This window comes from Streptomyces sp. NEAU-174, assembly GCF_052665095.1.
In genome coordinates this window covers 114,351-157,060 of sequence record NZ_JBQTCE010000022.1, presented here as the reverse complement: position 1 = coordinate 157,060, position 42,710 = coordinate 114,351, and the positions used below count along the sequence as shown (strand labels likewise).

At 68.6% G+C, this 42,710-nt stretch carries 36 protein-coding genes, 3 pseudogenes and 2 CRISPR repeat arrays (1 of these 41 only partly in view); of the genes and pseudogenes, 15 read left to right on the top strand and 24 right to left on the bottom strand.

The annotated features are described in order from the left end of the window. Positions 1 to 195 (bottom strand): annotated as a pseudogene (locus tag ACT2CW_RS43590) (hypothetical protein); the annotation flags it as partial. Positions 196 to 395: 200 nt separating this feature from the next. On the opposite strand from ACT2CW_RS43590, the gene ACT2CW_RS43585 reads away from it, so the two are divergent. The 6 genes from ACT2CW_RS43585 (at position 396) to ACT2CW_RS43560 (ending at position 6,699) form a co-directional block, all read left to right on the top strand. After that, complete coding sequence (locus tag ACT2CW_RS43585; protein ID WP_445520613.1) at positions 396 to 1,604, top strand: AAA family ATPase; 1,209 nt, start codon at positions 396 to 398, stop codon at positions 1,602 to 1,604. Between the two features lie 69 nt (positions 1,605 to 1,673). Beyond that, positions 1,674 to 3,482, top strand: a complete 1,809-nt coding sequence (locus ACT2CW_RS43580) for a hypothetical protein (RefSeq protein WP_445520612.1) — start codon at positions 1,674 to 1,676, stop codon at positions 3,480 to 3,482. A 786-nt stretch (positions 3,483 to 4,268) separates the two neighbouring features. Further along, a complete protein-coding gene (locus ACT2CW_RS43575) occupies positions 4,269 to 4,907 on the top strand; it encodes a DUF317 domain-containing protein (protein ID WP_311766729.1) in 639 nt (212 codons plus the stop codon). A gap of 188 nt (positions 4,908 to 5,095) precedes the next feature. Continuing rightward, positions 5,096 to 5,566 carry a hypothetical protein gene (locus ACT2CW_RS43570; RefSeq protein ID WP_164426441.1) on the top strand — a complete coding sequence of 157 codons (471 nt, stop codon included), beginning with the start codon at positions 5,096 to 5,098 and terminating at the stop codon, positions 5,564 to 5,566. 25 nt (positions 5,567 to 5,591) lie between these two features. Further along, positions 5,592 to 5,993: a hypothetical protein gene (locus ACT2CW_RS43565; protein ID WP_164426443.1), complete on the top strand. Its 402-nt coding sequence runs from the start codon at positions 5,592 to 5,594 to the stop codon at positions 5,991 to 5,993. A 211-nt stretch (positions 5,994 to 6,204) separates the two neighbouring features. Further along, positions 6,205 to 6,699, top strand: coding sequence for a hypothetical protein (locus tag ACT2CW_RS43560; RefSeq protein ID WP_445520611.1), 495 nt, complete (start codon positions 6,205 to 6,207; stop codon positions 6,697 to 6,699). 22 nt (positions 6,700 to 6,721) lie between these two features. On the opposite strand, the gene ACT2CW_RS43555 is transcribed toward ACT2CW_RS43560, so the two are convergent. Then, the gene (locus ACT2CW_RS43555; protein WP_445520610.1) at positions 6,722 to 7,132 is read right to left on the bottom strand and encodes a hypothetical protein; all 411 of its coding nucleotides are present in this window, start codon (positions 7,130 to 7,132) and stop codon (positions 6,722 to 6,724) included. A 335-nt stretch (positions 7,133 to 7,467) separates the two neighbouring features. Here ACT2CW_RS43555 and ACT2CW_RS43550 point away from each other — a divergent pair, with 335 nt between their 5' ends. Then, positions 7,468 to 8,811, top strand: a complete 1,344-nt coding sequence (locus tag ACT2CW_RS43550) for an endonuclease domain-containing protein (protein WP_445520609.1) — start codon at positions 7,468 to 7,470, stop codon at positions 8,809 to 8,811. 179 nt (positions 8,812 to 8,990) lie between these two features. Here ACT2CW_RS43550 and ACT2CW_RS43545 read toward each other — a convergent pair. The 12 genes and pseudogenes from ACT2CW_RS43545 to ACT2CW_RS43490 all read right to left on the bottom strand — a co-directional run bounded on the left by ACT2CW_RS43545 (position 8,991) and on the right by ACT2CW_RS43490 (position 22,827). After that, positions 8,991 to 9,737, bottom strand: a pseudogene (locus ACT2CW_RS43545) (phosphotransferase family protein). A 203-nt stretch (positions 9,738 to 9,940) separates the two neighbouring features. Next, the gene (locus ACT2CW_RS43540) at positions 9,941 to 10,762 is read right to left on the bottom strand and encodes a hypothetical protein (RefSeq protein ID WP_445520608.1); all 822 of its coding nucleotides are present in this window, start codon (positions 10,760 to 10,762) and stop codon (positions 9,941 to 9,943) included. A gap of 124 nt (positions 10,763 to 10,886) precedes the next feature. After that, positions 10,887 to 11,774 (bottom strand): hypothetical protein, encoded by an 888-nt coding sequence (locus ACT2CW_RS43535; protein ID WP_445520607.1) that lies wholly within the window; start codon positions 11,772 to 11,774, stop codon positions 10,887 to 10,889. Next, complete coding sequence (locus ACT2CW_RS43530; protein WP_445520606.1) at positions 11,771 to 12,700, bottom strand: C40 family peptidase; 930 nt, start codon at positions 12,698 to 12,700, stop codon at positions 11,771 to 11,773. Before ACT2CW_RS43530 ends, ACT2CW_RS43535 begins: the two co-directional genes overlap by 4 nt. Beyond that, on the bottom strand, positions 12,697 to 13,716 hold the full coding sequence (locus ACT2CW_RS43525) for a replication-relaxation family protein (protein WP_445520605.1): 1,020 nt from the start codon (positions 13,714 to 13,716) through the stop codon (positions 12,697 to 12,699). The genes ACT2CW_RS43530 and ACT2CW_RS43525 overlap by 4 nt, the downstream gene beginning before the upstream one ends. Before the next feature lie 75 nt (positions 13,717 to 13,791). Beyond that, entirely contained in the window at positions 13,792 to 16,197 is a 2,406-nt protein-coding gene (locus ACT2CW_RS43520; protein WP_445520604.1) for a type IV secretory system conjugative DNA transfer family protein, read from the bottom strand. Continuing rightward, positions 16,194 to 18,056: a VirB4 family type IV secretion system protein gene (locus ACT2CW_RS43515; protein ID WP_445520603.1), complete on the bottom strand. Its 1,863-nt coding sequence runs from the start codon at positions 18,054 to 18,056 to the stop codon at positions 16,194 to 16,196. The genes ACT2CW_RS43520 and ACT2CW_RS43515 overlap by 4 nt, the downstream gene beginning before the upstream one ends. Continuing rightward, on the bottom strand, positions 18,053 to 19,000 hold the full coding sequence (locus ACT2CW_RS43510; protein ID WP_445520602.1) for a PrgI family mobile element protein: 948 nt from the start codon (positions 18,998 to 19,000) through the stop codon (positions 18,053 to 18,055). The genes ACT2CW_RS43515 and ACT2CW_RS43510 overlap by 4 nt, the downstream gene beginning before the upstream one ends. A 6-nt stretch (positions 19,001 to 19,006) precedes the next feature. Further along, complete coding sequence (locus ACT2CW_RS43505; RefSeq protein WP_445520601.1) at positions 19,007 to 20,566, bottom strand: hypothetical protein; 1,560 nt, start codon at positions 20,564 to 20,566, stop codon at positions 19,007 to 19,009. Positions 20,567 to 20,946: 380 nt separating this feature from the next. After that, positions 20,947 to 21,324: a pilin gene (locus tag ACT2CW_RS43500; protein ID WP_445520600.1), complete on the bottom strand. Its 378-nt coding sequence runs from the start codon at positions 21,322 to 21,324 to the stop codon at positions 20,947 to 20,949. A 327-nt stretch (positions 21,325 to 21,651) separates the two neighbouring features. Then, the gene (locus tag ACT2CW_RS43495) at positions 21,652 to 22,428 is read right to left on the bottom strand and encodes a hypothetical protein (RefSeq protein ID WP_445520599.1); all 777 of its coding nucleotides are present in this window, start codon (positions 22,426 to 22,428) and stop codon (positions 21,652 to 21,654) included. Between the two features lie 258 nt (positions 22,429 to 22,686). Next, positions 22,687 to 22,827, bottom strand: a complete 141-nt coding sequence (locus ACT2CW_RS43490; RefSeq protein ID WP_445520598.1) for a hypothetical protein — start codon at positions 22,825 to 22,827, stop codon at positions 22,687 to 22,689. Positions 22,828 to 23,382: 555 nt separating this feature from the next. Between ACT2CW_RS43490 and ACT2CW_RS43485 the strand changes: the two genes are divergently transcribed. From ACT2CW_RS43485 to ACT2CW_RS43470, 4 genes are all read left to right on the top strand, one after another. Continuing rightward, on the top strand, positions 23,383 to 23,967 hold the full coding sequence (locus ACT2CW_RS43485; RefSeq protein ID WP_445520597.1) for a hypothetical protein: 585 nt from the start codon (positions 23,383 to 23,385) through the stop codon (positions 23,965 to 23,967). A gap of 18 nt (positions 23,968 to 23,985) precedes the next feature. Beyond that, a complete protein-coding gene (locus tag ACT2CW_RS43480) occupies positions 23,986 to 24,927 on the top strand; it encodes a TRM11 family SAM-dependent methyltransferase (protein ID WP_445520596.1) in 942 nt (313 codons plus the stop codon). A gap of 342 nt (positions 24,928 to 25,269) precedes the next feature. Further along, positions 25,270 to 25,851, top strand: coding sequence for a helix-turn-helix domain-containing protein (locus ACT2CW_RS43475; protein ID WP_445520595.1), 582 nt, complete (start codon positions 25,270 to 25,272; stop codon positions 25,849 to 25,851). 107 nt (positions 25,852 to 25,958) lie between these two features. After that, on the top strand, positions 25,959 to 27,197 hold the full coding sequence (locus ACT2CW_RS43470) for a tyrosine-type recombinase/integrase (protein WP_445520594.1): 1,239 nt from the start codon (positions 25,959 to 25,961) through the stop codon (positions 27,195 to 27,197). 942 nt (positions 27,198 to 28,139) lie between these two features. After that, a CRISPR array of direct repeats spans positions 28,140 to 28,833; the repeat unit is 37 nt; unit sequence GTTGCGATCCACGGTCACCCCGGAGGGCGACCGCCAC. 142 nt (positions 28,834 to 28,975) lie between these two features. On the opposite strand, the gene cas2 is transcribed toward ACT2CW_RS43470, so the two are convergent. The 7 genes from cas2 to ACT2CW_RS43435 all read right to left on the bottom strand — a co-directional run bounded on the left by cas2 (position 28,976) and on the right by ACT2CW_RS43435 (position 37,322). Further along, entirely contained in the window at positions 28,976 to 29,266 is a 291-nt protein-coding gene (gene cas2, locus ACT2CW_RS43465) for a CRISPR-associated endonuclease Cas2 (RefSeq protein ID WP_037965418.1), read from the bottom strand. Then, complete coding sequence (cas1c, locus tag ACT2CW_RS43460) at positions 29,266 to 30,300, bottom strand: type I-C CRISPR-associated endonuclease Cas1c (protein WP_445520593.1); 1,035 nt, start codon at positions 30,298 to 30,300, stop codon at positions 29,266 to 29,268. The genes cas2 and cas1c overlap by 1 nt, the downstream gene beginning before the upstream one ends. Beyond that, positions 30,297 to 30,962, bottom strand: a complete 666-nt coding sequence (gene cas4 / locus ACT2CW_RS43455; protein WP_445520592.1) for a CRISPR-associated protein Cas4 — start codon at positions 30,960 to 30,962, stop codon at positions 30,297 to 30,299. Before cas4 ends, cas1c begins: the two co-directional genes overlap by 4 nt. Further along, complete coding sequence (gene cas7c / locus ACT2CW_RS43450; RefSeq protein WP_445520591.1) at positions 30,959 to 31,831, bottom strand: type I-C CRISPR-associated protein Cas7/Csd2; 873 nt, start codon at positions 31,829 to 31,831, stop codon at positions 30,959 to 30,961. Before cas7c ends, cas4 begins: the two co-directional genes overlap by 4 nt. A gap of 105 nt (positions 31,832 to 31,936) precedes the next feature. Further along, complete coding sequence (cas8c, locus tag ACT2CW_RS43445; RefSeq protein WP_445520590.1) at positions 31,937 to 33,745, bottom strand: type I-C CRISPR-associated protein Cas8c/Csd1; 1,809 nt, start codon at positions 33,743 to 33,745, stop codon at positions 31,937 to 31,939. Between the two features lie 4 nt (positions 33,746 to 33,749). Further along, a complete protein-coding gene (gene cas5c, locus ACT2CW_RS43440) occupies positions 33,750 to 34,508 on the bottom strand; it encodes a type I-C CRISPR-associated protein Cas5c (protein WP_445520589.1) in 759 nt (252 codons plus the stop codon). Between the two features lie 522 nt (positions 34,509 to 35,030). Further along, positions 35,031 to 37,322, bottom strand: coding sequence for a CRISPR-associated endonuclease Cas3'' (locus tag ACT2CW_RS43435; RefSeq protein ID WP_445520588.1), 2,292 nt, complete (start codon positions 37,320 to 37,322; stop codon positions 35,031 to 35,033). A 279-nt stretch (positions 37,323 to 37,601) separates the two neighbouring features. Further along, positions 37,602 to 37,999: direct repeats of the CRISPR family, unit length 37 nt; unit sequence GTGGCGGTCACCCCTCGGGGCGACCGAGGATCGCAAC. Between the two features lie 132 nt (positions 38,000 to 38,131). Here ACT2CW_RS43435 and ACT2CW_RS43430 point away from each other — a divergent pair. Next, on the top strand, positions 38,132 to 38,668 hold the full coding sequence (locus ACT2CW_RS43430; RefSeq protein ID WP_445520587.1) for an SLATT domain-containing protein: 537 nt from the start codon (positions 38,132 to 38,134) through the stop codon (positions 38,666 to 38,668). A gap of 760 nt (positions 38,669 to 39,428) precedes the next feature. On the opposite strand, the gene ACT2CW_RS43425 is transcribed toward ACT2CW_RS43430, so the two are convergent. Beyond that, positions 39,429 to 39,803, bottom strand: coding sequence for a hypothetical protein (locus tag ACT2CW_RS43425; protein WP_138911684.1), 375 nt, complete (start codon positions 39,801 to 39,803; stop codon positions 39,429 to 39,431). A 338-nt stretch (positions 39,804 to 40,141) separates the two neighbouring features. Between ACT2CW_RS43425 and ACT2CW_RS43420 the strand changes: the two genes are divergently transcribed. Further along, complete coding sequence (locus tag ACT2CW_RS43420) at positions 40,142 to 40,813, top strand: HNH endonuclease family protein (protein ID WP_445520586.1); 672 nt, start codon at positions 40,142 to 40,144, stop codon at positions 40,811 to 40,813. A gap of 134 nt (positions 40,814 to 40,947) precedes the next feature. On the opposite strand, the gene ACT2CW_RS43415 is transcribed toward ACT2CW_RS43420, so the two are convergent. Then, positions 40,948 to 41,037, bottom strand: a complete 90-nt coding sequence (locus ACT2CW_RS43415; protein ID WP_240812860.1) for a hypothetical protein — start codon at positions 41,035 to 41,037, stop codon at positions 40,948 to 40,950. Between the two features lie 216 nt (positions 41,038 to 41,253). Here ACT2CW_RS43415 and ACT2CW_RS43410 point away from each other — a divergent pair. Both ACT2CW_RS43410 and ACT2CW_RS43405 read left to right on the top strand, forming a co-directional pair. Further along, positions 41,254 to 41,658: pseudogene (locus ACT2CW_RS43410) on the top strand (hypothetical protein); the annotation flags it as partial. Positions 41,659 to 42,109: 451 nt separating this feature from the next. Next, complete coding sequence (locus tag ACT2CW_RS43405; RefSeq protein ID WP_240812595.1) at positions 42,110 to 42,379, top strand: hypothetical protein; 270 nt, start codon at positions 42,110 to 42,112, stop codon at positions 42,377 to 42,379. A gap of 78 nt (positions 42,380 to 42,457) precedes the next feature. Here the strand turns inward: ACT2CW_RS43405 and ACT2CW_RS43400 are convergent, their stop codons facing one another. Then, on the bottom strand, positions 42,458 to 42,710 hold the 3' portion of the coding sequence (locus tag ACT2CW_RS43400) for a hypothetical protein (RefSeq protein ID WP_445520585.1). Its footprint extends 380 nt past the window's final position; 253 of the gene's 633 nt are visible here — the last part of the coding sequence; its start codon lies off the right edge, out of view; it ends in the stop codon at positions 42,458 to 42,460.

Genomic DNA, 42,710 nt, shown 5'->3' with positions numbered 1-42,710 from the left:
CCGCGCCGGGTGGCCGCGCCGGGTGGCCGCGCCGGGTGGCCGCGCCGGGTGGCCGCGCCGGGTGGCCGCGCCGGGTGGCCGCGCCGGGTGGCCGCGCCGGGTGGCCGCGCCGGGTGGCCGCGCCGGGTGGCCTGGGGAAGCGTCGTCCACCCGGCCGTGCACGACGCAAAGCGTCGTGCGCCTGCGAATTGCCATGAATTCCCGTTCGTGAATTCGCGAGAATTCCAGCAATTCCCAGCCCGGATTGATATCGAAGAGGGTCGCGCGTCGAGCTATATTGGTCGTGTTCCCGGGAATTCCGGGAAACGAATCCAGGCCAACGGGGTCCGCCTGAATACGGGTTACAGGTGGAGTATGCCCGAAAGGCTCCGGGGCTGCGAAAAGGAAAGACTGCGATGACCAGTGCCGCTCAGTTGTCTCCGACGCCCAACTCGGCCACACCGAACCCTCCGACGGGCCCGTCGGCCTCCACAACCCCGTTGAATGGGAAGGCCCGCCCGGGCGAGTTGCGGGCCCGTATCGCGAAGGCCCTGGTCGGAGGCCCGCCGGGTGCGCAGTTCAGTGTCACGGAGTTGGTCAACATGCTGGGGCATTCCGGCGGTGCGATCGGTAACGCGTGTGAAACCCTCGTGCGCCGAGGTGAAGCGGTGCGAGTCGGTTTCAACCCCCGTATGTACCGGGCGACAGCGACCACCGCCGCAGCCGCCGCACAGGCCACGGCACCCAGGGCCCCCGGCCCGGCCCGTACGCCCCCGGCCCCGCCATCCGCCGCTCGGCCGACGCCTGCCGTTGGCTCGCCGGGTGGGCGGCCCGGGCCGGTGACCCGCCCGAACGGGCAGCAGTATCACCCCAGGGCGCTGGCCAACCTCCCCGATGTCGAGGCGCTGCGGCGGCTACGCGAGGCGGGTGTGCCGGTGTTGCTGTACGGTCCGCCGGGGACGGGCAAGACCTCGCTGATCGAGGCCGCCTTTCCGGACCTGATCACGGTTGCCGGGGACGGTGACACAACGGTCGGTGACCTGATCGGGGAGTACACCCAGGACGAGCACGGTGGTTATGAGTTCATCTACGGCCCGTTGGTGACGGCTATGCAGGAGGGGCGGGCCCTGCTGCTGGACGATGCGACCCTGATCTCCCCGAAGGTACTGGCCGCGCTGTATCCGGCGATGGACGGGCGGCGCCAGATCCAGGTCAAGGCGCATAAGGGCGAGACGATCAACGCCGCCGAGGGCTTCTACGTCATCGCGGGCCACAACCCGGGGGTTCACGGAGCGGTGCTCACCGAGGCCCTCGCCAGCCGGTTCTCGGTACAGATCCAGGTGGGGTCGGACTACGACCTGGCAACCGCCTTGAAGATCAACAGGACGGCGGTACGGATCGCGAGGAACCTCGCCACCTGCCAGCAGGCCGGTGAGGTCGGCTGGGCGCCGCAACTACGCGAGTTGATTGCGTTTCAGAAGATCGCCGATGTCCTGGGTGTCGAGGCGGCCTTCGCCAATCTGGTCGGTATCGCCCCGCTCGAAGACCGCGACACGGTCGCCGAGATCGTCACCAAAGCCCTGGGTAAGCCGGTTGCCGCCCTGTCCCTGGGCCGCCAACTCTGACCAGCGCCTCCGGCCCACAGGCCACCACCCCACGCACCCCCGACGCCCGCAGAAAGGCACCGATCCGCCATGCCCGCGCAGACCACAGCCCACGTACAGCACCAGCCGCCCGCACTATCGGAGGCCGAATGGGCTCAAGCCAGGTGGGAGGACGACGGCGGCCCGCCGTTCGAACCCCGCCCGGCCGCGCAGGCCGGGCAATGGATCCGGATCGCCGCAGCCCTGACCGAACGGCTCCCCGAACTCGCGGACCGCAAGGACGTGATCGTCACCTGCCAGCACGGCACCCGCTCCGGCGCCCCTGGCGCCTTCTACCCCACCACGGCCGAGCTGGAGATCGACGCCGCCCTCTTCACCCCGCTCCCACCGGCCACCATCAACCCCGACCGACGCGGTGACGAGGAACGCTACCCGGCCGCCTGGGGAGTCCTGGTCCACGAGGCCGCGCACGCCGCGCACAGCATCTGGACCACCCCGCCCAACCTGCGCGGCACCGCCCTGGACAGGGCGGCACAGCTGTTGGAGGAGTCCCGCGCCGAACACGCTCATCTCACCCGCCGCCCCGCCGACCGCCCGTTCCTGCGATCGGCCGTCAACACCCTTATCCTCGCCGACATCACCGGCCAGACCCCCAGCAGCCGCTGGCAGGCCGCCCGGGCCGCCGGTCTGATCCTCGCCCGCAGGGATGCCGGAATCCTCGACCCGGACGAAACCGAACCCCTCGAACAGGCCGTCACCAGCATCCTCGGCCCCGACCTGCTGGACACCCTCACCCAGATCTGGACGGCGGCCCACACCACCGCCGACGACGACGCGCCCGGCATGTTGGCTCACGCGCATGCCTGGTGCCAAGCCCTCGGAACACCAGCCACCGCACCCGAACCCACCGGCGGCGGACCAATGGGCGAACTCGCCGAGGCCATCGGGAAGGTGACGGTACGGGTGCAGGCGAACGAGGCCGCGCAGGCCGCCGCACAGGCGCGGGTCGCCGCCGCCCGGGCCGCCCGGGCCGAGGCGAAAGCCGCGCAGGCCGCCCACGAACGGCAAGCGGCCAAAACAGCAGAACGGGTCTTCGCGCCCGGAGCGCGACCGTTCACACCCGGCAAACCGCGCAAGGGCAACACCCCGTCCCCGGTGACCGGCACCCGGCTGCCGACCGCAGGTGAGAAGGTTGCCGCCGGACAGCTCGCCAGGGCCCTGCGGGCCGCCGCCTACCGCGAACGCATCACCACCCATACCGCCTCGGCCGCCCCGCCCGGTCGCCTGAACATGCGCCAAGCACTCGCCCGGGAGGCCCAGAAGGCGGCCGGAGCCACTCCCACGGCCACACCCTGGACCCGGACCCTGCGCCGCCCCATCCCCACACCGCCACTGCGCGTGGGAATCGCGGTCGACGTGTCCGCATCCATGAACAGCGCAGCAGACCCGATCGCCTCGGCCGCCTGGATCCTGACCAAAGCCACCGCACTGACCGACCCCGACTCACGCACCGCCATCGTGGCCTACGACCGGGCCCTGACCGCCATCACCGCACCCGGCAGCGCCCCCACCAGGGTCACCCGCTTCGAGGCCAGGGGGCTGGGACACAGCCTCGCCGAGGCCATCGACGCCCTGTGCGCCGGGCTCGCCCTCACCCAGCCCGGAACGGGCCGCCTGCTGGTCATCGCCTCCGACGGCTACTACCACCCCGACGAAGCCACCCGCGCCGCCCAACGCATCACCACCCTGAAGAACGCCGGATGCGCGGTGCTATGGCTCGCCTTTGCACCCGACCCGTGCCCGCTACCGGGGGCCACGCCGCTGGAACTGACCCACCCGGCCCAGGCCATCACCGCGATCGCCAAAGCCGCGACCACCGCCCTCACCGCCACCCGATAGCCGTCCCACCGCACCGCCCGCGCACCGGAACCCCCACACGCCCCCGGCCCAACCGGGCCGGGGAGCCGACTCCCACCCGGGGCCCCGGGCCCGTTGCCTGACCGGTCGAACCCGGCACCCGCCGGGCGCCGCGCACCCCACGACACGATGCGTCGCCCGCTTGCGGAATACCCCTCCGATACGGTCGCGAATTCGCGATAATTCCAGCAATTCGCAGCCGCCATCAATGTCGACCGATCCCCAATATCGAGCTACATTGGTCGCATTCCCGGCAACAACTGGAATCGGAAATTCGCAGAGAATTAACTAGAAGAAGCTGCTACGGGAGACATGTGCCCATGAGGTTGGGTGACGAGGGGTGCGGTCGAATTCGGATTCAAAGTCCGACGAAAGAGGCCGCAGGCTAAGTGCCACCTGACGTGCCCAGCAGCCCGGCAGAGGTCCCAACCGAAGGCATGCTGGTCCGCCACGACGACCGGATGACAACACACCGCCCTCGATTTCCCTATCCCATTCACAAAGAGCGACAGGTCATGTCACATCACCAACACGCCATATACCGCGACACATTCCCACGTCGCCGCCACCAGCGATCGGCACAGGCCACTGCCATTCCGGTGGCCCGAACGGCGGGGCCGCGAATACCTCACAGCCCGAAACGACGCCGACAGTACGGATCCCCCACCCGATACCCGCCCGGAGTTCATCATGCAGAACCGGAATCGCCCTAGCACGCCGCGCTATCTGATCTCGCCCCGTTACCTCGCAGGGCCTGACCCCGCCGCCGTGACCACAGCCGACGACGTGCTTCTGGCAGCCGGATGGAGGGCAACCCGCGAGCCGTGCCACACCGACTACCACGACCCCAGCGGCCAGCGCCACGCACGCCATCTCCACAGCCGTGCCGAGCGCCCCGGGAAGCCTTTGATGGCCTGGGAGTTCACGGCCAGTCCCTGCCGTGCCGCACGTGTGACCTGGACGGCGTGGTTCTCCCACGACACCCCACCCGAAATCACCGCCGCATTCGCCGCCGCCGTGGCCGACGACACCCCCGGGCCCGCGCCGAAGGACGGCCCGCGCTACCTCCTGCCGCCCCAATCCCCCCACAAGGCCGTCGAGGCACTGGCCACAGCCGGATGGATCCGCGACATCGGCCACCAAGACGACTCCTGGTACGCCCCCAATGAGCAGGCCGTCGTCATCACCACCGTCCCCGGCACCACCGGGAAGTGTGGAGCGAACTGGCTGTGCGCCGCCCGCCGCGCCGCCGACGCCATGGTGCTGTGGGTCGCCGTAGCCTCCCCGGCCACCCCGACCCACTTGATGGCCGCCCTATGCCGCGCCCTCACCGACCCGGCCCCGGTCCCGCGCCACACCCTCCCGGATCCCGAGGTAGGCGCTTTGACCGTCACCCGGTGCCCCTGAACACCGCCCTGCTCAAGCCCTGTTCCCCGTACGCACGAGGAGCGATCGGTGCCCAGACCACCGCCAAAAAGGCCTGCGCCAGGGAACGCACCCGTATCCGCCCAGCCTGACCGCCATCCGCCCGAGCCGCCTTCCGGCAACTCACCAAGGCGCCACCGCCAGCACCGGACACAAGGAGAACACTGCCCATGACCTCCATCGCCGAACAAGCTCAGGCAGCCTCCGCCTTCATCCAGCAGACCGCTGCCGCCAGCGAATACGGACCCCACCGCGGCCTCGACCACGCCCGCACCGCCGTACGCCTCGCCAGCACCCTCGGCCTCAGCCTCCAGCACATCACCATCACCCCGGACAGCAAGCGCCGCGCCACACCCGGCGAACCCCTCCTGGCCATCGCCACCTGCCCGACCACCCGTACCCAATACACCTTCCTCGCCCGCTACCCCCTCTACGAGGACGAGGCCTTCGAACTCCTAGGCCCCTGTCCCGTGTGCGCCGCGCCCGTACCGCTGGCCGCCGTCCGCCACCTCGCTGACCTCGGCACCCATCTGGCCACCGGACCAGCCCTACTCGGCAACGGCCCGACCCCGACCACCTACCCCGACACCTTCGACACCGACGAAGGACACGCCCCGACCTGCCGCTATGGCGCGGCATAAGCCCCCCAAGCGGAAGGTCACCCCCATGGACAGTCCCCTCAGCAACCCGCGGTCCCACACCAGCCCATCCACCTTCGCTGGTCCCGGCGAAAGCACCCTGCGCACCGCCCTGGGCAACGACGGCTACGCAACGCTACGCCGCCACCGACGCCTCACCGACACCGCGCTGGGGCCCCTCGCCGAACTGCTCTGGACCACCGCACAAGAAGCCGACCGCCTCCACGCCGAACTGCGCTACTACGCCAGGAACACCTGCGACCACGTACGTCACGTCCCAGCCCACGCGAACCAGGCCGATGTCGTCCCGCTCGGATTCCTGCAACACACCAGCCGCGCCATCGACGTGAACGCCACCCGCTACGTACAGCAGATGAACCAGCTCAACCTGGTCATCGAGGCCTACAAACTCGCCCTCCTCGCTGCATAACCGACATCTACCTAGCGCTCGCCGCCTCCGGCAGGGCACCGCTGCACCCCGAGCCGCCACGGCCTATGAGCAGTCCGCCGAGCACCCGCGCCCCGACCCGACTGTCGGGACCGCGGGCCAACCCGCCGCGCGCATTCCCCGCACCACCGCCATGCGCTACTGCGCGCACCCACCGGACAGCACCGAACACCAGATGAAGGGAACCGCCCCCATGACGACACCTGACCTCCACCACCACCGCGCCCTGGTCCACAAGATCCTCACCCAGAGCCAACGCCTCCTCATGCGCGACGCCGTCAGCGCACGATCCGCACTCGCGAGCGTGCTGAACACCGCGACCGAGCACGTCTGCAACAAGCACGCCACCCGCGTCTCACCCCACCACGCTGTATGGCTCGAAGCAGAAGCCGCCTGCCATCTGATCAACGCCGCCGGATGGCAGCTCACCGGACTGACCGACCCGACCCTCCCGCATTACCTGGTCCGCCTCGACCAACGCCCCTACCCGGCACGGCTGCGCCTGCTGGACACCGCAGCCCACCGCGCTAACCCCGACCGCCCCACCACACTGCCCACCGTCTCCCTTCCCCAGCAGCGCACCGGCGCCCCCACGGCAAGCCATAGACGGGTGGACCCCTGCCCGTGCGCGTGCAACAGCGGCGGCTCCTGCGGCGGCTGCGGACACGCAGGGTGCGGTGGCCGGTAACGCGATCACATGAGGAGCTCTGTCAGCGGCTTGTGCGACGGCTGCTGACAGGGCCTTTTCCATGCATGCCATGGGGAGAGTCAACGGGTCGGGTCTTGCCGTGGATGATCTGGACGAGCTGTTCCAGGATTTCTGCGGCGCGCCCAGCGGTCTCGGGGCCTTCCAGCATCGTCAATAGCTCGTCGACTCGTGCGCGGGCCAAAGCGCTCTGCACTGCGGGGGCCTCGCCTTGGTCGCGCAGCAGGGCTGCATGGAGCTCCCTGTAGGCGGTCAGCACGGCCGAAGTCCGCGGCTCCGGAGCGTCGGGCACGTAAAGCCAGCCAGCATGCCGATCGAACCACCACAACAGACCCAACTGCGGATCCAACCTGCGAGGGACTCGACGGCGAGCGGCGAGCTCGTGCTGTTCCAGCAGTCCGACGACCGACGGCATCCGCAACCTCCCGGGGAGCGACGAAACGACACGTCACCACTCCCACCAGATCACGGCCCCTACGCCTGAACAGCGAAAACACCGCCCTCAGATTTGGACCGACAACAGCCGCTAAGGACTCTGTTGCTCAATTCGTCTGGGCTCGGGGACCGCTGATACGCAAGAGTGACCTGCCTGGTTTTTGATGTTATGGCGGTGAGGCTGCGGGCACGGGACTGACGAACCAAATGCTCAGGCATAAGCAGTTGCGGGCGGCGGATGCGGCGTGGGCGGCGGCCCGGCTGACCGAGGCGCTTGGCATCCGTTGCCGCGTTGCGGGCCGTTAGCCTGTCGGTATGTCAGAGCGTGTCATGCCCGGTCGCACGGACGGCCTGATCACCCTGAGTGCCGCGGACGCTCTGTGGGTCGATGTGACGGCCGACAGTGCTGTGCCGACGGTTTCTGGGGCATTGACCTGCCCTCCTGCCCATGCCCGGGTTGGGTACGTCCTGCTCGGCGGCCATGTGGTGGAGACGGTGAGGGCGAGCGGCGGTCAGTGGAGTGTTCCGGAGGCTGAGGTGCGCCGGGCGGCCGCGGAACTGAACGCGGTGGCGATGGATCGGCGGGACCTGGTCCGCATCGGTCCGTTTCGTGGGGCGCCGAGACAGAAGTGCGACGAAGAAACGCAGCTGCGTTGGCGCCGGCGCATCGCGGGGGAACTGCGGGAGCCGAGCGGCCCCGAGCGGGCAGCACGAGGTGAAGTCGGTCGGCCGTACCATCTGGCGGGGATCGACTGGCGACAGATACTCGTGGAGCAGACCCGCGACGGGACGCAGCGGACGTGGTGGCTTCCGCGCGCAGTGGTCAGGCTGCTCGACGCGGCCGAGCACGCCGAAACGCAGTGGGTGCAAGCCGCGCGGACCCGCCAGGCAAGCGCAGCCGCCACCGAGCCGCCCTCCCACCCCCGTCAGGCCCAAGACGCCGACGGTTGGCAGACGACGAACCCCGAGGGCCCCACCGCCTCACCGCACCCGTACAACGGAGAGCTGGAAGGCCAGCTGTACTCGGTGCTCAGCAGGAAGCCCGGCACCTCCCGCAGGGTGGCCGGGTGGGTGTGCGCCGTCTGCCGCACCGCGCCTGCCACCGTGCTCGACCACTGCCACGAACACGGCTACGTCCGCGCCCCTGTCTGCCAGTCCTGCAACACCCAGGAACGCCCCGACCACCTGTACAGCAACGACATCCGCGTGGCGAACCGCTACACACGCCTCTTCGACACCGGCGCCGACGACTGGCTTCGCCACTGGCACCGCTGCCCCGGCTGCCGCGCACGCACCACCTTGCCCCTTCCGCACCTGGCCGCATGGACCGCCCACATAGCCTGCCGATCGCTGCGCCCGACCCACCGCGCTTCCGGCGGGCGCGAGCCCTGCGGTGTGCTGCGCGTGTCCTGGACGGGCAGTCAGAACGCGCCCCGTTCCTGCCTGCTCACTGTCGCAGTCGATTTCTGTCCCTCCGGCGAGCACCGTGTCCTGGCGCGAGTCCCCTACCGCGAAGCCGCCGAGCGGTTTCGTCTCTGGTTGGCCGAGACGGCTCCTGCTGTGGCCGCCGCGGCCGGTCCTGACCGCTTGGACGGACTCCCTGCCCAGTTCCGGCCAGTTATCGCGGACACCAGCGGCGAGGGCCTGGCACTGTTCTGAGCGGGCACCGGGAGACCTGACACCTCAACGACCCCTCGCAGCTACCGGCGCCCGACACGGTCACCTTGCACGCCCCAGCGAGATACGCAGCAGAGTGAGTAAGGGCAGGCGATGCGCCCCAAGGAGCTGGCCTGCTCGATGCGTCAGAACGCACTCGTAGCAGTCGGGCCCGCGCAGTCTCACATCCGGGATCTCAGCACGTCGACCTCACAGCCCGGCGCGGTCGGGTCGAAGCCATGCTCGACCCGTCAGCGAATCGCCAGCAGGCTTCGCAACGACCGCCACGCGTGGATCACGTCGAGGTCGATGTCGGTGCCATAGCCGGCGATGAGGTCGTCGAGGTGTTCCTCGTGTCCGAGCGTGAAGGTGGCGAGGTCGTGCAGGGCATCGCCCTGGCCCGCCTCGGACCAGTCGATGATGCCCGTGATCTCGTTGCCGTTGACGAACAAGTGAGTGATCTGCAGGTCGCCGTGCGTGAACGCCGGAGTCCACGGTTGGAGCGCGGCCTCGGCGACCTGGCGGTTGCGGGTGACCAGGTCGGCGGGCAGGGCGCCGTTCGTCACGAGCCACTCGCACTCGCCGTCGAGTTCTGCGGCCAACTCGTCGAGGCCCTGGCCCGCCCGGCCGGGCCAGGGCGGCAACGGCGCGTCGTGCAACTTCCGGATGGCGGCACCCGCCGCAGCCCACGCCGCCGGGGACGCGGTCGACGGCTCGCCGAGGCGGCCGAGCGCCGTCCCCGGGACCGCCGCGATCGCGAGCACGGGCGGCTTGCGCCACAGGACCTTCGGGGTCGGGACCGGCGCCAGGGCCATCGCCTCGACCTCGACGTCGATGCGCGCCTGATCTGCGTCCACCTTCAGGAACACGTCGCCGACGCGCAAGGTCGCGCGCTCGGAATGGGCGGCGACGACCTTGACCTCATCCATGGTGCCCAGTATCCCGGGATGACCGTCGACGTCGCCGGGTTTATCGCGACGCGTTCCGAACTGGCTCCTGATGACTCCAGGCTGAGCGTCTCATCACCTGAAAGCCACCAGCGAACGATCGAACACGACGCGGATGGACGGTACGTGCCGGGTACCGTCCCAACTGAATGGCGGTACCCGGCCGCTGGTCCGTTCGTGCCGGTCTATGCCTCGCCGCCTCTGGTTGCTGCCGTGGTGATGCGGTAGGTACGTGGGTGTTCGGTGACCTGTTCGGCGATGCCCTGCTTGGTCAGGGTGACCAGGGCGTTGGCGATGGCGCCGGAACTTTTCTCAATGATCCGGCTGATGCGTGTGGCGGTGAATGCTTCGTCGGGGTGAGCGGTGAGGTGGCCGATGACCATCTGGCGCAGGGCACCAGGGGCGAGGCGGATCCGGTGGCCGCTCTGGTTGACGGTTGGCTGGGTCTCTTCCGTCTTTGTGTCCTCCGAAGCTGCCTCGCTTGTCGGAGGTTCGAACGCTGGCGTCGGCGCTGGCGCCGGCGCATCGTCGTCTTCTACTCCCTGCGAGGGGTCGCTCGCAGAGCCCCGTTCCCCGTCTTCATCAGCGTCGCCGTGTTCTGAGGCGTCGTCCTCGGATGCGGGGGACTCCGCAGCGGGCGCGGGGTGGGCATGGTGCTCGGTGGATTGCTCGTGGATGTCGTTGTCGGCGGTCGGCGGTTCGTCCGTCGTGTCCGGTGAGGTGCTGGTGTCGGGGTCGGGTGGGGGCGTGGGTGTGGGGTACCAGTAGTTGACGGGGCGGCCGTTGCCGTCGGGAGCGGCGCTCTCTCGGTGGGCGAGGCCGGTCTGTTCGAAGTGGCGGAGGGCCTTGGTAGTGGTGGACCGGCCGGCACCGGCGGCTTGGGCGAGGGTGGTGCTGGTGGTGCCGGGCTGGTTGTTCAGTGCGGCCCATACGGCGGCGGTGGCGCCGGTTAGCTGAGCGGGGTCGGGTTGGTTGGGGGTGGTTGTGGTGTTGGTGGTGGTTGGCATGGTGGGGTCTCCCGCGTGGGGTGGTGGGTGGTTGTGGAGAGAGCCCCGGCCGGGGTGCTCGCGGCGCGTGGCCTACGCGGTGGTCCGCGGCGACGACTATGAACGCTCTGTGGCGGCCGACTAGTCAAGCCGCTCCCGTCCCCCCGGCGGGTGCTTCTTGGAGCGGCCCGCCGGGTGCGGTTTGGGGTGCGGGGTGAGGTGCGGGTGCTCCCGGGGTGCGCTCGGTGTCGAGCCGGGTGCGGAGCTCTCGGGCGCGGTGTTGGCCCAGGTGCAGGTGGCGGCGGAGCTGGCGGATGCTGATCGGCTGACCGGTGCGCTGGCGGGCCGCCAGATCCAGCGCGAGAGCCCGCGCGTACATATCGGCGTCTGCGCGGCTGTGTCCGTCGGGCTGGTCCACGGGGCCGTCGGGGGTGGGTTCGTGGCTGTCGTGGCGTGTGGTGGCCGTTGTCGGGCCGACGTCTTCGTCGTCGGTACGTTCGGAGGGTGGTGGAGTGGGGGGTGCGGGTGCTCCCGGTGTGTTCCTGAGGTGCTCCTCGCGGTGGTTGTTGTGGGGTGCGGTGGTGGGGTGCGGGTGTGTTTGGGAGGTGCAGCGGCGGTAGGCGGCGACGGTTTCGGTCAGGCCGATGAGGAGCAGGGGTGGTACTGCGTGGAGGAGCACTCCGGCGGGGTCTGCGTGGCGGGGCCAGCCGATGTGGTCGTCGGGCCAGAGGGAGGTCCAGGTGTTCATGACGGTGGCGGCCAGGCCGGTGGACCAGCGCAGGGTGGTGGACCAGCGTGGTGGGGGGATGTTCCAGGCGGCGAGTCGTGCGTCGGCGTAGAGGACGCTGGTGAGGGTGAGGGCGACCATCGGGTCGAGGAGGACGGCGATCGGCCAGGGGATGTGGTGATCGACCGCGAAGAGGGTGACGTTGACGGCGGTGAAGATGAGGGCGAGGGCGGCGACGCCGGCCAGGATGCGGACGAGCGTGCGCATCAAGGTGTCGATCTCGGCGGGGCTGGGATGCGTGCTCACCGGCTACCGCGCGGGCTCGGGCGGGTCGCGCCTTGATAGGTGGGGCCGGTCAGCTGGACGCGGGTTTCTCTGACCACGGCGCCGGGGTGGGGTGCGTCGATCATGTGGTGGTGGCCGCTGTAGATGCCGACGTGCGTGACGGCCCCCGGACTGGTGCCGAAGAACAGCAGGTCGCCTGGTAGGAGGGGTGTTCCGGCGGGGAGGCGGGGGCCGGCGTCGTACTGGGCCTGTGCCACGCGGGGGAGGTTGATGTGGATGGTGGCGTAGGCGGCTTTGGTGAGGCCGGAGCAGTCGAAGCCGCCCTCGGCGGGGCCATCGCCGCCCCAGACGTAGGGGGTGCCGAGCTGGCGGCGGGCGAAGGCCACCACCTCCCGGCCGACAGCGGAGGTGGTGGGGAAGGCGGCGTAACGTCGTGCGATCCGTAGAACGTCTGCGACGTAGGTGCGGGAGGGGTTGTAGGCGTAGATCGCCCGCTCGATGTTCTTGTGGTGCCGGGCGCCGTGTGTGCACAGCAGGCGCGCTGCGGCGTATACCGCATCGACCGGATCCCACGGCGTCGGAGGTCTGCGTCCACCTGCTGGTACCGGATGTGCGTAGAGCTTGAAGGTCGACGGCAGGAATTGCATCGGCCCTACCGCTCCTGCGGAGGATCGCATGGTGGGGTGGCGTCCGTGGTCGGTCTCGGCCTTGCCGATGGCAGCGAGGATCGTCCAGGACAGCCCCGGGCACTCGGGGGCGGCCCGCTGGTACAGCGCCAGCATGCTCGCAGGGATGTCCCGCAGCGCGTTCCTGCCCGGGGCGGTGGTGGTGCCGCTGGAGCCGGGGATCAGGAAGCTGAGGAGTGCGGCGATCGCGAGGGCGGCGAGCAGGGGAAGGGCGATGAGCGCGCAGCCGACCCCGGTGGTGGTCTTGGCGAGCAGGCTCATCGGCCGTCCGGCGTCGTGGGTGGCCGGGGTGGGATGGGCAGAGTGAGGGCGGTGTCGGCGTCGGTGGGGTCGATGCTGGCCGGGGTGAGGTCTGGCCAGTGGGTAGTGAGGCCGGTGAGGGTGGTGCGGCGTGCTGCGGGGTGGAGGGGTGCCCACCAGGGGCCCCAGGGGGTGTGGGTGGTGAAGTCCGCGGAGGAGGTCGCGACATACAGGCCGAGGTCGCGGGCGGGTTGGGTGAGGCGGTGGCGGAGGGCGCGGTCGCGGGAGGCGGTGCAGGTGTGGATGAGGAGGGCGGGGCGGGTTTTGGTGGAGGTGGTGAAGGCGGCGTAGCCGGCGAGTTTGGCTTCGACGCGGGGCAGGGGCTGGGAGCCGGTGTCGTATTCGAGGAAGAACGGCAGCAGGACCGGGTTGTCCGCGTCGGTTGTGGTGGGGTCGGGGTGGTGCCAGTGGGCGTAGGCGTCGGGGCGGATCATGTCGTCCCAGCGTCTGGCGCAGGACCGTTCGGACAGCCACAGCGTCAGGCGGCCGTGGGTGGCGTTTGGGGTGGGGGCGGCGAGGTGGGTGAGGAGTTCGTTGACGCCGATGTCGTGGCCGAGGGATGGGGAGTAGGCGATGCGGCCGGTGGTGGTGGGGCGCCAGCCGAGGGCCGCGGGTTCGCATCCTGCGTGGGCGGCGATGACGCTGACGCCGGTGGGGCCGAGGGTGTAGTGCTCGGGTGCGGAGCCGTGCTGGGTCAGGGGGCGAAAGGAGTCCAGGACGGCGTGGTGGTGAAGGACGCGCAGGCGCCGTTGGGCGGAGCGTTGGCTGCTGAAGGCGATGCGGGCGATCTGTGGGGTGGTCAGGACGCGGTGTTCGTGAACCATGGCGGTGATCCACAGGTCGCGGGCGGTGAGGCTGCGGGTGAGGGCAGCAGGGTCCGCGCGGTGCCGTGGGGGTGTGGGACGGGGCCGGGTGACTGCGGCGCGCGCGGTGTAACGCGAGCCGGGGCCGGAGGCGGGGCGGGGCAGAGCGGGCATGGGCGGATCACCACCAGGGCATCGATCGGAAAAGGCCGGGTGAGCGGAAGAGAGGGCGCGTGGCGGATTCGGTGGTCAGGGGCGAGTGGTGCGGGTGTGCGTCGTGCGGGCCGCTGCGGCGGTGCGGAGATCGGCTGCGCGGCCGGGGACGGGGGGTGGGAGGGGCCGGGTGGTGAGGGTGAAGGCCGGGGATTCGGCGCCGGCGGTGAGCAGGTGGGCGGCGGCTTGGTAGGGGCCGAGGTGCGCGAGGTCGTGGGCGGTGAGGGTGGGGAGGGTGTGGCGTTCCAGGGCCGAAGCGTCTTCGGGAGAGGCGTTGAAGAAGATCTTGTTGCGGGCGTTGGCGGAGATGCCTTCCCGCAGGTCGCGGGGGAGCTGGGCGAGGTGCTGGTGGGCCAGTGCCATGGACAGCCGGTAGCCGCGGGCTTCGGCGAGCATGTCCTCCAGCGGGTAGGGCAGGGTGAGGAAGTTGTGCGCCTCGTCCACGTAGAGGGAGGCGTCGATGCGCTGGTGTTCGGGGGTGCGGGCGCGGGCTGAGGCCGCTTGCCAGGTTCCGGCGACGATGAAGGAGCCCAGCAGCCGTGCGGTTTCCTCGCCGAGAGCGCCTTTGGGGAGACGGGCGAGAAGGATGCCGCCGTCGAGGACCTGGGTGAGGTCGAAGGTGGAGGGTCCGGCGGAGATGGCGCGGCGGGCGAAGTCGCGCAGCAGGAACGCGCGCAGCTTGTTCATCACCGGGCCGACCACGGCCGCGCGGGATGGTTCGGACATGGACTCGTACCAGGCCCAGAAGCCGCGTAGTACGGGGTCTTTGATGGTGGGGATCAGGCGCAGGCGGTAGGCGGGTTCGCCCAGGAGCCGGGGGACGTCGGCGAGGGTGACGAGCTGACCTGTGTGGGCGCGGTGTTTGAGCAGGGTCAGGCATGCGGCGCGCATGACGTCGTCGGTCCTGGGCCCCCAGAAGGCGGTGAAGATGCGGCGGAAGATGCCGGTGAGGTTGTCGACGACCACGTCGATGTCGGCCCCGTCCAGGACGTTCAGGCACGGTGGGGCGTGGGAGTCATCCGGGTCGATGAGGACCAGGCGGTCGGCACAGGTGTCGGGCAGGCGGTGCAGGAGGTCGGTGACGAGGTCGCCCTTGGGATCGATGACGATCGCGCCCCGATGATTGCGGACATCGTCGAGAACGAGGTGGGCGACCAGGGTGGATTTGCCGGAGCCGGTGGCCCCCATCAGATGGATGTGGTGTCGGGCGTCCGCGACCGCGAGACCGACCGGGCGGCGGGCGCCGGTGTCGGAGTGGCCCAGCGGCTTGACCCCGGCACCGGGGGTCGGCTCGGGGACCGTGGGTGGTGGGAGGACTGAGCGGGCTCCCGCACGCCGCACGCCGGGGGCGTCCGCGTCGAGGGGCAGATGGGCCAGGGCCGCCAGTTCCGGGACCGACAGCAGCGCCGCACGCTGCGGGAAGACCCGCCCTTCCAGCCATCGCTCGGGGTGGACGAGTCGGGTGCGGGCGAGCCAGTTGAGTTCCGCGTACAGGCCGAACGCGGAGGCCAGCGCATGCGCACGCCCCCGCACCACATCCCGCGCACGCTCCTCCTCACGTGTGCAGGTGGCCGCGTAGGTGATGGACGTGTGCCATTGAGGGCCGGTGAGTTTGGCGGCGGACTGGCGGACCGCGGCACCGTGCTCGACATCCTGCCGCCGGGCCAGTACTGGCTGCGGTCGGTGCAGCAGGAGCGCGCCGAGCGCGGGCAGCCGCGGTGCGGAGTACCCGGCTTTCAACCGCCGCGCGGAGCGGCGGGCCCGCCGCACTGCGGCGCCGGTTGCCGGGCGGACGAGGATCTGCACGAGCGCGGTCTCGCCCTCCCTCATACCGGTGGCCGCCTGCAACAGGGCCCGGAGTGGGTCGGCCGCGTGCTCGGTGCGCAGCGGCAGCACCTCTGGCCGGGCCGGGCGCAGCCGCCCCGCCGTCACCACATGGCCAGACGGGATGAGCTCCGGTGGTTGTTGGACGCGGGTGTGGGCGCCGGGCCAGGCCGCCTCCACCGCCCGCCGCACCAGCCCCAGCGGCACGGTCCCCGGCACCCACAGCCGGATGCCCAGCCCCGTCGGCGACCACGCGTACTCGAACCCCAGATGCGGCTGGCCATCGGCAAAGCGTCGCCACCACGGCCGCAGCAGACCCGCCAGCTGCGCCCACAACACGTCACCCCCCCTGGCAGGGATCTGAGGCGGAGTGAGGATTTCGACGCAGCGTGCGTTGTCGGCGAAGCGCTGCTGGCGGCTGCGCCGGATCCGGCCGCGGGCGGTGGTGACACACACGGCGACCGCCGTTGCGACCGGTACGAGCACGGGCATGTACGGGGCGGCCCAGCCGAGAACTGTTCGGGTGATGGAGGTCCAGAAGGCAGTGGGGTCGGTGAGGAAGTCCACCACCGGGCCACGGGGTGGTGCTGTCCCGGCGACGGACGTGGTGACGGTCATGGGTTCCACGTCTCTTCGCCGAGAGCGTGGCCGAAGGAGGAGTCGTCGGGGGCGGTGTCCTCGGTCCAGTGCTGGGCGGCGAGTTCTCCGGGGTCGGTGGTGATGATCTCGTGCTCCCCCGGGGCGGCTACGGAGATCAGCGCGACCTTGCGGCGTTCCCCGGCCAGCAGCAACGCCTCGCCCCTCCCGGCGGACAGCAGGAACTCCCGCTCACCGTGGGAGAGCCGGAACGAGGCGCTGATGGTGTCGATCGCTTGTGGGGCCTGCCGGAGCAGAATCTGGGTCGCCGCGTTCGCGACCACCGCTCTCCCCAGCGGCGAGCCGAGGACGTCATCTGCGTCCTGAGTGATGACGGCCAGCCCCGTCCAGTTTTTACGGGCGGCCTTGGCCATCCGGAACAGAAAACGTGCCCCGGCCTCGTCACGCATCAGCAGCCACGCCTCGTCCACGATCACCAGATGCTTGCCTCCCCTGCCTTGATCCGTGACTTGGCGCCAGATCGCATCCAGCGCCAGCAGCATCGCCGGAGCCTTGACCTCCTCCGGCAGCAGCCGCAGCGTGAAGACCACCAGATGGCCCGTGGTGCTCGCCGTGCTGTGGCCGTTGAAGACGCAAGCATGTGAACCGGTGACATACGGCGCCAGCCGCTCCACCAGCCCCGCAGCCACCTCACTCCCGTCCTCGTCCAGAACCTCCGCGAGGTCGGCGAGTACTGGCGGGGTCCGCGTCCAGGTCCGCGCATCCGCTGTGATCCCCGCCCGGGCGTAGGTGGCCAGGAGCGCCCGGTCGAGCACAGCTTCCTCCGCGCCCTTCACCTCGGCGCCGAAGAGCACAGCCAGGAAGCGGTGCAGAAACAGCACCCGCCGCGTCAGGACATCCTCACCGCCAGCCTCGCCGCGACAAGGGAAGTCGAAGGGGTTGAGGCGTACGCCGTCGGCACCGAGCGCCACGACGGTGCCGCCGACGGTCTCGGCCAGGCGTACGTATTCGTCTTCCGGGTCGACGACGCAGGCGGTGACCCCGGTGAACAGCAGCCGCAACAGCTCCAGCTTGGCCAGGTAGGACTTGCCGGCCCCGGAACGGGCGAGGGTGACCGAGTTGTAGTTGTCGCATCCGAAGCGGTCCCACAACACCGGCGCGCCGGAGACGGCGTTCAGCCCATACAGCACCTGCGACCCCGGACCGGCCCCGGCTCCAGCAGCATCGGCGGGAGCGGGCAGCTCGGGGCTGGCGAAGGGGAAGCAGGCGGCGAGCGCCGCAGTGTCGAAGGTGCGGCGGATCTTCAGCGTATCGATCCCCAAAGGCAAGGTGGCCAGCCAGCCGGGCAACGCCCGGTAGGTCGTCGGTGCGACCGTCACCAGCAGTGACTCCGCGACCGCTTTGACAGCGGCGACCTGCTCGGCCAAGGTCTCCTCGTCCGCAGCGTGGACGGTCATGTACAGGCCGACATGGAAGAGCTTTCCCTCGCCACGGGCGATCCGGTAGGCGAGATCGGCCGCGTCCGCAGCGGCGGCCTCGACCTCCGGATTGTCCAAGTGCCCCTTGTCGAATGCGCCGCGTCGTCCGGATTCCAACCGGGCACGCTGCTTCTTCAGCCCGGCCGCCGCGACCGGGTTCGGGACCGGTTCGATGTGGAGCGCGATGTCCAGGTGTCCGGGGAAGGCGAGGAGGGGTGCCAGCCAGCCGGGGCTGACCTCGGCCGGGTAGCCGGTCACGACCAGGGTGGAGGCCAGGTGGCCCACGATCGCGAGGGTACGGGCATGCACCTCAAGCGCCTCCGGCCCCGCAGGCTGCAACAGCTCTCCGGCCTGGACGGCCTCATGGTCCGCGCGGCGCCGGTTTCGGGGACGTCGGATCATGCCTCGGCTCCTTGCGCTTCCGTATCGAGCGGCGGTGTGGGGGGATCGGGGTTGCAGGCGGTGGTGATCAGCGCTGTGGTCTGCTCAGGGTCGAGTGGTGTGACGCTGATACCGGCGGGAGCGAGCCCACGAGTCGCCTCCTGGAGGCGCTGGATGGCCCGTCCGCTACAGGCAGAAGGCCGGGCTCGGCGCGGCGGTGTCTCTTCCCGTGCGACAAGGACGATCTGGCGGGTCAGCAGGTCCCTGGTCCCGGCGAGATGGGCAAGGTAGTCGGCGTGCGCGCGGGCCGCCCGCTCCAGCGCCGGGTGCGGCAGAGCCGGGGCACCGTGGTGGAGCTGGTCCACCAGAGGCGTGAGATCGGTGCGGTGACAGCGGAGCAGGAGCTGGGTCGGGCCGGTCAGCGAGTTGAGCCAGCGCCCGAACCCTGCGACCAGACCCTGCTGCTCGGCACCGCTGTGCAGGTCGAAGTTGACCGGCGAGCAGACCCCCAGCGCCGCCTGCCCCTGCTCGGCCAGATCGACCGTGCCCACCGGGCCGACACCGCGATACGGCATCCGCACCGGCACTGGCATCGGCCCGGCTGCCTTGCCCATCTCGTTGTTCACGATCTCAGGCAGCGCGGGCACGCCTTCCGGAGCATGCACCCGCCGCTTGGGGACACGGGCGTGAGCGAGGGCGGCGAGGAGGAACCGGTCCAGGCCGATGCCCTCCCGAGCGCCCACCGCGACCGCGGTGACAGCTCCGGCCACGGGCACCACCATCACCAGATACGCCAGCGGCGGCATGAACGGCCGCGCGAGCCAGTACCCGCCGTACAGCACCAGTACGCACCCGGCCAGGATGGCGGTCTGCCGCGCGGTCAGCGGGCCCAGCACGCGGTCCGGGCGCGCGATATCCGCCGGGATCCGGGTCGTAGCGACACCGTCGTCGTATCCATCTGTCATGAACACTCACCTCCGGGGCGGTTCAAGAGGAAGCCGCAACTGCACCGGGCGTACGGGCCGGGCACGCACCCGCTCGGCCGGAATCCGCAGCACCATCTGCCGCGAGGCCATCCGCGGAACGGGCCGGCCGAGGGGAGGTCGCGTGGACGAGGGGGAGGCCGAGCCGCTGGCCGCGGTGTGCGGTCGCGGGACGCGCTCGGTCCGGATCGGCAACCAGGTCTGGACCGGCCGCGGCGGACGGGAGGAGACGCGCTGCGCGGTCACGGGCAACGTCAGTTGCCGCTTGCGGCGTGCCTGTGCGGGATGGACCACGGTGTGTGGACCCTTCTGCTGAGAAGTACCAGATGAGGCCACTCGCGAGCCAGTGCTCAGGCGGCCCGCCGGTCCCCTTGGGAGCGTGCGCGCCGCTGTCGAGCCGGCCGCCGGGGCTCCGGCTCGGGCCGCGCCCGTGCCCACAGGCCCCGAAGGGTTGCTGCCGGGAGTCGGAGAGCCAGTGGTTGTACCGGGCCCAGAACCGGGCGCTCCGCTCGCCGCGGCAGCCGAGCCAGTGCCGAGCCACCCGCGGCCCAGTGGCGAGCCTGGTTGCGGTCCCGGTCGTGGTGGACGTCCGCCGCCACCGCCGGGACGTCCACCCCCGCCACCGGGCCGGCCACCTCCGCCACGGCCACGGCGCAGCAGGGATGGGCCGGGGAGATAACGGTCCATGAGCCGGTACAGAGCCAGGGTCCGCAGCATCCTCACCGCGGTGGGCGCGTGCGGGTTGTGGATCGGGGTGGCGCGGAAGACGACCTGCATCGTCCAGCCGGGGATCTTGAACAGCACCCAGAACAAGGCGAGCCCGGCCAGCATCGTGCCCAGCTGATCCGAGTACGGAATCCCCAGTGCCGTGGCGCCGGGGGCGAAGAACAGCTTGAGCGCTACGATGAACGTCATCGACTGCGCGACCTGAATGACCAGGCACCCGGCGAGGCCGCGCCACCACAGCCGGGCCACCGGGTCGGTGAGCGGGTGGGCATGGCAGGCCAGCGCCAAGGGACCGGAGACGGCAAGCAGAGCCATGACGGCGACCCGTACGACAAAGCCGATCAGCACAGCCAGGATCAGCACGATCATGACGATCGACACGATCAGCAGGTAGATCTTCAGCCCGGGAGCGCCGAACAGGGAGAAGGGCAGTGCTCGTTCGACCAGGCCCTGCCCGGCGTCGGCCATGTCGAGGCCCACGATCGCGTGGGAGAGCGCATTACCCAGGGCGATGGCCTTGCCCATCACGGTCAGCGACGTCGCCGAAGCGATGATCCCGATCAGCAGGCGCGGGGCGATCTGTTTGAGCGCATACCGGGTCTGGACGGTCTCATATCCCATCACCGTGATCCCGCCCGCGGTCACGAACAGCACGTAGATCCCGGCTGTGATGCCCATCGACCCGGCCCATAGCCGTTTCAGGTCCGCGTGCCGGGTGACGTCGGGCGTGGCGAGGAGGGTGTCGGCGAGCAGCTCCCGCAGTGGCTTCATGATCTGCTCGACGATCATCCCCAGGAACGAGGTGATCGCGTTCACGATCATCCCCGGGATGTCGAGGAAACCGCCCAGGCCCCAGCCCGCCGGGGAGCAGTCACCGCTGGTGACCTCGCAGGCAGGAGGCGTCAGCCCGGGAGCCGGCTCCAGCCGCGGCCGCCGTGAGGGCTTAGGAGACGGACGGCCAGGAGCCGGACTCGGCCCGGGCGTGGCCTCGGGCCGAGTGGGACCCGCTCGGGGTTCGGGTGCGCTTGTCGCGGGTCCGGGCTGGGGACGCGGTTCTGGATCGGCCGGTACGGCAAGTGCCGGGAAGACCGCCGTGGGGAGCGCGACTGCCTGCGCGGGCGACCCGGTGAACGGCCCGGCGCCGATGAGGAGGGCAGCGGGCGTCAGGAGCAGGACACAGAGAAGACGGCGGCGGGTGCTGGTCATTGCCCGCCGCCGTCATCCACGCCCACGATCTGCTTCAACAAGGCCACCAGCACCGGGGCAAGGATCGCCAGCCCATAGCCGATCGCCGCAGCCTTCAGCGCCCGCTTGGAAGCTTCAACCTCTCCCGGGTCACCCCCGGCCATGAGGTAGCGCAGGCCACCGAAAGTGAGGAAGAGCGTGGCAAGCCCGGCGAGCAGACCGACAACCTCATCCCGCAGATTCGAGATGACCTCCGGAATCGTGGCCACCGCCCACACCACGGGCGGATCCGCCAACAGCAAAACGACGGTCACAGGGATGGTGAACACCAGCCGGAGCCCACAGCGCACCAGCTGACGCGTGGTGGCCGGTCGCGGACGGAAGCGGCTGAGCATGACAGGGCACCTCCATCAGGCACGAGAACAGACAGACAGAAAACGCACGGACGACGGGTATGGGCGGGGTGAGCCGGATCCTTCGCCCGGGGCCAGCCTCCTTCGGCGGCTACCGGATGGCTCTCGGGGTGTCAGCACGAGACGGAGCGCACACCCCACCCAACAACACGGCCCGACAGCGCCGGAGCCCTACACAAACAGCTCCGGCCAGGCCCGGGGGTTCCCGCCGATCCAGGAGAATCAGAAGAAGTCCTCGTCTGCCCATCGATAGAGAATCCGGGGCCGGAGCGTTGACGCCCCGGCCCCGGACGTCCCCCGCATGGCTCCCTACCGGCCCTGATGACACAGGTGAGAAGCCAGGCGCTGTTCGGCGGCAGTGCGATGCCGGTACAGCTGACGCATACTCACCCCACGCTCACCGGCAAGCGCCCCCATCGACTCGCCCTGCAGCCGCGTGCGGGCGATCAGCTGCGCCTCGGCCACGTCCACCACCCGGGCCCGCACCGCACGAGCCAACACCTGGTACTCATCCGACACCGTCAAGCCCTCCAGATCCTCGACGGTTGCGCGGGCACGCAGGCGCCCCAGATGGACCATCGGCTCACCCGCCTCCCGCTCCCCGCGGCGACGAGCCGCGTAGACCAGGCGGTGAACAGCGCGGTCCGCCGCCGCGAACAGCTCCCGGTCCACCCCCGGATCACTCGCTTCCACCTCCGCAAGGGCGACAGCTACCGCGGCGAGAGCTTCCTGCTCGACTTCCTGACGCTCCAGATGTGCCGGGCGGGCCAGGCGGGACAGCATCCGGCGCAACACCGGAACCGTCATGGCCACCGCCACCACCGGCCACGGCTCACCGAGCTCGTGCGCGCGACGCACGACCTCACTCCACGTGCGTGCCCGCAGCTCGGGCCGAGTGCTGGGGTGAGCCAGCCGGACACGGATCTGATCCACCGGCCACGCCTCCTCCGACGGATCGTCACACACCAGGTGTGCGGGCATGGTCAGTGGCGTGGCGGTACGGGCAAGCGCGAGGAAGGACTGCTCCAGCTCCTCCAGCGGCGAGAGCCGGACAGTGTGCGGACGGCGTACGGGGCGATGATGCATGGCGCGACTCCTGCGAGAAGAGGTTCGGACAACTTCCGCCGCCAGCCCTTTCACCCCACCGCGCCACCACTGACCCACCCGCGCACCACCACCGGACAACACACCGCCCCATGGACCGCCATGTGCGATGGCCCACCTCCGGCCCGGCGGCAGTGAGCAGGACCAAAGCCCGTACAGAGCCGACAGAAATCGAACATGAAGACTCTTGAAATTGGCGTCCGCACTCGGGATCCACAGGCACATGACCGCTTGCGTGGATCAGCGATCTTTGAGGAGAAGGTGCAGCAGCGTCACCACGCCCACTCCGACCAAGAGGGCCGTACCGAACGAAGGATGCTCAAAGGCGACGTACACAGTGACGCTGCCCGTCAGCAGCAACAGCGCCACGCGCTGATCCATCTGACCGTGCATGAGTAGAGACCCCTCCCGAGGTGACGGCACGCCTGCGCTTCCGACGGCGCTTGGTGATGAGAGAGAGGCCGCAGGATCGGAGCCATTACGCGGGTTCACAACAGGACCCATGTGTTGTGCGTCACATCCGACGCGCGGGAGTGGCACGAGTCCTGGCCACCGATGGGCACGACGGGTAGTGGGCCGCTGTCGCTGGCATGCGCTCGAACTTCAGCAGCGCCCCTCCATGCACGGGCCCGCCCATGGTGGCTCGCTCATGGCTCGCGACCGGCTCGCACCCGCGCTCACCTGCGAATTCAGACGGACCGTTCGGCCATGTCGCGTTCGATCCGTTCGGAACGGCTGGGGCGCATGACAGAGGCTGAACGGGTAGGCAGTGGCAAAGGCCCGCAGTCTGAATCTCTATTGATCACGTCAGCACCAGACGGCCGGATCCCCGTTCCCGGGCGCCACCAGCCGATGACGAAGTCCGACCACCACCGCACCTCCACCAGTCGCCCCGGCGCATCCCGCCCTCTGCCGACCACCGTGTGGGCCCCTGCCTTGAACGAGCCGAGCGGGGTCTCCGCCCCCGGCGAGGTGCTGCCTGGCTGGGCGTTGGACAAGATCCGCGCCGAGTTCACGCACCGCCCCGGCCACCCGCCCGCGCGCCTGATCAAGATCCACATTCGCGACACCGAACCCGGCATGGACACCCGGACCCGCGTCACCTACCTCGCCGCCCACGAGGACAGCAGAAGCACCCGCACAGCCCCGGTACTGCTCGCGGAGCTGCACCCCGACACCCTCCCCGCCCCCGACGACGAACCGGCACCCGCCTGTGACCAGATGCCGGGCGCCATGGAGAACGGCTGGTCCGGATTCTTCCACCGAACTCATCGCCTCCTGCCCCGTGACGGCATCTTGCTCCTCGCCACCAGGCAGCGCCGCGACGCCGGACGCCTGACCGACCCGCTCGGATCCCTCATCGCCTCCGCCCGCACCGCCGGCTTCCGCTACCTCCAGCACATCGTCATCATCCACGGACACCCCGACGGCGATCGCATCGTGCCCACCCCGCCCGAGGACGCACCGCCCGGACTCATCCACTCCGACCTGCTCGTGCTGTCCGCGATCACCAGCGCCTGACCGAAGGGGCACGACGCCATGTCCGACCGCGAATCGGTGTGGAACACCGCACCCACATCCGCCCCCGCCCAGCGCGCCGACCGCTACGTGTCCGGCTCGAACGCGCACCCCGCCAAGATGCTGCCCGCGATCGCCGCCCACGCCATCCGCACCTACACCAAACCGGGTGAGCTGGTCCTGGACCCGATGTGCGGCATCGGCACCACCCTGGTCGAGGCCATTCGCCTCCACCGCCACGCCCTCGGAGTCGAGTACGAGTCCCGCTGGGCCCGGATCGCCCGGGCCAACGTCGCCCACAGCATCCGGCACGTTGAACAGTGCAGCGGCCGGGTGGTGTGCGGCGACGCCCGACAACTCACCAAGTTGGTCGACGCCGACCTTCACGGCAAGGTCGCGCTGGTAATCACCTCACCGCCATACGGACGATCAGCCCATGGCCGGGTCCACTGCACGAGCGAAACCGGCGAGCGCGGCGTGGTCAAAACGGACTACCGATACGGCCGCGACCCGCACAACCTCGCCCACGTCTCCACCGACCAACTCCTGGACGGCTTCTCCAAAATCCTCACCCAATGCCGGACAGTACTGCGCCCGGGCGGCACCGTCGTCGTCACCACCCGGCCCTGGCGCACCCACGGCGAACTCATCGATCTACCCTCCGCCGTCCTGGCCACCGGACAAGCCGCCGGACTCGTCCCGACGGAGCGCTGTGTCGCTCTCCTCGCCGGCATCCGCGACAGCCGGCTCATCGCCCGTCCCTCGTTCTTCCAGCTGAAGAACGTCCGCGACGCCCGCCGCCAAGGAATCCCCCTCCACCTCGTGCAGCACGAGGACGTCCTCATCTTCACCCGCCCCGAGAAGCCCTCAGCCGCCTCCCGGCCGCTGTGCACCAATCGCCAGCCGTCCCTCAGGCCCGGGCGCTGCAACTACCGCGAAACTGGCCACGGCACCAGACAGTGAATCGGCCACAACATCCCAACACCGCACGGCCTTAACACTGCCTTGCGGAGCCGAAGTGTGGGCCCTGGAGTTGGCACGCCAAGACCGGCGGCGAGGGTTCGTGTCCCGGCTCGGCACCGGCCCCGTGCCCAACCTCGGCGATATGAGCGCCGTCGAGTGGGGCCGTGCGGAGCCCGTTTGCGTCCATACCACCAGCGGGAACTCACCCCAACGGCCGCCCGAGCAGAGCCGGGGCGACAAGCAGAGGCGAGCGCTAACTGGGCCAGCCGGTCGTCGTTGCCCGTCCCAGAGCCGTGCATCCTGCGCTGAGCACCCAACCCGGACATCCCGACCACAGCAGGCATGCCGCTGCCGGTGAACCGGAACGCGCAACCCCAGACCCGCGCACCTACCCCACTTCCAGCGGCCTCAGCCCACATGAGCCCGGAGCAGGACGGCCTAACGCACCAAGATGACGCCCCGAGCTCACAGCCCCACGAGTACCGGCACCCTCACACACCCTGGAGATGCACTCCGAGGAACACCATGAAGAAACCGCACACCACAAGCAGCCCCAACAGGATGCGCCCCCCGCTGCTGACGGACCAGCCAGCCAGCAACTCCCACAGCACGTCCCCTCAATCCGCACACCGCACGGCACCGACTGCAATCGCTCCGTCCCACCACCCAGACGACGAGTCAGTCACTTCTACGCCTTCCAAGACCGAGCCCCATCAGCCCCAGCATGACCTGAGCCGCTTGCTCAACACCGCGGAACAGGCCGCCGCGCTGCTCCAGGTCCCAGCCTCCTGGCTGCGAAAGAAAGCAGCAGCGGACCAGATCCCCTACACCAAGATCGGACGTCACCTCAGGTTCTCCACAGATGACCTGAACGCGATCATCCGCGACGGCGCACGAGGCCCCCGCCGCCACACCCCTTCCTAGCGGAAATCACCCGACTGGGTGGCTCCGCTCTGCCACCCCACGGAGCGTCCATGGACACCCGGCGTCAGACGGGACACCCGAACTCACCACGTCACAAGGAGTCTGCCATGGCATGGGTCGAACGACGCGGCAACAAATGGCGCGTACGGTACTGGAAGCCCGACGGCAGAGCGGGCAGCATCCCCGGGTCCTTCGACACCGAACAAGCCGCCAGCAACCATGCCGAACAACTGACCACCATCCCCGAAACCGCCGCACCCCCCGAGACCAGCCAGCCGGTACCGCCACCCACCACACCGGCCACCTGGCCCCGACCGGCAACCCAAACCACCGACCCCGAGCCTGCGGTAATGGTGTCCGAATGGGCCGAGATCTGGTGGCAAACCGTAGACGTCGGAGCCAACACCGAAGCCTTCTACCGCAGCCTGCTCACCCGCCACATCCTGCCTCGTTGGGGCACCACCCCCGTCGACCAGATCACCCCCGCCGACATCCAGATCTGGCTCAACCGACTCCGCGACACCTACTCCGCCAGCACCATCACTAGCCTCCGCAAGCTTTTCGCCATGCTCATGGCGGACGCCGTCGACAACCAACTCCTGACCACCAACCCGGTACGCCCCCGCAAACGAGGACGAGGCCGAGTTGAACCACGGCGCGAGCGTGCCTGGGCTGACGAACACCAAGTCCTGACCATCGCCCACCGTGTCCTCCGCCTGGCTTCCCGAAACCAGTGCTTGCTGGTGATCAGCGCCGCCTACACCGGCATGCGCTGGGGGGAACTTGCCGGCCTCCACCGCGACAACCTTGACGTCACACACGGCCGAATCCACATCACCGCTGATGCCGGCGCTCTTCACGAAGTCAACGGCCACCTCACCCTCGGTCACCCCAAGACCCACGCCAGCGTCCGTACCATCACCCTCCCACCCTTCCTCACCGAACTCCTCGCCACAGACCTCGCCGCCTCCGCCCGACCCTTCGTTTTCACCACGCTACGCGGCAAACACCTCCGCCGTTCCGGCTTCCAACGTCGCCTCTGGGCCCCAGCGGTATGCGGCGGACGCTATCGCGGCGAGACATGGGACCCCGTCCATCAGGGACTGACATTCCATGGCCTGCGACACTCCCACAAAACCTGGCTGATCGAAGACGGTGTCCCTCAAGTCGCCCAGGCACGCAGACTCGGCCACATCATGGAAGGCAAGATCGACGACATCTACTCCCACGTCACCGCAAGCATCGATGCCCGGCTCATCGCCGGCCTCGAGACCCGCTGGCACCGTGCCCTGGAACGCTATCGCCGCAACCTTGGCCCTCAAGAACCCCAGTCCATTACGTCCTGACCACGTGCGGCCGTAACGCACATCCAGCACCGCCCCTCCCGCGCACTGCACCGCTTGTAACAGCGAATGGTCAGCCCACCATGCGCGATCACTCCCATCGACCGGGTCCTACGGAGGTCCAGTTCACAGACAGGGCTACTGCCGTGGCGTCCGAGCAGAACGAACACCGGCACACTCATAATCCGTCGGCTGCGGGTTCGAGTCCCACCCGCCCCACCATGCATGCTTCTGACCTGCGGAGACGTTTCGGCGGGCGTCCGGATTCGAGACTTTGGGCCAACGGACTGAATCCGCTGCTCGTGAGTTCAATGCCGTGGCCGTCAGGGTTGGTTGGCGCCGCTCTGACCTGGGCGGAGTTCTCGGTTCTCTGCCGGGGCAAGCCGCCGTAGGTGGGCTGTGCGAGCGGGGGGAGGCCGAATTCGGGACGCTGATGGGACGCAGGTCATCGGAGGTGGCTGCCTGGGGATCTGCGCCGCTGCTCTGGCTGTGGGCGGCGAGGTCAGGTCGGTGTGTGACAGTCGGCCATGCTGTGTAATGTTTGGGTCGATGGCATGCTGTCGCAGCCCGAGCTGAGCGCCGGGGAAACAGCCCGTACTGGAAACGGCCCAGCCTGCTGGCCGGGGTGAGTCGACCCTCGAGTAAAGCGGGATCGACAGCGCCGGAGGGGTTCGGCGGTCGACCTGTCCCCCTGACGGCGCACGCCGCCCTGGTCTGCGGCCGCCAGCCTCAACATCGACGGCCGTGAGCGTGCGTACACTGTGCGGTTGTGGCCGACGGTCTTCCTGGTTGACGTCCAGCACGACGTTGCGATCCACAGTCACCCCGGGGGGCGACCGCCACTACCGGAGTCGGGTTGCGGCACCCAGACGGTCTTACTATTGCGATCCAGGGTCACCCCGCGACACTCGACACCCGGCAGGGATGGCGGACGGTGCTGCGGGGGTTGTGATTCACGGTCACCATGGAGGGCGACCGCCACACACATTTTTCGCATCCGTGATCAGCGCCGAGACCTCGTTGCGATCCACGGCCGCCCCGGAGGGCGACCGCCACCACCGTCACCGACGCGTGGTGGCAAGCGGGCCCCGGGTTGCGATCCACGGTCACCCCGGAGGGCGACCGCCACCCAGGACGCCCGCGCCAGCGAGCAGCAACTGCGCGGTTGCGATCCACGGTCACCCCGGAGGGCGACCGCCACCACGGCCGCCCCGGCGCCCGAGGCGACCGAGGAGCAGTTGCGATCCACGGTCACCCCGGAGGGCGACCGCCACTGTCACCGCCTGCCGGACCATCGCCCGGCCCGTGAAGTTGCGATCCACGGTCACCCCGGAGGGCGACCGCCACGGCGGTAGCGGTGGTCGCCGGTGTCCTGGACGCGGGGTTGCGATCCACGGTCACCCCGGAGGGCGACCGCCACCTCGAGGGCCTGGTAGGTCTCGGTGACCCAGTCGGGGTTGCGATCCACGGTCACCCCGGAGGGCGACCGCCACATGACTACATCGCTGCCTTTCACCGGGTGTGCAATCGTTGCGATCCACGGTCACCCCGGAGGGCGACCGCCACCGGCCGTCCGACCGCCAGCGGGTCACCGGCGATGGTGTTGCGATCCACGGTCACCCCGGAGGGCGACCGCCACGCCAGTTGATCAGCGAGAACACTGTACGTCGAGTCTTCATGGGGACGCTGGGGCTGGACAAGACGGTTGGAATCGGGTGTTCTGCTTCGGTGCGACCTGCGTGGCGTGCGTGTACTTGGGGTTCCGAAGCTGGGGAGGGCGATCACAGGACGAGATCTTCGCGGTGCGGCTGCACTTGGGCGATGCCTAGGGTTTGGACGTCGTCGAAGCCTTCTCGGGGGAGGCGGTAGAGGCGGATGCTGTCGGTGTCGATGTCGATGATGTCGTTGAGGCGGTCGAGGAGTTGGAGGAGGGTTTGGTAGTCGGTGACGATTTCGAAGACGGATTTTTGGACGCGTAGGCCGTGGCCTTCGCAGAGTTTGGCAACGCGGCGTAGTCGACGGCGGCCTTCGGGGCTGGTGGTGTCGACGTCGTAGGTGAGCAGGATGTCCATCAGGCGGCTGTCCAGGGGAGGTAGCCGGGGAGTTCGCCGCGTAGGTGGCGGGCAAGGATGCGGGCCTGGACGACGGGGAGTAGCCCGGCGGGCACGTCGCGGCCGGTGATGGGGTGTTCCCAGGTTTGGGTCTTCCATTCTTGCCACGTGCTGAGCAGTGTTTTGCGGCCGTCTTCGGTGAGGCGGACGGCACCGCCTGTGATGTTTTCGAAGTGTCGGGCGCGGAGTTGTCGGCGGTTGAGGAGGGTGAGGGCGAAGCGGTCGGCGAGTACGGGGCGGAATTCCTCCATGAGGTCGAGTGCGAGGGCGGGCTTCCCGGGGCGGAGGCCGTGGAGGTAGCCGATGTGGGGGTCGAGTCCGACTTGTTGGGTGGCGCCGTGGACGAGGCTGCGGAGGAGGCCGTAGGTGAAGGATAGAAGTGCGTTGACGGGGTCGGTGGGCGGTCTGCGGTTGCGGTGGGTGAAGGTGGGGATGTCGGGGGTGGGGCGCAGGGCGTGTTGGAGGGCGGCGAAGTAGGTACGGGCGGCGTTCCCTTCGATGCCCATGATGTGGTCCAGGGACGGGGCGGTGCCAGTTGTGGTGAGTGCTTCGGCGAGGTTGTCTGCGGCTTGGCGGATGTGTGCGCGTGGGGTGGGGGCGGCGTCGCGGGCGGCGCGGAGCAGGATCCAGCGGCTGTTGCGGATTTTTCCGGCGACGATGTTGCGGGCGATGTCGAGTCGTGCGTCGGGTTGGTCGTGGAGCTGATGCTGGGCGTGCCGGAGCAGGACGTTGCCGTGGATGGCGCCGTCGAGGCGGGCGAGGTATCTGCCGCCTTGGGCCATCCAGGTGATGGGACGGTTGTCCTGGGCGCAGCGTGTGATGAGTTCGGTGGAAAGGTTGATGTGACCGTAGACGACGATGCTTTCGATGCGTCTGAGAGGCAGGGTGCGCCGTCCGGGGGTGTCGGGGAGGTGGACGCGGAGGGTGTCCTGTTCCAGGCGAAGGTCGGCGCCTTGGGTCTGCACGTAGAGGGTGTTGAGGAGTTCGGTGGTCACGCGTCGCAGTCCTGTGCGTCGTTGAGGAGGTAGAGGTCGGTGAGGGCTTGCCGGTAACGGCGGGCGCCGGCGAGCAGTTTGGGCATGCACCCGGTGGCCATGGAGCAGCGTCGGCAGCGGCTGTCGGCGGGAGGAGGGGGCAACTGGTCGGTGGTGAGCAGTCTGCGGACTTCACTGGCGGTGCGCAGAACGCGGGCGCGCAGGGTGCCATCGACGGTTACCGTGTGGCGTCGTCGGTCGGCGGCGGAGTAGATGGCGGCTTCGGGGACGGGCCGGTGGAACATCTCTTCCAGGCAGATGGTTTGTGCGGCGGCTTGGACATCGGCTGGCCCGCCGGGGTGGTAGCGGCCGGACTTGTGCTCGATGGGCAGGATGCGTCCGTCGGAGTGAAGTTCGACGGTGTCGCAGACGCCGGTCAGGCCGTAACCGTCGTGCCACACCGGGAGTGCGTGCAGAGTGCGGACGGTGCCGTGGCCGTGGTTGCCGGGGGTGTCCACGCGCTGGTGCAGGAGAGTGCCGCGGATGGTGGCCGCGTCGTCGGTGAAGGCGTCCTCGAGGAGGATGAGGCCGCACTGACGGGGGCAGTAGGCGTAGTGCTCCAGGGCGGAGAGCGAGACCTGCGTGAGCTTCCCCTCTCCGCCCCGGCTGAGGCAGGTGCTCATCCGATCAGGGTGGTGAGGGTGACGCCTTGTGGCAGTTCGGTTTCGTCCACGGCGACGTGGTAGTCGTGGAAGGCGCGGGCGGTGGCGTCACCGGGCCCTTTGACGGTGACGCGGTCCAGTAGCTGGCGGGCGGGTGCCTTCCCGTACGGGTCGTCGTGGGCGAAGACGTACAGGCCGCGAAGGTTGAGTTCGCCGCGGGCGGCGGCGCGGTCGTGGTCAAACATGAGGGTGAAGGCGCGCCAGAACATGCTGAGGTCGTCGCTGGTGACGCCGGTGCGGGCGGCCAGGGGGGCGCTGAAGTGGCCCTCGCCGCGGTAGAGGCCGTAGGGGACGATGTGCTTGGAGCCCATTTCGGTGACCTTGCCGGCGTTCACGTCTTCCTGCTTAGTGGGGGTGACGCGGGTGATGCCGTATTCGAGCGGGGTGACGGGATCGATGGAGCGGGAGAAGGTGAGCTGGAGGGGGCCTCGGACGCGGCCGGCCTGGCGGTCCTTCTTGCCGGTGGTCATCACCGCGCCGAACATGCGGACGTCGAAGAAGGTGCGGCACATCCACTGCTGGGCGTCGAGCTGACTGGCTTCGCCACCGAGGGCATCGGCGGCGTAGGCGCGTTCGTGCTGGGCGTTGAGCGCAACGCCGGCCTCGACGTAGATGTCGTATCCGGGCTTCTTGTGCTCCTCGTTGAGGAGGGAGACGGTGTTGCGGATCTTCCGCTTCAGGGCGACGTCGGTGATGAGTCCCTGGCCGGAGACGGGGTCGGTGCGGGGCATGCCGCCGGCGTCGGGGTCACCGTTGGGGTTGCTGTCCCGGGCTTCGAGGAGGAAGACGAAGTCGATCTTGCGGGCGGGATCGAGATGCGGTGCGGTCATGGTTGCGGATACTCCTGATCTGGTCGGGTGAGCACCGGCCGCCTGCGCTGGGGGCAGGTGCCGGGCGTGGGTGGTGAAAGTCGGGTGAGGCACGCTGGGCAACAGCTACTCGGGGTCGGCGGTGCCTTCGGTGCTCTGGCCGGTCTCAGCCTCGTTCTTGCGCTGCTTGTAGGCGGCGCGGGCGGCGTTGTCCTCGGCGCGTTGCTGCTCGTAGCCGAGGACGAACCACGCTTGCTGGCGGGTATCGAGGAGCACGGGGATGCCGTCACCGAGAGGGGCGAAGGCGGCGAACGCCTGGGCCAGGCGGGTGTCCAGGGCATAGTGGGTGCGGGGCTTGTCGCGGCGCAGGCGCTTGAGGTGGCCGTTGGCGCCGGTACGCAGGGTGGTCAGGACCGCGGCCGGGGCGGTCATGGCGGTGCCGAAGAACTTGTCACCGATCGTGGTGTTGATCTCGGGCAGGGCGGCGCGCTGGATGGCTTCCAGGACAGCGAAGGCGCGGCCGCACAGGTAGCCGGGTTCGCGGCAGGTTTCGTCGAGACGGGGCGCGGGGCCGGTCACCTGGGGGTCCTTCCGGTTCGGGTGGAGGGCGAGGCGGAGCAGGGCGGTGCGCGGGTGGTCCACGCGGTGGTCGGCGCGGATGCGTTGCAGCAGGTGGGGCAGGAGGCGTGCGGGCAGCGGGCCGCGGGTGAGGGCGGCGTGCAGCAGTTCGGTCTCCAGGCCGCGGGGTGCGCTGCGTGGGACGTACCGGCCGGCCTTGTCGTCCCAGCGGCCGGTGGCCAGGGCCAGGTGCCACAGTGGCAGGTAGCGGTCTTTGTGTTCCCAGCCGTCGAAGACCTGGTGGTGGTCGAACCAGGCGCCGAGGTGGTTGCGCAGCCGGCCCACCGGGATGTCGAGCCAGTCCAGGATCACTGCCCTGGCGTTGTTGAGCCCGAGGGTGAGGGCGTAGTAGGCGGCGGGGTCCAGGCGTTCGGCTGCGACTGGGTCCGGCTGCTGGTGGAGGGCGTCCAGCAGTGTGGCCACTGCCTTCTCGGTGGGAGTGTCGAGAGATTCGAACAGGTCGTCGACCGGTTCGCGGGTCCACCACACAGTGACCGCGTCGCTGCCGCGTCGGCGGTGGGCGTCGGTGGCCAGCAGCAGGTTGAGTGCCGCCATTGCCCGGGCGCCGCACCGCTCGCACACGGGAGTGTTCACCAGCTGCAGGGCACCGCCGCGCCCCTGGGCGGAGGCGTTGATGCTGACCAGCTGGGCGTCGCGGGCGAGTCCGCTAGTGGGGATCGCGCCGGATTTGATGCTCTCGGGAATCGTGCCCAGCAGCGCCCGTTCCGTGCCGCAGACCAGACACAGCCCAGTGGCCCCGCTGCTGGCCTTGCGGGCGCGCACGCTTGCCGCCCAGGCCGCGCAGGCGGAGGGGAGCTGGTGCAGCCAGGTTCCGTCATGTCCCATCAGGGCGACCGTGTCGCTGTGCGCGATATCCTCGGGCAGCTCGACGCTAGCCAGGCCACCGCCGATGACGAAGTCCCGGACGGCGGGGACGTATGGGTCATCGGGCGCTGTGTCGGCCCAGGACAGCAGCAGGCTCGTGTACTCACTGCGGCGACGCATCGCCTCTGCTGTGGCCGCCTCGCTCACGGTCCCATCGGAGGCGGGTTTGGGCACCGCGAGGACGTACTGGGCGGTGTCAACCATGAGGCAGGGTGGCGGCATCTTGCCCGAGCGATACGCGTACGGGGCATCGGTCTGGACCGGCTTGTCCTTTGTTCCCTTGGTCGGACGCCTGTCGTAGAGCTTCGCGGCCGAACCGTCGGCCTCGATCCGCAGGACCCACTGGATCTTCTTCGAGCGGTAGTAGGCGGGCGGGAGCTGGGACTCTTCCTCGGCCCACTGTGCGTATTCGGTCAGACGCTGAAGCAGCATGCTCTCACCGGTCCTCACCCGTGCCGTCCGCCCGCCAGCCGGAACCAGCAGGCATGGCGACCTCCTTGGCTCCCAGGGGCTTGAGCGGAACCTCCAGGACGCCCTGGCGGAGCTGGGCATGGAACCAGCGGTACTGCTCGCCCCCGGTGGCCGGATAGACGATGGAGTGCAGCATCACTCCAAGGTCCTCATCTCGCTCGATGGGCTTGGCATCGCTGCGGGGCCCGAACGAGGCACTGAACTCGCGGCATCCGAGGAACGGCTGGGCAAAGCACGCCCCCTTGTCCACGCGGCGTCGCAGCTGCTCTCGGTATTTCTCCTCGCGCCCGCCCTGGCCCCGCTCGGTCAGCAAGACCTGCGCGTGGATGCGGTAGCCGACGTCGCGCAGCAGCATGCTGTTGCGCTGATCTCGGTCATTCTCGACGTCATACCGACGCCCCGGATCCTTGCGCAGCGCCGCCACCTCGCCGACGGTCACCACGGATTTGACTTCGTTCCTGCGAACCGAGGTCCACTCGATCGGCTTGAGAACCTCGATGGCCCGTACCACATAACGGAATTCTGGCTTCCAGAAGATGGCCTCCAGCACTCCCACTGCTGCCGACGGGCTCATCACCGGATACGAAACCCTCTCCACCTTCAACTCCGGACGCGTGAAGCAGGCCAGCGCACCGCCCACCTCCACGACAAGATCCGGGAAGGCCCAGCCCCCGTTACCGCGCCTTGCGATGTGCTCCGTCGCCAGAGCCGCCTGTGATCCCAATCCCCAATCCCCTTCCGTGCTGCCGTATCGGCGCACACCTGCGCCATGTGACGCAGGTAATGGTCAGTCAGCTGAGCCAGTGGCCGCACACAGTAGAGGCAGCCACCGACAAATGGCCCTGACCTGCCGAAAGACGCCAAAGACACTTCTCGGGCCGTTTGGCGTCACGTGGTTCGGCTCAGCGAGCTGAACGTGCGACCGTCGACTCTCCCTTCGGCCTAACCTCGGCAAGGGAGGTGAGTTGATGATGCAGAGAAGAGTCAGACGGTTGCTGTGAGTTCTGTGGAGAACAGGGCGGAACTACGCCACATGCAGTATCCGGAGGAGGAACAACAAGCGGGGCCCTGGGACGACGACGTTGTCCTAGGCCCCGCTTCGCTCGATGAGCAGTGGCGAGGTAAGGCCGTTACGATCCTCGACCCCGCAGCGGGCCCCGGGGTCGCCAGTAATCCCACGGCCGGGACTACGCGCCCCATCGTGGCACGCTTCACCCGACCGACCACGGCACTCCGGCGAGAGATGTCAGAGACTGAACATGCTTCGGTCTTCCAGTTGGTCCGGGTCCAGACCGCGTTGCTCGTGGTAAGCCCCTCGCCAGAGGAGCAGGTCGCCGGTGACGGGCTCAGCGAGTCCGGACCGCAAGGCGGTCTCCGCCTCATGCCGAGGCAAGGAAGCCGTGTGCTGTTGCAGTCCCCGCAGGACCTCCGGCCCACACACCCGGTACGGATCACTCAGCTGCGCGACCGCACCCTCGATCGTCTCGCGGTCCTCCTCGCGACGGATTACGACGACCGGAATGCTGCGGCCTTCCTCGATCATCTGAAAGGCGCGGTCCACCTCCGGGAAATCGAGAGTGCGGCGGAGACTCTCAACCTCGCTGCCTAGCCCCGAGCCCGGAGCACCTTGCTGGAGGGCATAGCGCAGCGGGTAGTACTGCTCCAACGCCGCCAGGTCATCGGGTTCGGCCCTGCCCGGGCCGAAGAATGTGTCGCTGGCCTGCACTGCCGCCCGGTACTCGTTGCTGCGCGGCAGACCGCCATCGGCGGGCTTGAAGACAACCACCGTGCCCAACCCCGGCAGTCGCCCGTCGCGGTTGCAGCGGCCCGCCGCCTGCTGCAACGACTCCGCCGGCGCCCACGCACGGTACACCCGCGGGAAATCCAGATCGACACCAGCCTCGATCAGACTCGTGGACACCACCTGCACCGGCGCATTCTCGGCCAGCAGCCTCTTGACGCGCGCGATCACCTCACGACGGTGTGCGCCTGTCATACGTGTGGACAGGTGCAGCACCTCCCCGGCCGGCGTGGCGTACTGCAGGTGCCGGTGGAAACGGGCGGCATCCTTGGTGGTCCCCACCACCGTCAGCACCTGGCGGTACCCAGCCGCCTCCTCACCGATGCTCTCCAAGGTCACCTCCTCGCCCATCCGCCACTCATACGAGACCCTGCACAAGGCATCAAACAGCCCCGAGGGATCGTCAATGACCGTCCGCCGCTCCAGGCCATCCCATTTCGACAGCTCCCAGAACGAGGGCTGCGTCGCCGACACCAGCAGCACGGTGACCCCGAAGTGATCCACCAACCCCCGCAGCACACTCAGAATCGGCTCCAGCAGACGGTCGGGCAGCGCCTGGACCTCGTCCAGCACGATGACCGAACCAGCCAGGTTGTGCAGCCGCCGCATCTGCGACGGCATGTGCGAGAACAGCGACTCGAACAAACGCACCGTGGTGGTCACCACAAACGGCGCGTCCCAGTTCTCCGCTGCCAGCCTGGCGGCATGCGCCCGCACTTCCTGCGCCGCACGCTGATCCGACGACATTCCCTCGAGCACCGCCTGGGCATCAAGATCCACCGCGCTGTGGTGCTCCAGCACCACCGACTCCTCTCCGGTGAGGGGATCAGGATCCAGCAGGTCGCGGTAGATCGCAGCATTCTGCTCGGTGATGGAGATGTAAGGCACGGCAACCACGAGCCGCCGCATCCCGTTCACAGCCGCGTGCCGCAGAGCAAATCCCCCCGACGCCATGGTCTTGGCCCCGCCAGTGGGAACGTGCAAGACATAGACCCCGGGCTTGCCCGCCGCAGCGGCACACGCCTGCTCGTAGACCGACTGCCGTAAGGCATCCACCCGACACGGCTCACGCTCGGCCAGCATTTTCGACCGTCGCCCCTCGTACCGCTCCAACAGCTGTGCCATCGCGACCGGTTCCCGGCCCCGTGGCACCGTGGCCTCGAAGTGCGCGGCCGTGTCCAGGTAATCCGCATCCACGACGCAGCTGAACACCATTCTCAGCAGCAGATCCAAACCCAGACGCCGTTCCGCCCGGGGCAGATTCCGCAACCAGGAAGGCGGGACGGGCCGAGGATCAGGATGAATCTCGGGTACGACCCGCTCCACCGCACGGATCGACTCCTCTACCGCGGAAGCCTCCGACCCGCCGGCCAAAGCCTTCCTCAGCTCCGTCCTCAGCCGCTCCATGCCCGGCAGCCCACCGTGATGCCCGAAGACCACCGCACCGAACTCCAAGTGCGTGTACCGCTCTGCTAGCACAGTGCCGGCATGTTTGTGCGGCACCCCGACCCTGCCGCTACCCCGGCGCTCCACCTCAAGAAGCCTCGACTGCCAGGAACAAGATCCCTTCCCAACATCATGGATCAGTGCCAGGAACCCCGCCAGCTCACCCGCCCCGAAGACGTCGCCGAACCGCCGAGCCAACGCGGCCGAACCCCGCAAGTGATCTTCCAGAGAATGCCGGTGCCCCGAAACGGCACTTCGGCTATGCGCATACAGCGGTGCGGTAACGGACATGAACGAATCCCCCCTCGACATCACTGATCTCCACTCAGCAACGAGAATGGGAACTTACACAACGCCACTGACAAGACGTGCAGAGGGCGGCACAGGACGGCCCCACTGCGCAGACTGTGGTTACGCTGTCATCGTCAACCGAAGTCAGTGCTTCGGAACCTCTAGTGCACGCGCGACACGCGGATCGCTCCAAAGGAAAATGCCTGACTGATGCGCTTATGCTCCTCTCATTCCGCTTCGCTCAGAGCACAGATAGTCTGTCTGACCTGATCAACCAGCGTGGCGGTCACCCCTCGGGGCGACCGAGGATCGCAACTCCGTCCGTCATTCAGCGTGCGATGGGATGTGGTGTGGCGGTCACCCCTCGGGGCGACCGAGGATCGCAACTTGCTGATCTCCGGGACCATCGCAGCGATGCTGCGGTGGCGGTCACCCCTCGGGGCGACCGAGGATCGCAACCGCAGCACGGCGCAGAGTTCGGGTACGGGCTCCGTAGTGGCGGTCACCCCTCGGGGCGACCGAGGATCGCAACCCGGGCATCAGGCGCATGGTGAGGCATCACCATGAGGTGGCGGTCACCCCTCGGGGCGACCGAGGATCGCAACGAGCAGGCCCAGCAGCAGGCCGCGCTGGACCAGATGTGGCGGTCGCCCTTCGGGGCGACTGAGGATTGCAACACGTCGGTACAGGAGGAACGGCCTATTCACGCTCCTAAGGAGCCTGCTCGTCAGGGTAGGAATCCATCGCCTCTGCTGTCAGCGGAGGGTCTGTGCGGACATGGTGCGGTGGCGATGAGGGGGACTCTGCGGATGGGGCACGACGTGGCTGCGAGCCGCTTGGAAATGATCTCTGACTGGGCAGAAGGATTACGGGTCTTGCATGTAGCGCACAACATCGCAGCGGAGCGTTTTGAGCGTTGGGATCGTGTGACTGCCATCTCGACCGCTGCACTGTCCACCGTCGTAGGCACGGCGATCTTCGCCACGCTGGCGGAGTCGTCACGAACGGCTGTCCGCATCATCACCGGCATTCTCAGCCTCGCCGCAGCGGCACTCAGCACCGCGCAGCTGATCTGGAACTACCCGCAACTGGCTGCCCAACATCGGGCAGCCGCCGTTCGCTACGCCACGGTACGACGCCAGCTCGACATCATGCTGGCTGACAGCGACCGCCTCACCGACGACAACGTGAACGCCGTCTCGACGACATGGGAAGACATCGAGAAAGCCGCCCCGGCCCTGTCCCGCCCTATCCGGCGCCGGGCCAGGCGCGAGATCGCCGACCGCATCGCCCGTCGCCCCCCTACACAGATCACTCCGGCTGGCCGGCCACGGACAGGCGCCTGACCCGCCCACACCCCGGCCGGGCGAAAGCACGGCGGCAGTGAAGGCCGGTCCGCCTGGCGGCGATAGACGCTAGCGGGATGGAGCCTCTGCGCGTTGGAAGACCAATCCGCTGCGAGTAACCTCTGCACCCGTCCACGAGCTGCGGCGACCGGCTCCGTATACGCCGGGACTGTTCATCCGGGGCGGTGTCGGGACGCAGTCGGGACGCAAGGATAGGAACAGACCGACAAAGACGATGGGGTGCCGACACGGCTCACCTCTTCTGACCTGCGAAAACGCCAAAAATGAGCGTGGACGGGCAAGGGCCGCCAAGATCCTCGAAGGACTCCCCGCCCGCTGCAGCCGACAGGCGGCAGACGCTGTGAACCGGTAGGACTGACCGAGAGCGAACTGCACCTGGCCTTCACCGTGCTGCTGGCGGGCATGGCGAGTTCTGCCCGACAGATTCGGCACCGGGCCTCAACAGCTACCAGGCCACCGGGCTGGTCGGTTCCACGGTCCTCACTTACGTCCGGGCACTCGGTGCTGGATGAACCGGAAGCGCCCCCCGGTGTTCACACATCGGGGGACCCCGGGGGCGGCAAGCCGGAGGCTCTCCCGATAGGAAGGCGGAGGGGGCTACGAACCTGTTTGCCGCATACCTTCGGAATGGTGTACCCCACCCAATGGCACATGCCGACCTCGCGACATCAGGTCGCCTGGACAGAACGAATGTGATCAACTGGGCAAGGTATGCCCGACGCCCGACCCGGCGCTGAGCTCAACGGTGGATCTTCGCGCATGGGGCGACGTCGGTCTTGTTGAACTGGATGCACAACCAGGTGCCGTTCGCGAATTTGCGCCCTTCGAACTTCCAGTTCACGTTCGAGAACTTCGTCATTCCTGCAGATGTGGGGGTTGCGTCCTTCCATCGAGTGATGTCAGTTCGTACTCCCTTGTATACGCTGTAGAGCCGTGCCTTGACGCCAGTGCCGTGACCATCCATCCAGCCACCGGCCTGCTTCACCGAGAGTCTCTTGCCCTTAACTACCAATCCCACCTTGCCTTTCTTTACGGTGGCGTCGGCGTGCGCGGGCCAGGCGGCGCCGCCCAGAAGGAATGCTGTTGCAGCGGCTGCACAGATCATCTTCTTCATGGTCGGCTCAACGGAACTGTTGTCTTGAGATTACGGCAGTTGACTTCTTATCACTCCATAGGCTGACTGGAGGCCGTCGCTGTTGGCCCGGCAGCCTCACGATCGCTGAGCTGGTGCGCGCGACAGCGCCGCTCGGAAGGTCGACGATTCAGGCTGAGGACAGCCGTGGCGTCAATCGGGATTTGGATCAGACCCCTGAGCGGTGCCTTCCCTATCCTCACAGTCCGGGATGTACATGTACTGGATGATAAGCCGCACATCTGGGTGATCTTGCGTGCGTATCAGCATGAGCAGCGGCAGCTTCGGTATGCCCATGCCACCCCTACCGAAGGAGTGGCATGGGAAAGATCAGGGCGGTTGCCCTTGTGGTCGCTGTCGGCGCAGCGCTGGGCCTCTCAGCGACACCGGCCTCGGCGGTGTCCGCGGCGCCGGGCGACAGGGTGACGAGGACGCTCACGCAGGCGATCGCGGATCTGCCGGTCGCGGACGAGTCCCGGGCCGGGTACGAGCGCACCAAGTTCCGGCACTGGGTGGACGCGGACCGGAACGGCTGTAATACGCGGTCAGAGGTCCTTCTGGACGAGGCGATCGTGCCACCGACAGTCGGCTCAGGATGCAGGCTGAGCAGCGGAGAGTGGGACTCCTGGTACGACGGCCGGACGATCGACGGCCCCGCAGGTCTGGACATCGACCACAAGGTGCCGCTCGCTGAGGCATGGGATAGCGGCGCCTCGGCGTGGTCTGCGCAGGAGCGGCAGGACTACGCCAACGACCTAGGCGTTCCTAGGGCACTGGACGCGGTAAGTGCGCAGCAGAACCGCCAGAAGGCGGACAAGGACGTCGCTGAGTGGCTGCCTGCGAACTCTGGGGTCCACTGCCGGTATGTCGAGGACTGGGTCGCAGTGAAGACCAGATGGGGTCTCTCAGCGGACCCCGTTGAGGCGTCGGCGCTGGAGCGGGTGGCGGCCGGTTGTCCGGATGAGGAGATCACGGTCGTACTCGCCCGCTGACGCCCTCCGTACCCTCGCCCGCGCCTCTCGGGCGGGCGAGGGGTTCTTCCTCTCAGCCGGTCAGGAGTTTCAGCAGTCGCTCCGTGCCGGACAGGTCTTCGACCACCTCTGCAGCACCCATGGCCCGCAGCACATCAGGGCCGGTGCGTCCGGTTACGACGGACGACGTGGACACCCGCCGCCGTCCCGCCTCGTACATCGGCGGGCGTATCACCGACGAGCACGGCAGACTCCGCAGGTACGTGCGCGTGCCCGAGAGCGATCCGCACCAGCCCCGGGCGCTCGTCCGTGTCCTCGCCGAAGGCCCCGAGTTCGAGATCCACGTACGGGTCGAGGCGAACGCGGCCAGCTTGGTCTCAGCGGCACGCGGATGTTGCCCGTCACCAGGGTGTCTTTATCGCTGTACGGTCGTTGACCTGGGGCTTTGTGATCGTCCACGTATGGGCATGATCACTGATTGTGGGTTTGCGACTGCTCTACTTGATCTTCTGTCGGCTACTGGGCTGGGCCCGTCGACCGTTGCGAACAACGCCGAGATCCTCGCGCTTCGCCATGAGGTCCCTGTGCTTCGCCGGCAAGGAGTGCGGCCGCGGCTCTCTTGGGCTGATCGTGCCGTGCTCTCCGCTCTCGCGCGGCGCCTTCCATCCGCCTTGCGCCGCTATCGGCTGGTCGCCTCGGGGACGCTGCTGGCCTGGCACCGCCGTCTGGTGTGCTGGACGTGGCGTCAGACAGCGGTCGGACCCGGTCGGCCACCGCTGGCAGAAGAGATTGCGGCGCTCATCCAGCGCCTGGCGCGAGAGAACCCGACCTTGGGATACGTCAGAATCCAAGGTGAACTGCGACGACTTGGCCATCGGGTTGCCGCCGCCACGATCCGGCGCGTCCTGCGCCGCTCCGGCCTACCGCCCGCACCGCAGCGTGCATCCCGGCAGACCTGGCGTACCTTCCTCCGAGCCCAGGCCCATACGATTCTGGCCTGCGATTTCATGCACGTGGACACCGTCTTCCTCAAACGCCTCTACGCCTTCTTCGTCATGGAGACTGCCACCCGGCGCGTTCACGTCCTGGGCGTCACCGCCCACCCGACCGGCGTATGGGTCACTCAACTCGCCTGCAATCTGCTCATGGACCTCGGCGACAGGGCTGGGTGCTTCCGGTTCCTCATCCGTGACCGGGACAGCAAGTTCACCGCTGCCTTCGACGCCGTCTTCGCCGGCAACGGCACAGCCGTCATACCGACTCCGCCGCAAAGCTCGCGGTCCAACGCATTCGCCGAACGATGGATACGCACAGCCCGTGCGGAATGCACCCGACCGACTCCTCATCGTCGGCGAACGACACCTGCGTACGGTCCTCACCAGGTACACCGAGCATTACAACTCCGGACGAGCTCACCGCAGCCTCGACCTACGTGCTCCGGACGACGACCCGAACATCATCCCCCTACCCGCCGCCACGGTCAGGCGCAAGCAGGTACTCGGCGGGCTGCTCAACGAATACCACGCCACGCCACCCCCGACCGCCTCATCATCCACAGGAAACGCCCAGCTCAGCGGCATGATCTGAATATTGACACCCCTCAGGCGGCAAGCCGGACGCTCTCCCGATAGGAGGGGGGCTACGAACCTGTTTGGTGCAATCCCCTCAGGAAGGGGTAGCTTCGCTGGACTCAGGTGCACCGGCGGCCGTGTTCGGGGCGGTGGTCGAGTAGAAGACGGACCGCTGCTGCTTGGTGCGGTGAGCTTCGCCCTTGGCGACGAGTGACTCCAGAGTGCTGCGCACGACAGTGGCTTTGATCTTCCGCTCTGGAAGAGCCTGAGTGAGGGCAGCAGTGATCTCGGTCGCCGAGCGTGGTTCACCGTACTGGGTGAGGTCGTCACGGATGAGGTCCCGGAGC

Excerpts from the sequence above, each read along its gene's own strand:
- ACT2CW_RS43585 (WP_445520613.1), top strand. The coding sequence starts at position 396 with ATGACCAGTGCCGCTCAGTTGTCTCCGACGCCCAACTCGGCCACACCG.
- ACT2CW_RS43580 (WP_445520612.1), top strand. The coding sequence starts at position 1,674 with ATGCCCGCGCAGACCACAGCCCACGTACAGCACCAGCCGCCCGCACTA.
- ACT2CW_RS43570 (WP_164426441.1), top strand. The coding sequence starts at position 5,096 with ATGACCTCCATCGCCGAACAAGCTCAGGCAGCCTCCGCCTTCATCCAG.
- ACT2CW_RS43565 (WP_164426443.1), top strand. The coding sequence starts at position 5,592 with ATGGACAGTCCCCTCAGCAACCCGCGGTCCCACACCAGCCCATCCACC.
- ACT2CW_RS43560 (WP_445520611.1), top strand. The coding sequence starts at position 6,205 with ATGACGACACCTGACCTCCACCACCACCGCGCCCTGGTCCACAAGATC.
- ACT2CW_RS43555 (WP_445520610.1), bottom strand. The coding sequence starts at position 7,132 with ATGCCGTCGGTCGTCGGACTGCTGGAACAGCACGAGCTCGCCGCTCGC.
- ACT2CW_RS43550 (WP_445520609.1), top strand. The coding sequence starts at position 7,468 with ATGTCAGAGCGTGTCATGCCCGGTCGCACGGACGGCCTGATCACCCTG.
- ACT2CW_RS43540 (WP_445520608.1), bottom strand. The coding sequence starts at position 10,762 with ATGCCAACCACCACCAACACCACAACCACCCCCAACCAACCCGACCCC.
- ACT2CW_RS43530 (WP_445520606.1), bottom strand. The coding sequence starts at position 12,700 with ATGAGCCTGCTCGCCAAGACCACCACCGGGGTCGGCTGCGCGCTCATC.
- ACT2CW_RS43525 (WP_445520605.1), bottom strand. The coding sequence starts at position 13,716 with ATGCCCGCTCTGCCCCGCCCCGCCTCCGGCCCCGGCTCGCGTTACACC.
- ACT2CW_RS43520 (WP_445520604.1), bottom strand. The coding sequence starts at position 16,197 with ATGACCGTCACCACGTCCGTCGCCGGGACAGCACCACCCCGTGGCCCG.
- ACT2CW_RS43515 (WP_445520603.1), bottom strand. The coding sequence starts at position 18,056 with ATGATCCGACGTCCCCGAAACCGGCGCCGCGCGGACCATGAGGCCGTC.
- ACT2CW_RS43510 (WP_445520602.1), bottom strand. The coding sequence starts at position 19,000 with ATGACAGATGGATACGACGACGGTGTCGCTACGACCCGGATCCCGGCG.
- ACT2CW_RS43505 (WP_445520601.1), bottom strand. The coding sequence starts at position 20,566 with ATGATCGTGAACGCGATCACCTCGTTCCTGGGGATGATCGTCGAGCAG.
- ACT2CW_RS43500 (WP_445520600.1), bottom strand. The coding sequence starts at position 21,324 with ATGCTCAGCCGCTTCCGTCCGCGACCGGCCACCACGCGTCAGCTGGTG.
- ACT2CW_RS43495 (WP_445520599.1), bottom strand. The coding sequence starts at position 22,428 with ATGCATCATCGCCCCGTACGCCGTCCGCACACTGTCCGGCTCTCGCCG.
- ACT2CW_RS43490 (WP_445520598.1), bottom strand. The coding sequence starts at position 22,827 with ATGGATCAGCGCGTGGCGCTGTTGCTGCTGACGGGCAGCGTCACTGTG.
- ACT2CW_RS43480 (WP_445520596.1), top strand. The coding sequence starts at position 23,986 with ATGTCCGACCGCGAATCGGTGTGGAACACCGCACCCACATCCGCCCCC.
- ACT2CW_RS43475 (WP_445520595.1), top strand. The coding sequence starts at position 25,270 with ATGCCGCTGCCGGTGAACCGGAACGCGCAACCCCAGACCCGCGCACCT.
- ACT2CW_RS43470 (WP_445520594.1), top strand. The coding sequence starts at position 25,959 with ATGGCATGGGTCGAACGACGCGGCAACAAATGGCGCGTACGGTACTGG.
- cas2 (WP_037965418.1), bottom strand. The coding sequence starts at position 29,266 with ATGGACATCCTGCTCACCTACGACGTCGACACCACCAGCCCCGAAGGC.
- cas4 (WP_445520592.1), bottom strand. The coding sequence starts at position 30,962 with ATGAGCACCTGCCTCAGCCGGGGCGGAGAGGGGAAGCTCACGCAGGTC.
- cas7c (WP_445520591.1), bottom strand. The coding sequence starts at position 31,831 with ATGACCGCACCGCATCTCGATCCCGCCCGCAAGATCGACTTCGTCTTC.
- cas8c (WP_445520590.1), bottom strand. The coding sequence starts at position 33,745 with ATGCTGCTTCAGCGTCTGACCGAATACGCACAGTGGGCCGAGGAAGAG.
- ACT2CW_RS43435 (WP_445520588.1), bottom strand. The coding sequence starts at position 37,322 with ATGTCCGTTACCGCACCGCTGTATGCGCATAGCCGAAGTGCCGTTTCG.
- ACT2CW_RS43430 (WP_445520587.1), top strand. The coding sequence starts at position 38,132 with ATGGGGCACGACGTGGCTGCGAGCCGCTTGGAAATGATCTCTGACTGG.
- ACT2CW_RS43425 (WP_138911684.1), bottom strand. The coding sequence starts at position 39,803 with ATGAAGAAGATGATCTGTGCAGCCGCTGCAACAGCATTCCTTCTGGGC.
- ACT2CW_RS43420 (WP_445520586.1), top strand. The coding sequence starts at position 40,142 with ATGGGAAAGATCAGGGCGGTTGCCCTTGTGGTCGCTGTCGGCGCAGCG.